This window comes from Ruegeria sp. YKSD179 (assembly GCF_059612885.1).
The window spans coordinates 1-52711 of the sequence record NZ_JBXWRL010000036.1 but is presented as its reverse complement, the minus strand read 5'-3'; the positions used below and the strand labels follow the sequence as shown (position 1 = coordinate 52711).

At 53.3% G+C, this 52711-nt stretch carries 53 protein-coding genes and 1 pseudogene; 28 read left to right on the top strand and 26 right to left on the bottom strand.

The window, feature by feature from the left end; translation table 11 throughout:
- The 3 genes and pseudogenes from AC2FNE_RS16525 to mdh all read right to left on the bottom strand — a co-directional run.
- Positions 1-535 (bottom strand): annotated as a pseudogene (locus AC2FNE_RS16525) (succinate--CoA ligase subunit alpha); the annotation flags it as partial.
- 79 nt (positions 536-614) lie between these two features.
- Positions 615-1808, bottom strand: a complete 1194-nt coding sequence (gene sucC / locus AC2FNE_RS16520; protein ID WP_170474954.1) for an ADP-forming succinate--CoA ligase subunit beta — start codon at positions 1806-1808, stop codon at positions 615-617.
- A gap of 314 nt (positions 1809-2122) precedes the next feature.
- Entirely contained in the window at positions 2123-3085 is a 963-nt protein-coding gene (mdh, locus tag AC2FNE_RS16515) for a malate dehydrogenase (RefSeq protein WP_170474957.1), read from the bottom strand.
- 160 nt (positions 3086-3245) lie between these two features.
- On the opposite strand from mdh, the gene AC2FNE_RS16510 reads away from it, so the two are divergent.
- The 11 genes from AC2FNE_RS16510 (at position 3246) to AC2FNE_RS16460 (ending at position 12545) form a co-directional block, all read left to right on the top strand.
- Positions 3246-4001, top strand: coding sequence for a sulfite exporter TauE/SafE family protein (locus AC2FNE_RS16510; RefSeq protein WP_496805818.1), 756 nt, complete (start codon positions 3246-3248; stop codon positions 3999-4001).
- Positions 4002-4254: 253 nt separating this feature from the next.
- Positions 4255-5112 (top strand): HpcH/HpaI aldolase/citrate lyase family protein, encoded by an 858-nt coding sequence (locus AC2FNE_RS16505; protein ID WP_170606004.1) that lies wholly within the window; start codon positions 4255-4257, stop codon positions 5110-5112.
- Positions 5113-5118: 6 nt separating this feature from the next.
- Positions 5119-5673: an NnrU family protein gene (locus AC2FNE_RS16500; RefSeq protein WP_170606006.1), complete on the top strand. Its 555-nt coding sequence runs from the start codon at positions 5119-5121 to the stop codon at positions 5671-5673.
- A 12-nt stretch (positions 5674-5685) separates the two neighbouring features.
- A complete protein-coding gene (locus AC2FNE_RS16495; RefSeq protein WP_170606009.1) occupies positions 5686-5892 on the top strand; it encodes a DUF1737 domain-containing protein in 207 nt (68 codons plus the stop codon).
- Positions 5892-6920: a MaoC family dehydratase gene (locus tag AC2FNE_RS16490; RefSeq protein WP_496805817.1), complete on the top strand. Its 1029-nt coding sequence runs from the start codon at positions 5892-5894 to the stop codon at positions 6918-6920. The genes AC2FNE_RS16495 and AC2FNE_RS16490 overlap by 1 nt, the downstream gene beginning before the upstream one ends.
- 156 nt (positions 6921-7076) lie before the next feature.
- Entirely contained in the window at positions 7077-7739 is a 663-nt protein-coding gene (locus tag AC2FNE_RS16485; protein WP_170474974.1) for a DUF1194 domain-containing protein, read from the top strand.
- A gap of 214 nt (positions 7740-7953) precedes the next feature.
- Positions 7954-8337 carry a succinate dehydrogenase, cytochrome b556 subunit gene (gene sdhC / locus AC2FNE_RS16480; RefSeq protein WP_496805816.1) on the top strand — a complete coding sequence of 128 codons (384 nt, stop codon included), beginning with the start codon at positions 7954-7956 and terminating at the stop codon, positions 8335-8337.
- A gap of 11 nt (positions 8338-8348) precedes the next feature.
- The gene (gene sdhD / locus AC2FNE_RS16475) at positions 8349-8723 is read left to right on the top strand and encodes a succinate dehydrogenase, hydrophobic membrane anchor protein (RefSeq protein ID WP_170474979.1); all 375 of its coding nucleotides are present in this window, start codon (positions 8349-8351) and stop codon (positions 8721-8723) included.
- 24 nt (positions 8724-8747) lie between these two features.
- Positions 8748-10553, top strand: a complete 1806-nt coding sequence (gene sdhA, locus AC2FNE_RS16470; RefSeq protein WP_496805815.1) for a succinate dehydrogenase flavoprotein subunit — start codon at positions 8748-8750, stop codon at positions 10551-10553.
- A gap of 12 nt (positions 10554-10565) precedes the next feature.
- The gene (locus AC2FNE_RS16465) at positions 10566-11345 is read left to right on the top strand and encodes a succinate dehydrogenase iron-sulfur subunit (protein WP_170474984.1); all 780 of its coding nucleotides are present in this window, start codon (positions 10566-10568) and stop codon (positions 11343-11345) included.
- Between the two features lie 336 nt (positions 11346-11681).
- A complete protein-coding gene (locus tag AC2FNE_RS16460; RefSeq protein ID WP_496805814.1) occupies positions 11682-12545 on the top strand; it encodes an urea carboxylase-associated family protein in 864 nt (287 codons plus the stop codon).
- 50 nt (positions 12546-12595) lie between these two features.
- On the opposite strand, the gene deoD is transcribed toward AC2FNE_RS16460, so the two are convergent.
- From deoD to AC2FNE_RS16445, 3 genes are all read right to left on the bottom strand, one after another.
- Entirely contained in the window at positions 12596-13303 is a 708-nt protein-coding gene (deoD, locus tag AC2FNE_RS16455; protein ID WP_496805813.1) for a purine-nucleoside phosphorylase, read from the bottom strand.
- A 16-nt stretch (positions 13304-13319) separates the two neighbouring features.
- Positions 13320-13637 (bottom strand): H-NS histone family protein, encoded by a 318-nt coding sequence (locus AC2FNE_RS16450; protein WP_170606022.1) that lies wholly within the window; start codon positions 13635-13637, stop codon positions 13320-13322.
- Between the two features lie 121 nt (positions 13638-13758).
- Positions 13759-15726 carry a protein meaA gene (locus AC2FNE_RS16445; RefSeq protein ID WP_496805812.1) on the bottom strand — a complete coding sequence of 656 codons (1968 nt, stop codon included), beginning with the start codon at positions 15724-15726 and terminating at the stop codon, positions 13759-13761.
- A 146-nt stretch (positions 15727-15872) separates the two neighbouring features.
- Between AC2FNE_RS16445 and AC2FNE_RS16440 the strand changes: the two genes are divergently transcribed.
- The 7 genes from AC2FNE_RS16440 to AC2FNE_RS16410 all read left to right on the top strand — a co-directional run bounded on the left by AC2FNE_RS16440 (position 15873) and on the right by AC2FNE_RS16410 (position 22754).
- Complete coding sequence (locus tag AC2FNE_RS16440) at positions 15873-17255, top strand: 1-acyl-sn-glycerol-3-phosphate acyltransferase (RefSeq protein WP_170606027.1); 1383 nt, start codon at positions 15873-15875, stop codon at positions 17253-17255.
- 114 nt (positions 17256-17369) lie between these two features.
- Positions 17370-18656, top strand: a complete 1287-nt coding sequence (gene ccrA, locus AC2FNE_RS16435) for a crotonyl-CoA carboxylase/reductase (RefSeq protein ID WP_170606029.1) — start codon at positions 17370-17372, stop codon at positions 18654-18656.
- A gap of 181 nt (positions 18657-18837) precedes the next feature.
- Positions 18838-19056 (top strand): hypothetical protein, encoded by a 219-nt coding sequence (locus AC2FNE_RS16430; protein ID WP_170605771.1) that lies wholly within the window; start codon positions 18838-18840, stop codon positions 19054-19056.
- A complete protein-coding gene (locus AC2FNE_RS16425) occupies positions 18995-19714 on the top strand; it encodes a helix-turn-helix transcriptional regulator (protein ID WP_170606031.1) in 720 nt (239 codons plus the stop codon). The genes AC2FNE_RS16430 and AC2FNE_RS16425 overlap by 62 nt, the downstream gene beginning before the upstream one ends.
- A gap of 83 nt (positions 19715-19797) precedes the next feature.
- Positions 19798-20436 (top strand): acyl-homoserine-lactone synthase, encoded by a 639-nt coding sequence (locus AC2FNE_RS16420; RefSeq protein WP_496805811.1) that lies wholly within the window; start codon positions 19798-19800, stop codon positions 20434-20436.
- A gap of 60 nt (positions 20437-20496) precedes the next feature.
- Positions 20497-22029, top strand: coding sequence for an ATP-dependent DNA helicase (locus AC2FNE_RS16415; RefSeq protein WP_496805810.1), 1533 nt, complete (start codon positions 20497-20499; stop codon positions 22027-22029).
- Positions 22026-22754 carry an SDR family oxidoreductase gene (locus AC2FNE_RS16410; protein WP_496805809.1) on the top strand — a complete coding sequence of 243 codons (729 nt, stop codon included), beginning with the start codon at positions 22026-22028 and terminating at the stop codon, positions 22752-22754. Before AC2FNE_RS16415 ends, AC2FNE_RS16410 begins: the two co-directional genes overlap by 4 nt.
- Positions 22755-22757: 3 nt before the next feature.
- On the opposite strand, the gene AC2FNE_RS16405 is transcribed toward AC2FNE_RS16410, so the two are convergent.
- The 13 genes from AC2FNE_RS16405 to trpS all read right to left on the bottom strand — a co-directional run bounded on the left by AC2FNE_RS16405 (position 22758) and on the right by trpS (position 34303).
- Positions 22758-23522: a TIGR02186 family protein gene (locus AC2FNE_RS16405; protein ID WP_170606039.1), complete on the bottom strand. Its 765-nt coding sequence runs from the start codon at positions 23520-23522 to the stop codon at positions 22758-22760.
- A 2-nt stretch (positions 23523-23524) separates the two neighbouring features.
- Positions 23525-24442, bottom strand: coding sequence for a sulfite exporter TauE/SafE family protein (locus AC2FNE_RS16400; RefSeq protein ID WP_170606041.1), 918 nt, complete (start codon positions 24440-24442; stop codon positions 23525-23527).
- A 262-nt stretch (positions 24443-24704) separates the two neighbouring features.
- On the bottom strand, positions 24705-25715 hold the full coding sequence (locus tag AC2FNE_RS16395) for an ABC transporter permease (protein WP_170606043.1): 1011 nt from the start codon (positions 25713-25715) through the stop codon (positions 24705-24707).
- A complete protein-coding gene (locus AC2FNE_RS16390) occupies positions 25715-26809 on the bottom strand; it encodes an ABC transporter permease (protein ID WP_170606045.1) in 1095 nt (364 codons plus the stop codon). Before AC2FNE_RS16390 ends, AC2FNE_RS16395 begins: the two co-directional genes overlap by 1 nt.
- Positions 26810-26812: 3 nt before the next feature.
- Positions 26813-28342 (bottom strand): ABC transporter ATP-binding protein, encoded by a 1530-nt coding sequence (locus AC2FNE_RS16385; RefSeq protein ID WP_170606046.1) that lies wholly within the window; start codon positions 28340-28342, stop codon positions 26813-26815.
- Positions 28343-28432: 90 nt separating this feature from the next.
- Entirely contained in the window at positions 28433-29431 is a 999-nt protein-coding gene (locus AC2FNE_RS16380) for a BMP family lipoprotein (protein WP_170606048.1), read from the bottom strand.
- A gap of 156 nt (positions 29432-29587) precedes the next feature.
- Positions 29588-30001: a GNAT family N-acetyltransferase gene (locus tag AC2FNE_RS16375; protein ID WP_170606051.1), complete on the bottom strand. Its 414-nt coding sequence runs from the start codon at positions 29999-30001 to the stop codon at positions 29588-29590.
- Positions 29998-30588 (bottom strand): tRNA (adenosine(37)-N6)-threonylcarbamoyltransferase complex dimerization subunit type 1 TsaB, encoded by a 591-nt coding sequence (tsaB, locus tag AC2FNE_RS16370; RefSeq protein ID WP_496805808.1) that lies wholly within the window; start codon positions 30586-30588, stop codon positions 29998-30000. Before tsaB ends, AC2FNE_RS16375 begins: the two co-directional genes overlap by 4 nt.
- Positions 30578-31141: a NifU family protein gene (locus tag AC2FNE_RS16365; protein WP_170475038.1), complete on the bottom strand. Its 564-nt coding sequence runs from the start codon at positions 31139-31141 to the stop codon at positions 30578-30580. Before AC2FNE_RS16365 ends, tsaB begins: the two co-directional genes overlap by 11 nt.
- 69 nt (positions 31142-31210) lie before the next feature.
- Complete coding sequence (locus AC2FNE_RS16360; RefSeq protein ID WP_170606056.1) at positions 31211-31804, bottom strand: 2-hydroxychromene-2-carboxylate isomerase; 594 nt, start codon at positions 31802-31804, stop codon at positions 31211-31213.
- Between the two features lie 10 nt (positions 31805-31814).
- On the bottom strand, positions 31815-32270 hold the full coding sequence (locus AC2FNE_RS16355; RefSeq protein ID WP_170475042.1) for a universal stress protein: 456 nt from the start codon (positions 32268-32270) through the stop codon (positions 31815-31817).
- A 72-nt stretch (positions 32271-32342) separates the two neighbouring features.
- Positions 32343-33206 carry a branched-chain amino acid aminotransferase gene (locus AC2FNE_RS16350; protein WP_170606058.1) on the bottom strand — a complete coding sequence of 288 codons (864 nt, stop codon included), beginning with the start codon at positions 33204-33206 and terminating at the stop codon, positions 32343-32345.
- A gap of 68 nt (positions 33207-33274) precedes the next feature.
- A complete protein-coding gene (gene trpS, locus AC2FNE_RS16345) occupies positions 33275-34303 on the bottom strand; it encodes a tryptophan--tRNA ligase (protein WP_170606061.1) in 1029 nt (342 codons plus the stop codon).
- A gap of 85 nt (positions 34304-34388) precedes the next feature.
- Here trpS and AC2FNE_RS16340 point away from each other — a divergent pair, with 85 nt between their 5' ends.
- Entirely contained in the window at positions 34389-35075 is a 687-nt protein-coding gene (locus tag AC2FNE_RS16340) for a rhomboid family intramembrane serine protease (protein ID WP_170606063.1), read from the top strand.
- 7 nt (positions 35076-35082) lie between these two features.
- Here the strand turns inward: AC2FNE_RS16340 and murJ are convergent, their stop codons facing one another.
- Genes murJ through AC2FNE_RS16325 form a run of 3 tightly spaced genes read right to left on the bottom strand, consistent with a single transcriptional unit; the run spans position 35083 to position 40572 of the window.
- Positions 35083-36624 (bottom strand): murein biosynthesis integral membrane protein MurJ, encoded by a 1542-nt coding sequence (gene murJ / locus AC2FNE_RS16335; RefSeq protein ID WP_496805807.1) that lies wholly within the window; start codon positions 36622-36624, stop codon positions 35083-35085.
- Complete coding sequence (locus tag AC2FNE_RS16330; RefSeq protein WP_496805806.1) at positions 36621-39440, bottom strand: [protein-PII] uridylyltransferase; 2820 nt, start codon at positions 39438-39440, stop codon at positions 36621-36623. Before AC2FNE_RS16330 ends, murJ begins: the two co-directional genes overlap by 4 nt.
- Positions 39400-40572, bottom strand: coding sequence for a penicillin-binding protein activator (locus AC2FNE_RS16325; RefSeq protein ID WP_170475061.1), 1173 nt, complete (start codon positions 40570-40572; stop codon positions 39400-39402). Before AC2FNE_RS16325 ends, AC2FNE_RS16330 begins: the two co-directional genes overlap by 41 nt.
- 88 nt (positions 40573-40660) lie before the next feature.
- On the opposite strand from AC2FNE_RS16325, the gene rsmI reads away from it, so the two are divergent.
- The 3 genes from rsmI to gshB all read left to right on the top strand — a co-directional run bounded on the left by rsmI (position 40661) and on the right by gshB (position 42885).
- Positions 40661-41527 carry a 16S rRNA (cytidine(1402)-2'-O)-methyltransferase gene (rsmI, locus tag AC2FNE_RS16320; RefSeq protein WP_496805805.1) on the top strand — a complete coding sequence of 289 codons (867 nt, stop codon included), beginning with the start codon at positions 40661-40663 and terminating at the stop codon, positions 41525-41527.
- Positions 41520-41891 carry a YraN family protein gene (locus AC2FNE_RS16315; protein ID WP_170606068.1) on the top strand — a complete coding sequence of 124 codons (372 nt, stop codon included), beginning with the start codon at positions 41520-41522 and terminating at the stop codon, positions 41889-41891. The genes rsmI and AC2FNE_RS16315 overlap by 8 nt, the downstream gene beginning before the upstream one ends.
- A 61-nt stretch (positions 41892-41952) precedes the next feature.
- Positions 41953-42885 (top strand): glutathione synthase, encoded by a 933-nt coding sequence (gene gshB, locus AC2FNE_RS16310; RefSeq protein ID WP_170475069.1) that lies wholly within the window; start codon positions 41953-41955, stop codon positions 42883-42885.
- On the opposite strand, the gene AC2FNE_RS16305 is transcribed toward gshB, so the two are convergent.
- From AC2FNE_RS16305 to cobU, 4 genes are read right to left on the bottom strand one after another with little or no spacing between them, the layout of a single operon-like run.
- Positions 42882-44396 (bottom strand): YifB family Mg chelatase-like AAA ATPase, encoded by a 1515-nt coding sequence (locus AC2FNE_RS16305; RefSeq protein WP_496805804.1) that lies wholly within the window; start codon positions 44394-44396, stop codon positions 42882-42884. The genes gshB and AC2FNE_RS16305 overlap by 4 nt on opposite strands.
- Positions 44397-44454: 58 nt before the next feature.
- Complete coding sequence (locus AC2FNE_RS16300; protein ID WP_496805803.1) at positions 44455-45339, bottom strand: glutathione S-transferase N-terminal domain-containing protein; 885 nt, start codon at positions 45337-45339, stop codon at positions 44455-44457.
- A 58-nt stretch (positions 45340-45397) separates the two neighbouring features.
- Positions 45398-45976 carry a histidine phosphatase family protein gene (locus tag AC2FNE_RS16295; RefSeq protein WP_170606072.1) on the bottom strand — a complete coding sequence of 193 codons (579 nt, stop codon included), beginning with the start codon at positions 45974-45976 and terminating at the stop codon, positions 45398-45400.
- Positions 45973-46494 carry a bifunctional adenosylcobinamide kinase/adenosylcobinamide-phosphate guanylyltransferase gene (gene cobU / locus AC2FNE_RS16290; RefSeq protein ID WP_170606074.1) on the bottom strand — a complete coding sequence of 174 codons (522 nt, stop codon included), beginning with the start codon at positions 46492-46494 and terminating at the stop codon, positions 45973-45975. Before cobU ends, AC2FNE_RS16295 begins: the two co-directional genes overlap by 4 nt.
- A 100-nt stretch (positions 46495-46594) precedes the next feature.
- Here cobU and AC2FNE_RS16285 point away from each other — a divergent pair, with 100 nt between their 5' ends.
- From AC2FNE_RS16285 to AC2FNE_RS16260, 6 genes are all read left to right on the top strand, one after another.
- A complete protein-coding gene (locus tag AC2FNE_RS16285; protein ID WP_170475084.1) occupies positions 46595-47473 on the top strand; it encodes an RNA polymerase factor sigma-32 in 879 nt (292 codons plus the stop codon).
- Positions 47474-47517: 44 nt separating this feature from the next.
- A complete protein-coding gene (locus AC2FNE_RS16280; protein WP_437436822.1) occupies positions 47518-48294 on the top strand; it encodes a ChaN family lipoprotein in 777 nt (258 codons plus the stop codon).
- A gap of 63 nt (positions 48295-48357) precedes the next feature.
- Positions 48358-49554, top strand: coding sequence for a bifunctional phosphopantothenoylcysteine decarboxylase/phosphopantothenate--cysteine ligase CoaBC (coaBC, locus tag AC2FNE_RS16275; RefSeq protein WP_496805802.1), 1197 nt, complete (start codon positions 48358-48360; stop codon positions 49552-49554).
- 36 nt (positions 49555-49590) lie between these two features.
- A complete protein-coding gene (gene dut, locus AC2FNE_RS16270) occupies positions 49591-50046 on the top strand; it encodes a dUTP diphosphatase (RefSeq protein ID WP_170475090.1) in 456 nt (151 codons plus the stop codon).
- Positions 50046-51089, top strand: a complete 1044-nt coding sequence (locus tag AC2FNE_RS16265) for a HesA/MoeB/ThiF family protein (protein ID WP_496805801.1) — start codon at positions 50046-50048, stop codon at positions 51087-51089. The genes dut and AC2FNE_RS16265 overlap by 1 nt, the downstream gene beginning before the upstream one ends.
- Before the next feature lie 75 nt (positions 51090-51164).
- On the top strand, positions 51165-52711 hold a 1547-nt coding region (locus AC2FNE_RS16260), incomplete at its 3' end, for a M3 family metallopeptidase (protein ID WP_496805800.1).

The window sequence follows — 52711 nt, the reverse complement described above, 5'->3', positions numbered from 1 at the left end:
CGATACCGACACAAGTGGACTGACCCAAACCGACATCAGTGGTTTGCTTGACTGCCTCATAAGTCAACGTGCCCGAACGCGAGACAACGCCAACCGAGCCGCGTTTGTGGATGTGACCGGGCATAATGCCGATCTTGCATGCGTCGGGTGTGATGACACCAGGACAGTTCGGGCCAACAAGTCGCGATTTCGAACCCTCAAGCGCCCGCTTCACCGTCATCATGTCCAGAACCGGGATACCTTCGGTGATGCAGACGATGACTTCCATCTCGGCGTCGATCGCCTCAAGGATCGAATCCGCGGCAAACGGCGGCGGAACATAGATCACGCTGGCGTTTGCTTGGGTCACGGCTTTGGCTTCGTGGACCGAGTTGAAGACAGGCAGATCAAGATGGGTCATTCCACCCTTACCGGGGGTCACGCCGCCGACCATCTTGGTGCCATAAGCGATGGCCTGTTCGCTGTGGAATGTGCCCTGCGAGCCGGTAAAGCCCTGACAGATCACTTTGGTATTTTCGTCGATGAGGACTGCCATTTGGCGTTCTCCTGTTTTAGGCTGGCATTGGCCAGCCAGAATTCTTCGAAAAAGGTGGGCCGAGGCCTACCTCATGGAATTAGCCTTTGACCGCCTTAACTATCTTCTCGGCGCCGTCTTTCAGGTTGTCCGCTGCGATCACGTCCAGGCCAGAGGTGTTGATGATCTCTTTGCCTTTCTCGACATTCGTGCCTTCCAGACGCACGACCAGCGGAACCTTCAGGCCGACTTCCTTCACCGCAGCCACTACGCCCTCGGCGATGACGTCACAGCGCATGATGCCGCCAAATATGTTGACCAGAATTCCTTTGACGTTCGGGTCCGAGGTAATGATTTTGAATGCCTCAGTCACTTTCTCCTTCGTGGCGCCACCGCCCACATCGAGGAAATTCGCAGGTTCGGCACCATAGAGTTTGATGATGTCCATCGTTGCCATGGCCAAGCCCGCGCCGTTCACCATGCACCCAATTTCACCATCCAGCGCGATGTAGTTCAGGTCGTACTTGGAGGCTTCCAATTCTTTTGGGTCTTCTTCGGTTGTGTCGCGCAGCTCAGCAATGTCAGGGTGACGGTAAACTGCGTTACCATCAAATCCGACCTTGGCGTCAAGAACCTTTAGATCACCTTTGTCCGAGATGATTAGTGGGTTGATCTCCAACATCTCCATGTCTTTTTCGACGAAGGCGGAGTAGAGCTGACTCATCAGTTTGACGCACTGTTTGACTTGCGCGCCCTCCAGTCCCAGCGAGAATGCGATGCGGCGACCATGATAAGGCTGGTAGCCGGTGGCGGGATCAACCGAGAAAGACAATATTTTTTCTGGCGTTGCAGCAGCCACTTCTTCAATGTCCATGCCGCCTTCGGTCGAACAGACAAACGAGATGCGACTGGTCTGACGATCCACCAACAAGGCGAGATAAAGCTCGCGTTCGATACCCGAACCAGCTTCGATATAAATGCGATTGACTTGCTTTCCCGCGGGACCTGTCTGATGCGTGACCAACGTGCGACCCAGCATCTTTTTGGCTTCTTCTGCGGCTTCTTCGACTGATTTGGTCAGACGGACACCACCTTTTTCGCCTGCGTCGGTCTCCTTGAAAGAGCCTTTACCGCGGCCACCTGCGTGGATTTGTGCTTTAACAACCCAAAGTGGGCCATCCAGTTCTCCGGCTGCGGTTTTGGCTTCCTCGGCGCGCAAAACAGCGCGACCATCGGACACCGGAGCGCCATAGCTGCGTAAGAGAGCTTTGGCCTGATATTCGTGAATGTTCATCGAAACTGTCCCGTCTGACTACGATTAAACCGTTATAGGCGTGTCTAGTGGCCAAGTTTAAAGAGTTTTTTTATTTGTCACGGGAATTTGCTGAAGATTTTTCATATTTGTGATCACAGTATTTTAGGGTGTGATCACAAAGATCTTTCGACCATGGCATGATTCGATATCTTCACCGTGGAAAGGTGGTTTCATATCCAAATCTCAGCGTTTCCGCGACCCTTTCCCAAATGTGATGGGTGTCAAAATTCAGCAGAAGCCAAAAAGAAAACCGGCCCAATAAGGCCGGTTTGGTAAATGCCATGGAAGCCGGATCAGGCCAAAGAGCTGTCGATGCCCTTGCAAGCCTCGATCAGGCCCTTCACCGCGTTTACAGAATTATTGAAACCAGCCTGTTCGTCGTCGTTCAGCTTGATGTCCACGATTCGCTCGATACCTCCGGCGCCGATTACTGTCGGGACGCCGACGTACAGACCTTTGACGCCAAGTTCGCCATTGCAATAAGCCGCACAGGGCAATACGCGTTTCTGGTCTTTAAGATAGGCTTCGGCCATTTCAATTGCGGATGTGGCCGGCGCATAATAGGCAGAGCCGGTTTTAAGAAGACCGACGATCTCAGCTCCACCGTCGCGGGTACGCTGGACAATTGCATCAAGTTTTTCTTGAGTAGTCCATCCCATTTCCACCAAGTCGGGCAGAGGAATTCCGGCAACTGTCGTATAACGAACTGACGGTACCATTGTGTCACCGTGTCCGCCCAGAACAAATGCAGTCACATCACGCATGGACACATTAAATTCTTCCGCGAGGAAATGAGCGAAACGAGCAGAGTCCAAGACACCAGCCATGCCGCATACTTTATTGTGTGGAAGGCCCGAAAACTCGCGCAAAGCCCACACCATCGCGTCCAACGGGTTGGTGATGCAGATCACGAACGCGTCGGGTGCATGCGCAGCAATGCCTTCACCGACCGACTTCATGACTTTCAGGTTGATGCCCAGCAAGTCATCGCGGCTCATCCCTGGTTTGCGGGCAACGCCTGCAGTCACGATGCATACATCTGCGCCAGCGATATCGGCATAGTCACTGGTGCCTGACAATGCTGCGTCAAATCCTTCTGATGGGCCGGATTCGGCTATGTCGAGCGCTTTGCCCTGCGGCAACCCCTCTGCGATGTCAAACAGGACAACATCACCCAGCTCTTTGACAGCAGCAAGATGCGCAAGCGTGCCGCCGATGTTCCCCGCGCCGATCAGCGCAATCTTGGGTCTGGCCATTTGGAATATCTCCGGTCGGTTTTAAAATCGAGATTTTGCTAGTCGGTTAAGCCGCCGTGCGCAAGGGTCGAGCAGCGCGGCATGCGACCGCATACTGTTTGCAACGATCAAGCTTGATGCGCTAAATGGCCAATGACACAGGCCGATTCCGGGGCGTTGCATGTTCGAAATGAACCTGATGTTTTTCGCTGTGGCTATTCCGGCCGTGATCTTTGCAGGTATTTCAAAGGGCGGATTCGGCTCGGGCGTTGCGTTTGCATCGGCGTCGATTCTAGCTTTGATTTTGACGCCGGGACAGGCGCTGGCCCTGATGTTGCCACTATTAATGGTAATTGATGTCGCCACGCTTGGACCCTTTTGGAACCGTTGGAGTTGGCCAGAAGCGCGCCTGTTGATGCTGGGCGCGGTCCCGGGAGTCGCCCTGGGAGCGATTTTTTTCGGGGTGACAGATGATGATTTCCTGCGTCTTTTGATAGGCGGAATTTCGGTTGGTTTCGTTGCCTGGCATGTTTCTCAATCCAATGGCTGGATCAACGGTTTCAGGCAAAAATTGCCACCTTCGGTTGGAATATTCGCTGGGCTTGTCGCTGGTTTCACCAGCTTTGTTAGCCACGCTGGCGGCCCACCAGCCGCTGTTTATCTTCTGTCCCAGCGCCTGACCAAGACAGAGTTTCAGGCCTGCACGGTTTTGGTTTTCTGGGTTATCAATATCGCAAAATTTGTTCCCTATGCCTATTTGGGGATGTTCACTTGGCATACCGCGTGGGCTGATTTGTTGCTTGCGCCATTTGCGATTTTAGGTGCTTGGCTGGGCGTTCGGGCGCATTGGATGATCTCTGAACGACTTTTCTTTATGATCGCTTACGTATTGTTGACGATCACGGGCACGAAATTGATATGGGATGCATTAACCTGAAGGTGCGGATTGACGCATAAATGGTGCGCTGACTGGGTCAAAAGAACGAAGTTTCCGCCATAACCGAAATCGCTTTTCGAAATTCCAATGTTGTAAGAGTATTAGGACGGGAGCGCATGTGTGAGAAATCCTTAACATGCATCGCGTGTTGCCCCGCAGAAAGCTTGGATGCTGCGACGCGGCAATTTTGCGCTTGAACTTTCCGTCAAAAAATGCCCCATTTCGCGCAACTTTATTACCAAGGGAGAAGCCGGTGGATCCCCGTCAACGTCCGTACCGTTCCGTTCTATACATTCCAGGCTCGAAAGAGCGGGCCTTGGAAAAAGCGCGCTCACTGTCAGTGGACGCAATTATTTTCGACCTTGAGGACGCAGTCGCGGCAGATGAAAAAGAAAATGCTCGTGAAACTTTAAAAGCCGCACTGATTGCAGGAGGGTACGGTTCACGTGTCAAAATCGTACGGATCAACGGTTTGGATACCGAATGGGGGCGTGCGGATGCTTTAGCCGTTCGCGAAATGGATGCTGACGTAGTTCTGTTGCCGAAAGTGAACTCAGCGTCGGATGTACAGGCGTTGTCGACAATCACAGGTGATCTGCCGATCTGGGCAATGATGGAAACGCCACGAGGGATGCTGAACGCGGCGGAAATTGCGGCCCATCCACTCGTGGCAGGGTTCGTCATGGGCACCAACGATCTGGCAAAAGAGTTGCAAACCCGCTTTCAACCCGACCGCTTGCCGCTGATGACCTCGCTGGGATTGTGTCTGCTGGCTGCAAAGGCTGAGAGCCTGATTATTGTCGATGGCGTTTATAACGCCTTCAAGGATGACGACGGCTTGGCGGCAGAGTGTGATCAAGGTCGCGCTATGGGTTTCGATGGCAAGACACTTATTCATCCTGCGCAGGTTGAAATTGCGAATTCAGCTTTCGCGCCTTCGGATGCAGAGGTCGACTTGGCCCGACGTCAGATTGCCGCCTTTGAAGAGGTCGAGGCACAGGGATTGGGCGTTGCCGTCGTTGATGGGAAGATCGTAGAAAACCTGCACATTGTAACTGCACGTGAAATTCTGGCAAAAGCAGAGGCGATTTCAGAATTGCAAGCGGGGTAGGCCAGCATGGGCTTTTTTCTTCTGATCCTTGGTGTGGCCCTATGGTGGGCTGCGCATCTGTTCAAACGTATTATGCCAGAAAAGCGCGCAGCTCTTGGTGATGCAGGCAAGGGCGTAGTCGCCTTGGCGTTGGTCGTTTCGATCCTTCTGATGATCTTCGGCTACCGCATGACTGATTACATTCATGTCTGGGCGCCGCCGTCCTTTATGGTTCACATCAACAACCTTCTTGTTCTAATCGCTTTCTATCTTATGAGTCCGGCAGGCCAAAAAGGGCGTTTGCTGAGCAACGTTCGTCACCCAATGTTGGCTGGCTTCAAACTGTGGGCATTCGCTCATCTGTTAGTCAACGGCGACCTAGCCTCGATCGTGCTGTTCGGAGGGCTGTTAGCTTGGGCTGTAGTCGAGGTGATTGTCATCAATCGTGCCGAACCCGAGTGGACGCCCGGCGAGCCTGGCACCTACGGCAAAGACGCGATGTTCTTTGTCGGTTCCATCGTGCTTTTGGGTGTCGTGGGATACATTCACGGGCTGGTCGGTCCTTCCCCGTTTGCATCATAGAAGGTTGAGGCCATGGCCAAGCTTTATCGTTTATTGACAGAAGAGGACACCTCGGCGTTCTGCCACAAGGTATCCGAAGCGTTGGCCAAAGGTTGGGAATTGTATGGGGATCCCACCTATGCCTATGACGCAACCAGCAAGGTGATGCGTTGCGGGCAGGCCGTGACCAAAGAGATTGCGGCTGATTATTCCCCTGAAATGAAATTGGGACAACAATAATGGCAAAAACCAACCCCGGTCGGTTCTTTGAGGACTACGCCGTGGGGCAGGTCCTGCACCACCCTGTGCCGCGAACTGTCACCAATGGTGAACGCGCCCTGTACCATGCGCTCTATCCGTCGCGTCATGCTCTCTATTCTTCAGACGAATTTGCGCGGTCATGTGGCTTGCCACAAAGCCCTGTTGATGATCTGGCGGCATTTCACGTGGTTTTTGGCAAGACAGTACCCGACGTTTCGTTGAACGCTGTGGCCAATTTGGGTTATGCCGAAGGACGCTGGCTGGGTCCTGTCCACCCCGGCGACACACTGCGGTCAGAGTCCGAGGTGATCGGACTAAAGCAAAATTCGAACGGCAAAACGGGTGTCGTTTGGGTGCGTACCAAAGGCTTAAACCAACGAGAAGAAGTAGTCATTGAATACGTCCGCTGGGTCATGGTGAGGAAATCGAATCTGGATGCCCCTGCGCCTGAAACGGTCATACCCGAACTTAACAAGGCGCTTTCAGCTCAGGACCTTGTTGTACCAAAGGGATTGGATTTTTCGAACTACAATTTCTTGCAAGCAGGCGAAACACATCGCTGGGGCGACTATGCGATTGGTGAAACTATAGATCATGTTGACGGTGTGACTGTTGAAGAGGCCGAGCACATGTTGGCAACTCGCCTTTGGCAGAACACGGCCAAAGTCCACTTTGATCTGACTTTCCGACCAGAGGGGAGGTTGATTTATGGTGGCCATGTGATTTCGATGGCGCGGGCCTTGTCATATAACGGCTTGGCCAATGCGCAAATGATCGTGGGTCTCAACGGTGGCGCGCATGCAAACCCGTGTTTCGCGGGTCAGACCATCAAGGCTTGGTCTGAGGTGTTGGACAAGGCAGATACAGACGTTCCTGGCGTGGGTGCAATACGACTTCGTCTTGTAGCAAACAACGGCGGCGCTCCGTTCGAATTAAAGAGCGAAGACGGGCGTTACCTGCCACAAGTCTTGCTCGATTTGGATGTCTGGGCGCTAATGCCAAAATAGTTTTCCTTGCAGAGACTGAACGTTTCAACGGATGACTAAGCATCCCTCGATCAGTCTTGAGGCCACCGCGTATCGAGCGGTTTTTGACTTACAGTTTAAATGTCTGCCTGACAGGAAATTGAATTGCCGAACCTTCAACTGTGTTAGGGTTGCAAAATGCAAATATTGCGCGCGGCTACTTTGGCAATCTTGAGTGCGACTCCGGCCCTCGCATGCGATCTGGCATTGGCCCTGGCTGTTGATGTATCTGGCTCGGTCGATTCCACTGAATACAGGATTCAGATGGATGGGTTGGCGGCGGGGCTGCGCGACCCGGTGGTGTCTGAAGCTTTAGTCAGGGGTAAGTCGCAATTGATGTTGATTCAGTGGACAGGTAGTTCTCGCCAAAGAATTACGATACCTTGGACGAAGATTGACAGTTTTGCATCACTAGATGCTTTTGCCAGCGAGGTCGCCTCAGATCCACGCGTTTGGCGAAACTTTTCGACGGCTATTGGCGAGGCATTGTCGGTTACTGTGGCGCGGTTTGACGAGGTGTCCGAATGTTCACGCCATTTGATTGATCTGTCAGGTGATGGTGTATCCAACGAAGGTATCGAACCATCCGAATTGCGCGACTTGCTGCGTGACCGTGGAATAACTGTGAATGCAATTGCAATCGAAGAAAGTGAGCCGGACCTGACGGCATATTTCTTTGAGAACGTTATCGCTGGAGAAGGGGCATTTGTAGTTTCTGCTGCGGGATTTGCTGATTACCCAGAACGCATTAGAAAAAAGTTGCTGCGCGAAGTGACGCAGCAAACAGCGGATTTGGATTGAAAGTCCAAAGATTCGTGATCACATTTCCACACTTCGGAAATCGCTAACATTGATTTAAGTGAATTTGTTATGTGATCACGAGAATATTTTGTGTGATCACATAAGCATTTTATCTGTATTTTTCGGTTTAAATTGACGGTTTTTGCATTCGCAGCACGTGACAGTCTAGCAAAAAACAGTAAAACCATCGGTAGCCAAATGAAAAGGAGCCGACATGGCCGATTTAAATCGGGGCGAGCGCCCTCTTTCACCACATCTTTCGATATACCGCCCACAGATGACGTCTGTGTCATCCATCATGGTTCGGATCACTGGCATCGCCGCGCTGGCTGTTTCCTTTTTTGTCGTTTGGTGGTTGCTGGCCGCCGCCACCAGTGAAAGTGCATTTAACTTTATTGACGGTTTAATGCGAAGCTGGCTTGGCGATCTGGTGATGTTCCTGGCTGCTTGGGCGATATACTATCACATGCTGGGTCGGCTGCGGCATGTAATCTGGGACCTGGGATATTGCGTCGATGTTGAAGTCTCGGAAAAGCTGGGGATCGGGATGTTCATCTTGGCGACCATTCTGACTTTCGTCACAGTACTTGCGGTTTAAGGAGTTTGGCCATGCAAAGTTACCTCACAGACCGCAAACGGGCGCTGGGAACTGGGGCCGGCAGACACGGCACCCATCATCATTGGCAGATGATGGCAAGCTCGACTGCTCTTGTCTTTTTGGTTCCACTGTTTGTTTTTACTTTCGCCAATGGGCTCGGCGGCACTTATGAAGAAGTGGTCGCATATTACAGCCGCCCGTTTCCTGCAATTATCACAGGGCTGACTCTGGTGGTTGTCATACTTCACCTTGTACGAGAAGCGCAGGTTGCAATTGAAGATTATGTGCATGGCGTCGCGGAAAAGCTGAGCCTTATGGCAGTGGCAGCATTTGGTTACACCCTGATGGCGGCGGGGCTGTTCGCCCTTGTCAAGCTTGCCTTGTGAATTACGCGGTAAGGATCAAAAAAGATGACTGCATATGAATATGAAACCCACGAATATGATGTCGTGGTTGTTGGGGCAGGCGGAGCAGGTCTTCGTGCGACTCTAGGTATGGCCGAACAAGGATTGCGAACAGCCTGCGTGACCAAGGTATTTCCGACCCGTTCCCACACGGTCGCTGCGCAAGGCGGTATTGCGGCATCGCTCGCCAACATGGGCCCAGATAACTGGCAGTGGCACATGTACGATACCGTCAAAGGTTCGGATTGGTTGGGTGATACGGATGCCATGGAATATCTGGCTCGTGAGGCGCCCAAGGCTGTCTACGAACTCGAACACTATGGAGTGCCCTTCAGCCGTACCGAAGAAGGCAAGATTTATCAGCGCCCATTTGGTGGCCACACGACCGAGTTTGGCGAAGGTCCCGCCGTACAGCGGACATGTGCCGCGGCTGACCGGACTGGTCATGCGATTCTGCATACATTGTACGGTCAAAGCCTGAAAAATAACGCTGAGTTCTACATTGAGTATTTCGCCATCGATCTGATCATGTCTGAAGACGGTCAGTGTCAGGGGGTTGTCTGCTGGAAGCTCGACGATGGCACGATGCATGTGTTCAACGCCAAGATGGTTGTGCTGGCGACAGGCGGCTATGGCCGAGCCTATTTCAGCGCCACATCGGCGCATACCTGTACCGGTGACGGCGGCGGAATGGTTGCCCGAGCTGGTCTGGCGCTGCAGGATATGGAATTTGTTCAATTCCATCCAACCGGCATTTACGGTTCGGGCTGCTTGATCACAGAGGGAGCACGCGGCGAGGGCGGGTACCTAACCAACTCGGAAGGTGAGCGTTTCATGGAACGTTACGCGCCTCACTACAAAGACTTGGCTGCCCGCGACTACGTTTCACGCTCAATGACCATGGAAATCCGTGAAGGTCGAGGGCACGGAGAAAACGGTGATCATATCCACCTGAACTTAAGCCACCTGCCCCCGGAAACGTTGGCGCAGCGGCTTCCGGGGATATCAGAATCCGCTCGTGTTTTTGCAGGCGTTGATTTGACCAAAGAACCTATCCCAGTTCTTCCCACCGTTCACTACAACATGGGCGGCATCCCGACGAACTATTGGGGCGAGGTTCTGAACCCGGTAGCCGATGACCCGACAGCTGTCGTACCGGGTTTAATGGCAGTGGGTGAAGCCGGTTGTGCATCGGTCCACGGCGCGAACCGTCTGGGTTCAAACTCACTGATTGACTTGGTTGTCTTCGGCCGTGCAGCGGCGATCCGTGCGGGAAAGGTTGTGGATGCCGACGCTCCGAACCCAGTTCTGAACCAGGCGTCTGTAGACAAGGCATTTGATCGTTTTGACGCTATTCGAAACGCCAGCGGTGCGGTTCTGACCGCAGAGCTCAGGTTGGAGATGCAACGAACAATGCAAGATGACGCGGCCGTATTCCGGACTTCCAAGACATTGGCCGAAGGCGTCGAAAAGATGAACGCAATTGCGGCCAAAATGGATGACATCAAGGTTTCGGATCGCAGCCTTGTTTGGAACAGCGACCTTATGGAAACGCTGGAACTGACCAATCTGATGCCAAGCGCGCTGGCCACTATCGTAAGCGCAGAGGCGCGTAAGGAGTCCCGCGGCGCCCATTTCCACGAGGACTTTACCGAACGTGATGATGAGAATTGGCGCGTCCATACCGTCAGCCACATTGACGGCAACAAAGTTGAGCTTAGCTATCGTCCTGTCATTGTCGATCCGTTGACGACCGAGGACGAAGGCGGCATTAGCTTGGCAAAAATCGCGCCCAAAGCGCGGACGTTCTAAGGAGAGGAACTAATGGTACAACTAACCCTCCCCAAGAATTCCCGGATCACCACCGGCAAGACCTGGCCCAAGCCGGAAGGCGCGACCAATGTCCGCAAATTCCAGATTTACCGATGGAACCCTGACGACGGTCAGAACCCGCGTGTCGACACCTATTTTGTTGACATGGACACCTGTGGTCCGATGGTTTTGGACGCGCTGATCAAGATCAAGAACGAGATTGATCCGACACTGACTTTCCGCCGCTCCTGCCGTGAGGGGATTTGCGGTTCCTGCGCCATGAATATTGATGGAATCAATACTCTGGCCTGTATCTACGGAATGGATGAAATCAAAGGCGACGTTAAAATCTATCCACTGCCACATATGCCGGTGATCAAGGACTTGATCCCGGATCTGACGCATTTTTATGCACAGCATGCTTCGATCATGCCTTGGCTGGAAACCAAAACCAATCGCCCTGCAAAAGAATGGAAGCAGTCAATTGAAGACCGCGAGAAACTAGACGGCCTTTACGAATGCGTTATGTGCGCAAGCTGTTCGACCTCTTGCCCCAGCTATTGGTGGAACGGCGACCGATACCTCGGGCCGGCTGCATTGTTGCACGCTTATCGTTGGATCATCGACAGTCGGGACGAAGCCACAGGTGAGCGCTTGGATGAGCTGGAAGATCCATTCAAACTGTATCGGTGCCACACCATTATGAACTGCGCAAAGACTTGTCCAAAGGGACTAAATCCCGCCAAGGCAATCGCAGAAATCAAAAAAATGATGGTCGATCGGGCGGTCTGAACTTAGGCATAATTCGGGTATTTGCCGAAACCTGGCAAGAAGGATCGGTGCAAAACTTGAATATCCTGTTCCTGGCGGAAAGGCAGAAAGATGCCTGTTCTAGTACTTGTATTGGCTGGTGGTGTGTTTGCCTATTTCATCTGGCGTGCGCGAACATCTTCGCTGTCGCGCGATTGCAGATGGCGACTGCACAAAACGCAAGGCGTTTGGCGCTGCAGCTTTTGCGGGGCTGTATCCCCAACCGATGCCCAGCCCAAACTGTGCCTGAAACCTGAACGGGATTGACAATACAATGCGGGGTTTTCCGCGATCAGATTTTGCGCCACTCTTAGTGTTATGTCAGACTTTGAACACTCCACCCGCCCCCCTGTTGATGCCGATGCTCGTCGCGCGATAGCGCCAGTAATCTGCTACCCGAACGAAGGATTGCCAAAACCCGATCTTGACCTTCTGCGAACAGCGCGGAAAAGCGCGTCAAAGACTGGCGAGGTTTTAGTTCCCGCGCGGGACGCGCGATGTTTCGAAGTTCCGGCGGGACATTTCTTTCGTATCACATCAGCTGAAGGACCGCAGGTGGGCGATTTAAACCTGTGGAATCTGAATGATCTGTCCGAGCGCTTTTATTCGGGTAAAACCCGCGCATTGCATGGCACTCACATAACGATTGGAGAGCGGATGTGGTCCAGCTTTCCGCATATGCGTCCGATGGCGACAATCGTTGAAGATACCCTTGGCTGGTATGGCATAGATGCCTACGGTGGTTCGGTTCATGATGTAATTGGCACAAGGTGCGATCCTTATACCGGAAACCTGCTGTCTGGAAGCCAGTACCATCACTGTTGCCATTCTAATCTGACCAGAGCACTGGCCGATCATCTGGAAATCCCGTTGGCGGAAGCAGAACCAGCGGTTCACGATGTTCTGAATGTATTTATGTGCACTGGATTCACGCGGGATACCGGGCAATATTTCATGAAGGCTTCCCCGGTTCGGCCCGGCGATTACCTTGAGTTCTTTGCCGAGATTGACTTGTTAGGTGATCTGAGCGCTTGTCCAGGTGGAGATTGTTCGTCTGAACATTCGTCCGACACCGCACCATGTTTCCCATTGCTGGTAGAGGTTTTTGCGCCTGAAGCTGCAGCCTTGTCTGAGTGGAGAAGCCCGGCGCCCAACGGGTATGACCGCACACACGGGCGATGAAGTTCGGCTGAGGGCCCGGAGCGTCTTTGTACGTCGAGCCGATCCAATTATCAGTCAGGGAATGCAGCTTTTAGGGCGATCTCCACCATATCGCCAAAACTTCGTTCGCGGTCGGAGGAGGGCATTGCCTCGCCCGTAAGTAAATGGTCGGATACAGTCAAAACCGCAAGTGCGCGGCAATTATGGCGCGCCGCAAGGATGTATAGTTCGGCCGCTTCCATTTCGACGCCCAGAATGCCGTGTCGCACCATTTGCTCGTTCAGGTCGGGTCGTTCATCATAGAAGACATCTGAAGAATAAATCCCACCTACGTGTGTGGGAGTACCCTTGGCCTTGGCCGCGGCAACGGCGGCACTCAACAGACTCCAATCCGCACACGGAGCAAAGTTAAGTTCTTTCATTATTCCACGGGAAGGGGTGCTAAGGGTTGTCGACGTCATTGCGATAATGACATCGCGCAAATTTAGGTTATCTTGCATGGCGCCGCATGAACCAATACGGATCAAAGTCTTTGCGCCAAAATCGCGGATTAATTCATTAGCATAAATGGAAAGCGAAGGCATTCCCATTCCACTGCCCTGAATTGTGACCGGATTTCCTTTCCAATTCCCAGTGAAACCCAGCATTCCGCGTACGTCGTTTATTTGCCGGTAATCATCAAGAAACGTTTCTGCTGCCCATTTCGCGCGATAAGGATCACCGGGTAACAATACTGTTTCTGCAATCTCGCCCTTTTCGGCGCCAATGTGAATTGTCATTAGCGAAATGCTCCCGCTAGATTTCCAAATCGGAAATATCTGCACCCGCCTTCAGGGCATCATGAATCCATTGTGGTTTCCGGCCACGCCCTGTCCAAGTTTGCGATGGATCGGCTGGATTGCGGTATTTCGCCTTGGCCTTTTTTCCTTTGGTCGAGCGGGACTGCTCGGATGATAAATCAGCTAACGAGAATCCGTATTCTGCCGCAGCTTTTTCTGCCGCCCTCAAAGCTTCTTTTCGCTCACGAGTTTCCGCGTCCTTTAAGGCTTTTTCGACCTGAATCATTAATTCCAGCAGTTCTTTTCGTGACTTTTTTTCGAGATTGATAGCCATTATTATCCCCATAATGTTACCGACGCTTAAGACGTATTTTCCAAGCTAGTTTTATTTTCTGGATTTATCTATCTATTTCGTGGGGAAAAAGAATCAATTACGATCACTAAATGGGGTTATCTTATTCCGCTGCCAGAGTCTGAGGGTCAACCAAATACACGATATCGCCCATTATTGAGTTTAATTCGAAATTCTTAGGCGTATAAATTTTTGCAACACCCATCGATTTCAATTGCTCGGCGTCTTCGTCGGGAATGATGCCACCAACAACAACTGGAATGTGGTCCAAACCTGAATTGGCCAGCCGGGTCATAACTTCTTGAACAAGCGGAAGGTGGCTGCCAGACAATATAGACAATCCAATGATATGAGCGTCGTCTCGAACTGCTGCTTCTACGATTTCTTCCGGTGTCAGCCGAATGCCTTCATAGCTGATGTCCATGCCACAGTCCCGGGCGCGGAATGCGATTTGTTCCGCCCCATTAGAATGGCCGTCCAACCCGGGCTTGCCTACCAAAAACTTCAGGCGGCGCCCCAGTTTGTCGCTTACGGCATCCACTGCCGCGCGCAAATCTTCCAATCCTTCGGTTTTGTTAGACACTGAACCGGAAACGCCAGTTGGACCACGATAGGTCCCATAAGCCTTGCGCATTTCTTCGGCCCACTCACCTGTCGTGACACCGGCTTTTCCCGCGGCAATAGACGGTTCCATTATATTTGTTCCTGTTTGTGCAGCAGTGCGGAGGCCCTCCAATGCCTTGGTGACGGCGAGATCGTCACGATCCGCTCGCCATGATTTTAGACGCTCAACCTGTTCCTGCTCGACAGCGGGGTCGACGACCATTATGCCGCCATCTTCGGTCTGCAAGGGCGAAGGTTCGCCTTGGGTCCATTTGTTCACGCCAACTACGACGGTTTCGTTTCGTTCAATCCGGTTCAGGCGTTCTGCGTTGGAATCAACCAACCGAGATTTCATATACTCTATCGACGCCACAGCGCCGCCCATTGACTCGAGGTTAGCAAGTTCAGCCCGAGCACCCGATTTGAGTTCTTCCACCTTGGCGTCGACGGCCGGGTTGCCGTCAAACAAATCGCCATATTCTAGCAGATCGGTTTCATAAGCCAGGATCTGCTGCATTCGCATTGACCATTGCTGATCCCAAGGTCGCGGCAAACCAAGCGCCTCGTTCCAGGCAGGAAGCTGAACAGCGCGAGCGCGGGCTTTTTTGGACAAGGTCACCGCCAACATTTCGATCAAGATGCGATAGACGTTATTTTCGGGCTGCTGCTCGGTAAGACCTAAAGAGTTGACTTGAACGCCATACCGAAACCTTCGGAACTTGGGGTTTTCGACACCATACCGATTTTGCAAGATTTCATCCCACAGATCGACAAAGGCCCGCATTTTACACATTTCGGTGACAAATCGGATACCCGCGTTCACAAAGAATGAGATGCGACCACAAAGCGCCGGAAAATCCGCATCCGGTACGCGGGGGCGAAGCTCATCCAGTACGGCAATGGCCGTTGCCAGGGCATAAGCAAGCTCTTGTTCCGGCGTCGCGCCGGCTTCTTGAAGGTGGTAGGAACATACATTCATCGGGTTCCACTTGGGCACGTTGGAATAGCAATACTCCGCAACGTCCGCGATCATCTTCAGCGATGGTTTCGGGGGGCAGACATATGTGCCGCGACTTAGGTATTCCTTTATCAGGTCGTTTTGCACCGTGCCCTGCAGCTCCGAGACCTTCGCTCCCTGTTCCTCTGCAACCGCTATGTAAAGGGCCAACAACCATGGAGCCGTAGCATTGATGGTCATCGAGGTGTTCATCTGTTCCAATGGTATCTGATCAAACAGAACCCGCATGTCGCCCAAGTGACAGACTGGAACACCTACCTTACCAACTTCGCCTCGCGCCAAAGTATGATCGCTGTCATACCCGGTCTGGGTTGGTAAATCGAAAGCCACGGAAAGGCCGGTTTGCCCTTTGGCCAAATTATTGCGGTACAAAGCATTTGACGCCTGAGCAGTTGAATGACCGGCGTAGGTTCGGATGAGCCAAGGGCGATCTTTCTGCGTTTGCGTCATGAAGCAATCCTCGCAAGTTCAAGGGTAACAAAATTTCGTACAATGGCTCTAAAGCGCAATTTTTGAGACATGTCAATTCGCTGCGTTGCGGCATGTCCTGGTTTCTGCAGATTGTGAGTGAACGCGATTGATGGCACTGTGCACCCATGACGCGAACTGTAGAGCTTCCACTGTGGCTTTTTGTACTGATTCTGGTTTTTGCCGCGATCACGTTTGCTTCGCATTTTTTGTTCCCTTCAGTGCGGTGGTTCTTTCGCCGTCGCCTTGAACGGGCAGTTGCACGTTTGAACGAACGGCTGCAAAGGCCCATTCAGCCTTTCAAACTAGCCGGGCGTCACGACATGATTCAGCGGCTAATCTACGATCCGCGGGTCAGCAAGGCGGTACAAAAGCATGCGATCGATACGGGTGTGCCAGAAGCCGTCGCATCTGAACAGGCACAGCGTTATGCACGCGAAATCGTGCCGTCTTTTTCTGCATTTGCCTATTTCAGCTTCGCTATTCGACTGGCCCGGTTGCTGAGTAACGCATTTTACAATGTTCGGCTAACCTATCAGGACGAGGCGGCGATCAATAGTATAGACCCTGATGCGACGGTTGTCTTTGTGATGAACCACCGCAGCAACATGGATTATGTTCTGGTGACCTACTTGGCTGCCAGTCGGTCCGCCTTGTCTTATGCTGTCGGCGAATGGGCGCGAGTTTGGCCGCTTAGCCGATTGATACGCGCGATGGGGGCTTATTTTATTCGGCGCAAGTCTGGAAGTGATCTGTATCGCCAGGTTTTAGCCAGTTACGTAAGCCATGCGACGCAAGCCGGTGTGACGCAAGCGATGTTTCCAGAAGGAGGATTGAGTCTGACTGGCAAGCTTGGCCGTCCGAAGCTGGGTCTATTAAAGTACATCATTGACGGAACTGGTCCTGAGGGTCGCGATGTGGTGTTTGTTCCTGTTGCCTTAAACTATGACCGGGTTTTAGAGGACACAATCCTGACAGCCGCAGCGAAGGATAGCGATCGACGATTCCGTGCGCGGATTGGCGTGGTTACCCGATGGTCGGTTAAGCAGCTTTGGCGCCGTCTGATTGGGCGATATAAACGTTTTGGACTGGCCTCAGTTAGATATGGCATGCCAATTTCCCTGAATTCCTTTCGAAAAGAGCACGAGCGGGATTTAACAACTGATCTGGCCCGAGAATTGATGCAACGTATCGCAAGTGCTTTGCCCTTTGTTCCGCTGCCTGCGGCTTGCCGAGTTTTGGAGCAACACGGCGCTATTTCAGAAGATGATCTCAAGACCCAGCTTCTAATCATGGCGGGTGATGAGCTTATGGAGGGCGCAGAGGTTGCCGTTCAGGATGGAATCGACCAGCTTGTTGACCGACGTCTTGTTGTCCGTGAACGAGGAATGTTGCGTCCGTCCGGGCAAAGATCGGACCTTTTAGCATATTACGCTGCTTCGACGTCTACTCTCTTGCAACCCATTGATGCTGCAGATGCAAAAGATAATTCTGCGATTGCTGGGTCATAAAATTACAAAATCGATACCAAAAACGGTTGCAATATTTCTCTATCGTCAATATTCCATCACTTGAAGCTTGCGATTCTGCGTCGCGGCAAACAGCGAATTCAAGAGGAGGCCAGCATGGCTTTGGACACCGAAAGCGGTATCGCGTCGTACGAGGCTCCGGAAAAGGATCTCTATGAAATGGGGGAAATCCCCCCGATGGGATATGTCCCGAAACAGATGTACGCATGGGCTATCCGGAAAGAGCGTCACGGTGAACCGGACACAGCTATGCAGTTAGAGGTTGTCGACGTTCCGAAACTGGATAGCCACGAAGTGCTGGTTCTCGTGATGGCCGCGGGTGTAAATTACAATGGCGTATGGGCCTCGTTGGGTAAGCCAATCAGCCCTTTCGATGGCCACGGCCAACCCTTCCACATTGCTGGTTCAGACGCGTCTGGAATAGTTTGGGCCGTTGGAGACAAGGTTAAACGCTGGAAAGTTGGCGATGAGGTCGTGATCCATTGTAATCAGGATGACGGCGATGACGAACACTGTAACGGTGGCGATCCGATGTATTCGCCAAGCCAACGGATTTGGGGTTACGAGACCCCTGACGGTTCTTTTGCGCAGTTCACCAACGTTCAAGCGCAGCAATTGATGCCGCGCCCCAAGCATCTGACTTGGGAAGAAAGCGCCTGCTACACGTTGACGTTGGCAACCGCCTACCGAATGCTATTCGGGCACGAGCCGCATGACCTAAAGCCCGGCCAGAACGTGTTGGTTTGGGGCGCGTCGGGTGGCTTGGGTTCCTATGCTATCCAGCTAATCAATACCGCAGGGGCAAATGCGATTGGTGTGATCTCAGACGAAAGCAAGCGTGATTTTGTCATGGATCTGGGTGCCAAAGGCGTGATTAACCGCAAAGACTTCAATTGCTGGGGCCAGTTGCCCACGGTGAATACTCCGGAGTACGCGGAATGGTTTAAAGAAGCGCGAAAGTTCGGTAAGGCGATCTGGGACATCACCGGAAAGGGTGTAAATGTCGACATGGTGTTCGAGCACCCAGGTGAGAGCACATTTCCGGTTTCGACCTTCGTCGTGAAAAAAGGTGGAATGGTTGTGATTTGTGCCGGGACAACTGGTTACAACTTGACCTTCGATGTTCGCTACATGTGGATGCATCAAAAGCGTTTGCAAGGCTCCCATTTCGCACATTTGAAACAGGCATCTGCGGCAAACCAACTAATGGTAGAGCGTCGATTGGATCCCTGCATGTCCGAGGTGTTCATGTGGAATGATCTACCCGAGGCTCATATGAAAATGATGCGTAACGAACATAAACCTGGGAATATGTCCGTGCTTGTTCAGGCACCCCGGACAGGAATGCGCACGCTTGAAGAGGTTCTGGCTGCGCGCGGCTGAAATCATACGAGTAAATGAAAGGCGCCCGCAACTTGGATTGCGGGCGTTTGTTTGTTTATCAGGTGCTTACACCAAACGATCCCACTATTTCTGGGGAGTAGAAAGCGGTGAGTAGGCCGAATTATTATGTACATGCTATGGTTGTATTAACCCTTTGTTAACTATTTCAGGGACACCCTCAATGGCGAAAAATGAGTGGATACTGGACGTTCTGTCGGACCTCAACGCCTTTGCTGTGGCGAATGGGATGAACGCGCTTGCCGAACAGCTGGCTGACACCAGCCTGATCGCTGCGGCCGAGATAGCGTCCATACAGGATGAGGCGCGGGCGTCCCCGGATGGCAAAAAAATTCAATTTGAGCCAAATCCTGGAGGATTTGGAAAACACCGGCACGCTTGAAGAATTGACTAATGTTACTGTTGGGGTGCGTTCCGGGCTGGAACTTGATCACATAATTTATCATTGGGTTGACAGTGCTGGTGACCAATATGGGTTCGCCACTTACTCCGATGCTTGGGTCAAAAGATACCAGGAACGGAATTATCACCGGATCGATCCGGTCATTCTGGGTTGCTTCCAACGTTTCCACCCGGTGGATTGGAAACAACTGAATTGGGCGAGTAAGTCCGCGCGCGACTTTTTGAAGGACGCGCATGCACATGGCGTGGGAAATCAAGGCTATTCGATACCTCTGCGCGGTCCTCACGGCCAATTTGCCTTGTTCACAATCAACCATTCCTGCGCGGATGAAGAATGGCAGGGCTTCATCCAGACCTATGGGCGTGATTTGATCTTGATTGCCCACTTCCTCAATAGAATGGCATTGGAATTCAGACACGCCCGGCAGCCGGAAGATCGAGGGGCCCTTTCGCCGCGAGAGATTGACGCTATGACATTATTGGCGCTGGGAAACAGCAGAGCTCAAGTCGCACACTCTCTTGCAATTTCGGAACATACCCTGCGTGCTTATATCGAAAGCGCCCGGTCTAAATTGGGTGCACATAACACAACGCATGCTATAGCAACCGCACTTAGCAGAGGCTTAATAGTCGTTTAACTACCAAGAGATCATCTCACTGAAAGTTAACTACGTGTCCGTACCCCTTTGTCCTTCAAGCATGAACGACAAGGGGATAAGTCATGTTGCGCTATTTATACGCGGACGAGCTACATAAGCATCCGGCCCTGGCCGATGGAATGTTTAAAGATCGCGCTGACCAGTTCAAAACCCGATTGGGTTGGGATGTAACGGTCAATGAAAAAGGTGAAGAGCGCGACCAATATGATGTTTTAAATCCACTTTATGTTATCTGGGAGGAGCCGGACGGAAACCATGGAGGATCCCTTCGGATGCTTCCTACCACTGGTCCAGTCATGGTCAATGACGTTTTCGGCCATTTAACAGGCGGCCAACCGGTCCGAAGCCCGCTTATCTGGGAAGCGACGCGCTTTTGTTTGTCCCGAACGGCCAGCCCACACACAGCAGGAATAATCATGTTGAGCTGCTTCGGAATTCTGGAAGGATTTAGCCTTTCAAATATCGTAGGTGCGTTTGATGCGCGAATGATCCGAATCTATCGATTGATCGGTTGGTCGCCGGTAATAGTGGGGTCTCAGGGGCAAGGGCGTGAAAAGATATCGGTTGGTTTGTGGTCCTATTCAGCCGACGACCACAATCGCGTTGCCGAGCGGGTCGGCGTTACACGTGAGTTGTCCCGCTTGTGGTTCAAAACGTCATTTGGCAGTACAGCGCAACATCGGTTTTCATTGACGGCGTAAAATCTGGAAAATCAAAATCCGAGTCTGGCCGATGTGGTTCCGTCGCTGTAGGGTCGCGCCATGTCCTTACCTCCAGTCACCTTTTCGGAAGATCAGGCAGTTGCCTACGACAGCATTGCCGAGTTGCTGCGGTCCGCTGGCGTGGACCTCAATGACGATGCGCTACTAAAACTGCCGGGCAACGGCAAGTCCGGCGTTATAGCAGTCATCGGAAAGGCGGGTTCCGGAAAAACACTATTGCTGGCAGAGCTTTACAAGGCACTGGCAGACGCCGGAGTGAATCTGATTTCGGGTGATTTCGAAAGCCGGAAATCCAGAGATAAGCGTAGCCTGGCGATACTGGCCCCCACGAACAAGGCGGCGAGTGTCCTGCGACTGAGAGGCGTTCCAGCAACGACCATTCACCGAATTCTTTACACACCGGTTTACGACCCCGATTACGAACGTATCGCCGAATGGTTGGCTGGCAACGACGAACGCCCAGAGATTGAGGGATTGACTGCAGAAGCCTTGGATCGCGCGGCAGCGTTTTATTCCAACAACAAATCAATCCCAGGAGCGCTGGCTGCGGCGGGGTTGCGGGGGTCTGATTTTATCATTGGGTGGAAAAGGCGGGATGAGCCGCTAGATATCGGTTTTGTGGACGAAGCTTCAATGTTGGATGACCGACAGTTCCAAGACCTTCAAGAGATATTCCCAACGTTGTTGTTGTTCGGTGATCCCGCTCAGTTGGCTCCGGTCAATCAATCAGGATCAATGGTATTTGAAGGACTGCCGGAACAACGCAAATTGACGCTTCATCGCGTACACAGGCAAACTGCTGACAACCCGATTCTGGATCTCGCCCATGCGTTGTCGGATCCAGAAATGGGTTTCGAAAATTTCGAACGTCTGGTCGAGGAAACGGCCGCAAGGGATGACAGGGTGATTTGGGGCCAGCGGGTCGAAGTCGATTTGATGGCTCGAAGCCCTGTGCTGGTTTGGCGAAATGCTACGCGTATTCGTTTGATTCAAGCGTTTCGCAGTGTTCACGGTGCCCCGGAAACTGAGCTGCTGGAGGGTGAGCCCCTAATCTGTGACGGCATTGAATTACCGTTGAAACACCGCAAAAAACGACTGGATCTAGAAGCGCGCGGTCTGATCAAGGGTGCCCAGGTCATCTATCTCGGACCAGGGCGCAAGCCCGGTTTTTCTCGCCTGCATGTGATGGGCGCCGAGGATCCGCAGGTCAGCGCCGCATCGATTGTTCAGATCGAAAAGCCAGACGAAGAAGAACCTTTCATACCATACGCAGCCCGTATGGGGGCAACATTTTTGCATGGCGCCGCTGTGACCATTCACAAAGCTCAGGGGTCACAATGGGATACTGTTCAGGTGTTCGCCCCTGATGTATTCGCTGCTGCTCGCATGGGGCGAACCGAAGCCGGGCAACCTCTTTGGAAACGGTTGGCATACGTGGCCATTACTAGAGCGCAGGAACGTCTTATTTGGGTTGTGCGGAACCGACTTTCCAAGCCTACGCATCCTTTGCGTGTTGATGATTTACGCGCAGTTCCGGCTGTTTCGCTAACGTTGGAGACTGAAAGTACATGAAAACCATTATCATAACCGGGGCAAGTTCAGGCATTGGCCGCACGACCGCAGAGCTGTTTCTTGCTGAAGGATGGACAGTAGGGATTCTGGCGAGAACCAAAGAAACACTCAATGAAATTGCTGCAATCCATAGCAACGCAATCCCCTTAGTCGCTGACGTTACAGATGCTACGGCCGTCGCAACTGCGTTTAACGGGTTTATCGATCAGGCTGACCGACTGGATGTTTTGTTCAACAATGCGGGTGTGTTCAAACCGGGCGGGACCATTGACGAAATCGAACTCGACGCTTGGTACCAGACCGTAGATGTCAATCTGAATGGTATGTTTCTATGTGCCCGCGAAGCGTTCCGAATTATGCGAAATCAATCGCCGCAAGGCGGTAGAATAATCAACAACGGTTCTATCGCGGCTTATGTTCCACGGCTAAACTCGGTTCATTATTCCACCACAAAGCATGCAATCACTGGACTGACCCGCAGTCTCTCATTGGACGGCCGGACGTTTGGAATCGCGTGTGGTCAGATAGATATAGGCAACGCCAGAACGCCAATGGTGCAGGGATTAGTGGACGCAGCTGTTGCAGAGGACCGAACACCCGATCCCACTATGGCGGTCGAAGACGCCGCCCGGTCGGTGCTTCATATGGCAAGCCTGCCGCCTGAAGCCAATGTTCAGTTCATGACGGTGATGGCGACAACCATGCCCTACATCGGCAGGGGCTGACGATTACTTTTCGCGCAACAAGCGGAAAGCCGTAGACGCACCCCAACCCGCTGAGATGGCAATGACCAAAGACATTAATCCATACCAAACTGGTTGTTGACGAGACATGTTGTAGAGAAAACGCTCAAGGCCAACTTTTCGGACATCAATAGTGGTTTCGAATTGTGATACCACTTGGCCGGCTCGGGTCAGAAATATCCGCGCGAGGTAATCACCTTCCGTCAAGTCGGCAGGCATATCAATCGAAGTTCGGAATAATGTCTGTTCGTCTACGGCGACCGTGTTTTCTCGGATGGAATACAACCCCTCATTCTCGCGGATGCGTATGACTGCCTCGGCAAAATTTTGTGCACCTTCGACGTTCATGTCTGCACCAACGGATCGGATAGCCCGTCCGATTGATACGCGATGACGCAGGTCTTCTGTGTTGGTCAGAACCTGACTAAATGGTGCAGAGGTAGCAACGGCATAAAAGCTGGGTGCGAGATCAACTAAGATACTGTCGGTATTCACCCATATGCCAAACCTTCGTTCTTTGCGCCTGACCGTAACCGGCTCCGACGGCCCGACGACCGATACAATAACTTCCAGCGGGGGGCCATCAGGGATCGGCGCTTCGCGCTTTACGGCGCCAAAGATCAGTATCTCAGAGCCGTCGAAATCAGCGGTGATTGACACGCGGTCCTGACTTAGCCCCAGAACAACTTGTTCCTGCGCCGCATGAACGGGTTTACAGAGCAAAAAAAGGGCGATTATCAAGCGGATCATGCTCAATGCCCTCCTGCTTCGCCAATCGAATACAGCTCTGCAGGTTGCAGTAATAGGTCCAAAGCCAGTTTGCCGCATACCAACAAAACCAGTGCCGCCAGAAGAACGCGCAGCTGTTCCGCAGGCATTCTGGCTCCAATGACAGTCCCGACTTGAGCGCCAATCACCCCACCAACCAACAACAAAACGGCCAGAACAACGTCCACCGTATAGTTCGTGGTCGCGTGTAACATTGTCGTAAACGCAGTCACAAAAATGATCTGAAACAGCGACGTACCCACAACTACCTTGGTTGGCATGCCGAGCAGATAGATCATGGCAGGAACCATAATAAAGCCGCCGCCGACGCCCATAATAGCAGACAGCACCCCGACGATGACACCGACAATTATTGGGGGAATGACCGATATATAAAGGCCAGACGTGCGAAAACGCATCTTGAAGGGCATTGCGTGTACCCAGCCGCGCTGTCGCCGTTTGACCGGAGTTGTACCCTTCTTGGTTTTGCGTAACGCGTTGATGCTTTCGATAAACATCAAACTTCCGATGATACCTAGAAAAACTACGTAGCAGAGCGTTACGAGAAGATCGACCTGACCAAGGCTTTTCAGGTAGTTAAAGATCACCACGCCGAGCGCTGCACCTGTCAGACCGCCCAGTAAAAGAACCGTTCCCATTTTAAAGTCGACCGTTCGTCGCCTGAAATGGGCCAGCACGCCAGAGAAAGAAGACGCCACGATCTGGTTGGCTTCTGTTGCAACTGCAACGGCGGGTGGGATGCCGATGAAAAACAATAGCGGGGTCATCAGAAATCCACCACCAACACCGAACATGCCGGAAAGAACACCTACCATCCCACCAAGGCCAAGCAGCAGAAAGGCATTCACTGAGACTTCGGCGATCGGTAAGTAAATCTGCATGGTTTCTTCTGTACGGCGACTGCCGCGCCTGTCGGTGCGACAAAGCCTCTGAGGACTGGATACTTAATCAACGAAATCCCGGGGCTAAATCAACAAAGATCCACGGACCCCAATCCCGAGCCAGGCACACCGCGTGACTCCGCAATGCCAAAGCTTGAGGAAATGATTCCATACCCCTTTAGAACGGTTGCGACATGCAAAATCAACTCCGTATGCTGCTTTGCAGCAGACAGGACCGAAAAGAGTTCACAAACTGGACCTATCAACGCTCCTTCACATAGGGCTCACCGCCCGCCCGAGGGGGAATTGCCTTACCAACAAACCCGGCCAGAATGACCACCGTGAGAATGTAGGGCAGAGCGTCCATTGCCTGAACCGGGATTACAACTCCGCCCAGATCAATATTCTGGAACCTCAGGGCGATCGCCTGCAAAAGCCCGAACAACAAACAAGCCCACATTGCGTGCCAAGGTCGCCATTTCGCAAAAATGAGCGCAGCCAATGCGATGAACCCGCGGCCTGCGGTCATGTCCTTAACGAAACCGGCTTGCAAGGCGGTTGCAAGATAGGCTCCGGCGATGCCGCACAACACTCCGCATATGGCAACAGCGGCGTACCTAAGCCCAACAACAGAGACACCGGCTGTATCTACTGCGGCTGGGTTTTCACCAACCGCCCGCAGGCGCAACCCGAACCGGGTCCGGAACAAAATCCACCAGGTTGCCGGGACCATAAGAAAAGCAATGTATACGAGGATAGAATGCCCCGAGATCAACTCGGAATATACCAGATGCAAGACATTTGCATCTGACATCAGATCAGAAACGGACCGTCCTGTGAGCTCGGCATCCATAGGACCAATAGCCATTGGGAACTCTACCGATTCAAACCGTCCTCCACCCACAAGTGAGGGTGTTCTGCCGCCTTGTTGAAACCAGTCCTGCGCTACCAATACCGTCATTCCCGCTGCAAGAAAGTTTATTGCGACGCCTGAAATCAGTTGGTTGCCACGGAACGTAATCGAAGCCAGCCCATGCAGGCCTGACAATGCCAGTGAAGAAGCAATCCCGGCCAATAATCCAAGCCAGACAGATCCAGTCAAAGCGGCAACGGCGGCTGAGAAAAAGGCCGACATTAGCATTTTTCCCTCTAAGCCTATGTCGAATATTCCCGCCCGTTCGGAGTAAAGTCCGGCAAGACATGCCAGAAGCAAAGGCGTTGCAAGGCGGATAGTGGAGTCCAGGATCTGGATTATCGTGACAAACACATCCATTACTGCGCCCCTCTCCGCATGCTAAGGAAGAGTTTTTCAAGCGGCATGCGTACCATGTTGTCGAGCGCGCCGGTGAATAGGATAACCAGCGCTTGAATAACAACGATCAACTCGCGTGGGATAGAAGTCCAAAGCGCAAGCTCGGCGCCCCCTTGGTAAAGAAAGCCAAACAAAATGGCCGCCAGGAACACACCAAACGGGTGAGATCGACCCATAAGGGCAACAGCAATTCCGATGAACCCAGCGCCTTCGGTTGAATTGAGAACCAATCGCTCGGCCTCGCCCATTACGTTGTTTATCGCCATCAAGCCGGCCAGAGCCCCTGAAATCAACATGGCGACGATCGTGATGCGTACGGGTGAGATACCGGCATAGACCGCGCCAGTCTCTGAATGACCGTAAGCCCGAATTTCATACCCTAGTCTTGTACGCCAGATCAGCGCCCAAATCACAAAACAAGCCGCTATTGCGACGAGTAAAGAGACATTGGCTGGAGCGGCCTTGGAAAAGTTTATACCGATTGGTGCCAGTAATTCGTGCAACGTCGGAAGGTGTACCGCTTCCGAAAAGCGCGCAGTCGCTGGGTCCATCGACCCTTCGGGACGCATTACGTTGACCAGCATATAGTTCAGGAACGCTGCTGCGATGAAGTTGAACATGATTGTCGTAATAACAATATGGCTGCCGCGTTTGGCCTGCAGATAAGCTGGTATTGCGGCCCAAGCTGCGCCAAACAGCATCGATGCAGCACATGCAGCCAACAGAGCAATGGTCCAGTGCGGCCAATCTACGTAAAGGCAGACTATGGCAACGCCCAGACCACCCAGCATCGCTTGGCCTTCACCGCCGATATTGAACATGCGCGCGTGAAACGCGACGGCGACCGCCAGTCCGGTGAACATAAAGTTAGTTGCGTAATACAGCGTGTAGCCCCAACCATAAGTGGACCCCAGCGCTCCGGTCACCATGAGTTTGACCGCTTCTACCGGATTTTCGCCAATAGCTAAGATGACCAACGCTGAAAGGACTGCCGCCAATATCAGGCTGATTACCGGAATCAGCACTACATCGGCCCATTTGGGCATTTTATCCATAGTTCACGCGGCCTTTTCCGCTACTCCGGCCATTAATAGGCCCAGTTCTTTTTCGTCGGTTTCATGAGGTAGGCGTTCGCCCATGAGATGTCCGTCAAACATCACTGCGATTCGATCAGAAAGCGAGAATATTTCTTCCAGCTCGACCGATACCAACAGAATTGCTTTACCCTGATCGCGAAGCGCCACGATTTGTTTATGGATGAATTCAATCGCGCCAATATCAACACCTCGCGTCGGCTGACCGACAAGAAGCAGATCCGGGTTTCGTTCAATTTCGCGCGCCACAACAATCTTTTGCTGGTTCCCGCCCGAGAAATTCTTAGCCGCGAGCCACCCATTGGGTGGACGTACATCGAATTTTTCTATCTTTCGTTCCGTGTCAGCACGCAGGGCTGCATTGTCCATAAAGATGCCACGCTGATAAGCCGGGTCACGGTGATAACCGAAAGCTACATTCTCCCACGCGTGGAAATCCATAATCAGGCCTTCGCGCTGACGGTCCTCTGGCACATGGGCAATGTGCTGCGCGCGTCGCGCCTGCCCGTCCGAACCTGTACCGCTTAAGGCCAAAGGCGCACCATTAAGTTTTATTGAACCTTGCCCGGGGCGCATTCCGCCCAGCACCTCAAGCAGTTCGGATTGACCGTTTCCTGCGACGCCTGCAATTCCTACGATCTCTCCGGCGCGAACCGTCAGATCAATACCTTTGACCCGCTCAACACCGGCTTCGTCTATCACACGCAGGTTTTCAATCTCGAGAATGGGTTTACCGGGTTTTGCGGGCGCTTTGTCCACCTGAAGCAGCACCTTGCGACCAACCATCAATTCGGCGAGCTCTTGTGGGTTGGTCTCGGCAGTCTTGACGGTTGCCGTCATTTGTCCTCGCCGCATTACGGATACAGTGTCTGTGGCTTCCATTATTTCGCGCAGCTTATGCGTGATTAAAATAATCGTTTTCCCCTCTTCCCGCAGACGATGAAGGATGCGGAACAATTGGTCGGCTTCAGCTGGCGTTAGAACTCCGGTTGGTTCATCTAAAATAAGAATTTCGGCCTTGCGATACAGCGCTTTAAGAATTTCGACGCGCTGCTGCATGCCAACACCGATTTCGTCGATGCGTTTGTCTGGGTCGACAAACAACTCATATTCTTCTTCCAGGTCCTTCAGCTCTTTTCTGGCTTTAGCGAGAGAGGGGGCTAACAGACCGCCGTCCTCAGCGCCCAAGATAATGTTTTCCAGAACGGTGAAATTCTCGACCAGCTTGAAATGTTGAAAAACCATTCCAATGCCGGCGGCAATGGCGGCTTGACTGTCGGGGATCTCGGTCTTTTGGCCATTGATCCAAATCTCGCCCTTATCGGCTTTGTAAAATCCGTAAAGAATACTCATCAGCGTGGATTTACCCGCACCGTTTTCACCAATGATCCCATGGATCGTTCCCGGGGCGACGCTGATGGAGATGTCTTTATTAGCCTGAACCGGCCCAAAGGCTTTGGAAATCCCTTTGAGCTCAATGGCGGGGACTGTCATATCTTGTCCTCAATTGCCGAAGGGGACGCGTTAGCATATCGCGGCTGATTAGGTTTGGGGCGGAGGGAATCTCCACCGCCCCAAGTGATATCAGAACTGCAGCGCTGGGCAGCTGTCGCTCTCGTAATAGCTGACAACGTTTATGTTACCGTCGATGATGTCTTGACGCGCTTTGTCAACCGCTTTGCTCATATCTTCAGAAACCAGCGCAGCGTTATTGTCGTCTATTGCGACACCAACACCGTCTTGCGCCAGGCCCATAGTAAAGACGCCGGTTTCGACTTCATCCCCGGCCTTCATCGCATCATAAACCGCAACGTCCACACGTTTCAGCATTGAGGTCAGAACTTTGCCCGGGTGCAGGTGATTTTGGTTGCTGTCCACGCCGATCGACAAGATCCCTTCGTCGGCCGCGGTCTGAAGTACGCCTACTCCTGTGCCGCCTGCGGCCGCATAGATCACGTCAGCGCCTTGGCTGATCTGAGCCTTGGTCAGCTCCGAACCTTTCACCGGGTCGTTCCACGCTGCAGGCGTGGTACCTGTCATATTGGCCACGATATTGATGTTTGGATTAACGGCCTTGGCACCTTGGGCATATCCGCAGCCAAAGTGACGGATTAGCGGAATATCCATACCGCCGATAAAGCCGACAGTACCCGACTGCGAAGCCATCGCCGCCATCATGCCAACAAGATACGAACCTTCATGTTCGGCAAAGCCGATCTGGCGCACATTAGGGGCATCCAGCCATGTCACGTCAACAGCAACGAATTTGGTGTCAGGATAATCTCCGGCAACAGCCGCCAGCGGATCGGCCATGGCAAAACCCATGGTTATGATGGGGTTTGCGCCTGCCTCAGCAAAGCGACGCAGTGCTTGTTCGCGTTGCGCTTCGGATTGAAGCTCAATCTCGCGATAAGATTTGCCGGTTTGATTTGCCCAACGCTGCGCGCCATTATGCGCGGCTTCGTTGAACGACTTGTCGAATTTGCCACCCAGGTCAAAAATCAGTGCCGGTTCGGCCAGAGCGGCGCCAGCTGTCATTGCAACCGCAGCGGCTGCGCTCATCAAGGATTTCATCAGCGTCATTTGTTACTCCCGTTGGTTTTGTCGGTCTGGGACCAAGATAGCCCCGTTTACCCACTCAGAGCGAGCATAACCGTTGTGATGGAGGGAATTAAGAGCGTTTGCAACACTGAGGGTCAATACATTTTTGACCATATGGTCCAAAAACGAGGCGTGGTCTCAAGGCAAACTGCGCCGCATAACGACGGCGTCCATGTTTGGTGCGTTTTCGCGTAAATAATATGCTTGGCGTGTTCCGCATCTAATGTAACCGCAACGTTCGTACAATGAAATGGCAGGTTTATTATCTGCAGCAACATCCAGAACCGCATTTGTGGCGCCTAATTTATGCGCCTGTGCGTGCCATTTCGCCATAATTGATTGGGCTAAACCTTGCCTCTGATGACTTGGGTGTGTGGCGATGGTTAGCAACTCTGCCGAGTCGGCAACCACCTGAAATACGGCAAAAGACTCCGCAACACCAACCGTGTGGGTGAACTTATTTGTTAAAAGATCGGTGAACTCAGCGGCGGTCCAAGCACGAGACTGCGTGAAAGCTGCAGCATGGGTTTCTGCCATATCACGCGGAGTCATTCGTCCAAAAGCACCGGAGGAATGTGGCTTGACGGCGCTGCGTCAGCTGGTCGGATGTAAAACGGAGCGGGAGGAGCTGTCACATCGGACCAACGATTCGCCGCGATTCGAGCAATTGCCTGAACGTGTAACTCTGGGTCAGAGCAAAAGAAGAGCGAGCCAAAAGCATTGGCCTCGTCACGATTTGCCAGGCACGGCTCGGTATTTTCGGGATGCACATAAACATGATCCCTAGGTCCATTAATTGCTGGTAAACACGCAGGCGGTGCCAAATCTGCAAGGGCTTCAAATCCCGTTACGCCAACAGCAGGGACATTTAGGCCCAAGGCCAACCCGCGGGCCGCTGAAACTGAGATTCTGATACCCGTAAAGTTGCCCGGCCCTGTTCCAACTCCGACGGCGTCCAAGTCATTCCAAGCGAGTGCCGCATCTGACAGAATTTCCTGAAGCAGTGGCATAAGGCGTTCGGCTTGTCCGCGCTGCATTGCCTCCGCCCGGGACGCTAGAATTTCGGTGCCACGTAGCAAAGCGGCCGCGCAATGCGCGGCCGAAGTATCAAACGCCAAAATTGTTGTCTTAGACGGCAACCGGGCGTACCTCGGTCACTTCGGGAATGTAATGCCGCAACAAGTTTTCGATCCCCATTTTTAGTGTCAGGGTCGAGGAAGGGCAGCCTGCGCAAGCCCCCTGCATGTGCAAATAAACAACGCCTCGGTCAAAGCCATGAAAGGTTATGTCGCCACCGTCCTGCGCGACCGCAGGGCGGACACGGCTGTCCAACAGGTCTTTGATTTGATTCACAACTTCGGCATCTTCGCCCGAATGTTCGGCATGACCGGATTCGGTTTGTGCGTCGGCACCCATCACAGGTTGGCCCGATTGATAATGCTCCATCACTGCGCCAAGAATTGCGGGTTTTATGTGATCCCATTGCACGTCTTCTGCTTTGGTCACGGTCACAAAATCGTTCCCGAAAAACACGCCGGTCACACCATTCACTGAAAATATGCGCGCCGCCAAAGGAGATTTTTCCGCAGCCTCTGCTGATGGAAAGTCAGCTGTACCTGCGTCCAGAACCGTCTGGCCGGGCAAGAACTTTAGCGTGGCCGGGTTCGGGGTAGATTCGGTCTGGATAAACATGGAACAGCTCCGTTTTGGTTGCCACAGATATGCGCTCGGGACCGGAGGAAGTCAAGAATTGGAACGGTTCTAAATTGAAGCCGCATAGGAAATCGCGGCATCCAAGCGGTCGTCACCCCAGAATAGCTCCTCCCCGACCACAAAACTGGGTGCGCCAAAGATGCCCAGTGACTTGGCCCGCGCCACCTGCTCAAACAGAGCGGCCTTTACGTCCTCGTCCCGGGTGCGTCCCATATGCTCCGCAGAGGCTCCAGCGGCAATCAGGCAGTCCGTCAATACAGCATTATCCGAGATGTCGAGCCCAGATCCGAACTCTGCCTCGAAAACCGTCCGGACAAAGTTAGCGCGCTCGACATGTGAGGGCATTGCAAGGCAGAGCCGAGCAGCTTTCAAACTGTTTGCCGGGAAGGTTCCCGGACGTTGCAGGGGCAAATCGCGTTCGTCGCACAAACGTTCGATGTCCCGCCACATATAACGCCCTTTGGCGGGATACAGATTGAACGGTGAGTTGTTCCAACCTTGTTCCGCAAAAATAGGTCCTAGCAGGAAGGGCTGCCACGCAACTTTGACCTTCTTGGACGAAGCTGCCTGTTCGATCCGCATGGTGCTGAGGTAAGAATAGGTGGATGCAAAATCGAACCAAAACTGAAGCTGCGCGCCCATCCAAACCTCTTTAGGTGATCTCTTCCAGTTTTTCTTTGCTAAGATCGCCCGGAACAATTGTGATGGGAATAGGCAGGCTTCCTGAATTTTTGGTCAGCTGTGTGATCAGCGGTCCCGGGCCTTTCTTTTCCGTTCCTGCCCCAAGAACCAGCACGCCAATTTCGGGGTCCGAATTAACATGTTCAATAATCTGAGCAACCGGGTCACCTTCGCGGATGGCAAGTTCAGGTTCAACGTGCTGTTTGTCGCGCATCCATTTCGCAAAAACTTCGTAGTGTGCATGGATTCGTTCACGCGCTTCTTCACGCATTACTTCGGCAACGCCAATCCAATGATTGAATTCGTCTGGCGGGATTACAGAAAGGACCGTGACTCCGCCGCCAGTATGCGCGGCGCGCATGGCCGCAAAACGCATTGCATTCAGGCATTCGCGGCTGTCATCCAAAACCACTAAGAACTTACGCATTGTTGTCCTCGTTATTTCAGGGGATCATGCCCGACTGATTGTTGGGTGGCAACCGAAACGGGTGTGGTCGGTTCATCTGTCGCTTGCGGCCCAGTCCCAGTACAGCGACCGAGCGCGGCGGGCAACGGGGCCAACCTGATATTGAGTGTCATCCAACGCAGTTACTGGTGTTACTTTGTTCATATTCCCTGACATAAAGATTTCGTCTGCAGCGTGGAAATCTTCAAATCTCAGTACTGACTCGTGCACAGTAACGCCGTCCGCTCGAAGATTTTCGATGTGGCGGGCTCGTGTTATGCCAGCGAGAAAAGTGCCATTTGGTGTAGGGGTGAATACTTCGCCATCGCGGACCATAAAGATGTTCGCGGTCGCAGTTTCTGCCACGTTGCCCATTGCGTCTGCCACCAACGCGTTGGCAAATCCCTTTGATCTGGCTTCTTGCAGCATCCTTGCATTGTTGGGGTAAAGACATCCGGCTTTGGCATTCACAACTGCCGACTCCAGGACCGGACGGCGAAACCGCGTCGTTGTAAGCGTGGTTGTTGCGGTTTCCGACGCCATCGGAATCTCTTCCAGACAAACTGCAAACCCAGTGCTGTTTTCCCGCGGGACGATCGCAGTTGGGTCGCCATCGATACCCCAGTACATCGGGCGGATATAGACGGCGGTATCCGAGGAGTAAGACTGCAACCCTTCGCGCACAATCTCCAACATCTGTTCAGTTGTCACAGTTGGGGTCAGCATCAGAGCTTCTGCCGAACGGTTCACACGTGCACAATGTGCCTCCAGATCCGGGGCCATCCCCTCAAAATATCGGGCACCGTCGAAAACAGAAGACCCAAGCCAAGCACCGTGGTCAGCCGCCCGCATGATCGGGGCATCTCCGTTATGCCATTGGCCCTGAAAATAGGTCCTGATATTCTTGCCGACTGCCATGATGACCTCCCACTTATGGCTGAACCCTATGGGGGCCAGCCAGCTTGGTCCAGCAGATTGTCGCTAGGTCAGTTTTGACCAGCGCCCACCATGCCAACGATTTCGTAAGTCTGGCGCAGGATAGGTACCGTGATCTGACGCGCGCGCTCGGCCCCGCGGGCCAGAATGCGGTCAATTTCAGCCTGATCGTTCATCAATCGTGCCATTTCCGAGGAAATCGGCGAAAGCTTTGCTACGGCCAGATCGGCAAGCATCGGTTTGAACTCACCAAACTGTTTGCCGCCGACTTCTGCTAGAACCTGTTCGGGCGTCTGATCGCTTAGCGCTGAGTATATGTTCACCAAATTGCGTGCTTCGGGACGTTCCTCCAGCCCTTCAACCTCAGAAGGCAGGGCATCAGGGTCCGTTTTTGCCTTGCGGATTTTCTTGGCGATCGTTTCCGCATCGTCGGTCATGTTGATCCGGCTCATGTCCGAGGCGTCGGATTTGGACATTTTCTTGGAGCCGTCCCGCAGACTCATAACCCGCGTAGCCGCACCTTCGATCACGGGTTCCGTAATCGGGAAAAAATCGACGCCAAAGTCATTGTTGAACTTGATTGCAATGTCGCGTGTCAGTTCCAAATGTTGTTTCTGATCCTCGCCCACAGGCACATGAGTGGCATGATATACCAGTATATCAGCCGCCATCAGCGATGGATAAGCAAACAGTCCCAACGAAGCGTTCTGCTGGTTTTTACCGGCCTTGTCCTTCCACTGCGTCATGCGTTGCATCCAACCCATCCGGGCGACACAATTGAAAATCCAGGCCAATTGTGCGTGTTCCGGAACCTGACTTTGGTTGAACAGAATTGATTGTTCAGGGTTGATTCCGGCCGCGATAAAGCCTGCACACAATTCTCGGGTGGAATGCATCAATTCCTTAGGGTCCTGCCAGACAGTGATCGCGTGAAGATCTACCATGCAGTAGACCGTTTCCATGTCGGGCCCTTGCATGTCCACAAACCGCTTCAGCGCACCAAGGTAATTACCAAGATGCAGGTTCCCCGAAGGCTGAATGCCGGAAAACACGCGCGGCGTGAATTTGGATTCGGTCATCGATGGAAACTCCCGTCTGGAAAAATTGGCCTCCGTCGCTTACCCATGAGGCAAAGGGACGTCAACAGCCGCGAAAGGCCGCCCAATGAGCAGCGAGCATTACACACCCCCTGTGAATCCCCTGCCGCCCGTCGTGATAGCTCTGGTTCTTTTCATCCTTGGGATCGAACTGGCATTCACCCTTGGTTCGCGTGGTATTGTCGGAGGGCCGTCCGCTGTGGGATGGCGTTTGGAGGCGATACAGCTTTATTCCTTTTCACCAGATATTTTTAACTGGATGATCGAAAATGGCCGCTGGCCTGTGGAACATGTGATCCGCTTTATAACATATCCGTTTGTATCGGGCAGTTTCACCCAGGCTATTTTCGTCTGCGTTTTTGTTTTGGCTATGGGCAAAATGGTTGGCGAAGTTTTTGGCGGGTTTCCGATGCTGATCATTTTTGTTTTGTCGGGGGTTGGAGGTGCGCTCGCCTATGCTTTATTGCTTGACCCGCGACACCCGCTGATCGGCGGGTTCCCCCCTGTCTATGGGCTGATCGGTGCGTTCACTTGGCTGTTGTGGCGCAAACTATCATTGGTTGGTGAAAATCAGGCCCGCGCGTTTCAGCTTATTGCAGTATTAATGGCTATCCAGTTGCTGTTTGGGCTTATTTTCGGCGGTACTTCCGATTGGGTGGCTGATTTGGGCGGTTTTGCCACAGGATTTGCCTTGTCTTTCTTTTTGGCACCAGGGGCGTGGGAGCGAATTGTCGAGCGCATACGCAGGGACTAACTAGCGTTCAACTGCGGCGCAGAGCCCTTCGGAACTCGGATATTTTAAACGCGCCAAGCAAGTGTCCGAGAAAGAAATAGGCGGCTGCAGCGACTGTAATCAACAGAAGCAGCGCCAAATAGCGCCACCCCGGTACAGAAAATGCCCAGCCGAACCCCTGAACTGCTGTGAAAAGAACGGCACCCATCCCCAAAGACGCGGCCACGATCCGCCAGGCACGGTCTTTGAAACGCTGGTCAAAACGGGCTTCATCCCCCATGTGACGCGCACCAAAAGCAAGCAGCGCGACCATCGCCCATCCTGCGACTGAGGCCGCGATGGCCGGCGCAATCCATCCAACAATAGGATAAAGACCAAATGCCAGCGACGCGTTTATAATCATGGCTCCGACAGCGTAGTGAAATGGCGCTCGGGTATTTTCACGCGCAAAAAACAGCGGTTGCACCAGTTTTTGAAGCATGAAAGCAGGCAACCCTAAACCGTATATCGTCACAGCCAGAGCCGTTGCGGTTGTGTCTTCAGGACTAAAGGCTCCCCGCTCAAAAAGGACCGAGACCAGAGGGTAGGGGATGACGACAAATGCGACGGTCGAAGGAATAGTCAAAAGAAGCGTGAACTCTCCTGCTCGTGATAGGGCGTTGCGCGCGCCGTCTTTGTCGTCAGCACGCAGGCGCCGGGAAAGGTCAGGCAGCAGAACGATACCGACGGCAATTCCAACCACTCCCAAAGGTAGCTGATACATCCTGTCGGCGGCAAACAACCAACTGACGGCTTTTTCGGTTTTCGAGGCAACGAGTTGTCCAACCACAAGATTGACTTGTGTAACGCCCATAGCCAACGCTGCTGGTATCGCGATGCGCACCATGTTGCGCATCTCGGGGCTGAGATGCGGTCGCCCCGGGCGAATTCGAATTCCTGCACGCTCAGTCGCCACCCAAACCAAAGTTAACTGAGCAACCCCAGCAAGCGGGATAACCGCGATCAGCCAGCGGATCACTTCGCCTCCGGACATTGCACCGAAAACAAGTGCAGCGCAGGCGAAAATGTTCAACAAAACTGGCGCGGCTGCGGCGGCGGCAAAGCGTCCAGTCGCATTTAAAACGCCCGAAAACAATGCTGCCAAAGACATGAAAAGGATATACGGAAAGACGATGTAACCGTAGTCGACGGCCATATCGAACCGTTCGTCGCCGTAAAAACCTTCGGCCGTTAGCCATACCAGTGCCGGCATGAACAACATGGCCAATCCGACTAACGCAAGCACCGCGACAGCCAACAAGTTGAAAGCATCCTGCGCAAATTCCCGTGCGTTTTCCTCCGCCTCCAATCTTTTAGAGAACATGGGAACAAAGGCTGCGTTAAACGCGCCCTCTGCAAAGAAGCGACGAAACATGTTGGGCAGACGAAAGGCGGCGACAAAGGCATCCATGACCGGCCCCGGTCCGATAAAAGCCGTTAACAGGATTTCTCGTAAAAACCCGAGTATTCGGCTGGCCAATGTCCAGAAGCCAACCGTGAACAACCCCGAGAAAAGGCGGATTTGTTTCATGAAGCCGCTCGCTCGGCGCCTTCGGCAATTGCCGTTCGAAGTTTGGCTTCGAGCCCTCGCTGCTTGCTTTCAGAGTGATATTTCAGCCCGAACATGTCTTTGACGTAGAAAGTGTCGACAACCTGTTCTCCATAGGTCGCAATAACCGCGTTGGCGATATAGACGTTTGCCGCTGCAAGCGTTCGGGTCAGATCATACAGCAGGCCGGGTCGGTCGCGGGTGTCGACCTCGATTATTGTGTAAATCTCGGACCCATCGTTGTCGAAAGTGATGTGGGTCGGAACATCGAAGGCGCGCTCGCGTTTTTTGATCTTATCTCGGGACTTAAGCGCATCGCTTGCGACAACCTCGCCTTTCAGCGTCTTGTGGATCATTTGCGTCAATCGAGGCAGCCGGCTGGCTTCATACGGGTGTCCGTCTGAATCTTGAACCCAGAATGCATCAGTTACGTATCCGTCTTTGGTTGTATAGCTGCGTGCATCCACAACATTGGCGCCGACCAAAGCAAGCGCACCGGCAATTCGAGCGAAAATGCCAGGGTGATCCGCCATGGCAAAGCATGCGCGTGTGGCGTCGCGGTCTTCGTCGGGATGCAGGCGAACTTCCATGTCACCTGGATCACCGCTGTGTTCCAACGCGCGTAGCATCTCGGCAAACTCAACATGCGTAGAGACGTTTAAGCCCTGCCAATAAGGTTCATAGTGGCGCCCGGTTTCCGTTTTTAAGTCAGCTTTGGACCAATCTACGAGTGCTGAGCGCAAAGCCTTTTTGGCACCGGCACCGCGGTTGGCGCGGTTGAGGTCTTCCATGCCGGTTTCCAAAGCGCGTTTGGTTTCTGCGTGCAGGGCCCTCAGCAAAGTAGCTTTCCAATTATTCCAAGTGTTGGGCCCAACGCCGCGAATGTCGCAAACCGTGAGTACGGTCAGCAGATCCAGTCTTTTCACGGTCTCGACCGCTTTGGCGAAATCTCGCACAGTCCGTGGGTCGGAAATATCGCGTTTTTGCGCCATGTCCGACATAAGCAGGTGATAGCGCACCAGCCATTCAACGGTTTCGGAGTCTGCCTTGCTCAGCCCCAACCGCGGGGCGACCTTGCGGGCGATTTGAGCGCCAAGAATAGAATGATCCTCGGGCCTACCCTTGCCGATGTCATGAAGCAAAAGTGCGACATAAAGCACTTTGCGGTTGACCCCCTCTTTCAGAATCGAGGATGCAAGCGGCAAGGACTCGATCAGTTCACCTCGTTCAATTTGGGCCAGATTTACGATGCACTGGATGATGTGTTCGTCCACGGTGTAACTGTGGTACATATTGAACTGCATCATCGCCACGATCGGTTCAAACTCTGGCAAAAATGCCGAAAGAACACCCAGTTCATTCATACGGCGCAAGGCGCGCTCTGGGTTTCCGTGTTTCAGCATAAGGTCCAGGAAGATACGCTGCGCTTCTTTGTTTTTACGCATCTCGTCATCGATCAGATCCAGATTTGCTGTGACCAAACGCATCGCATCCGGGTGGATCAGCATACCTGTACGCAGGCCCTCTTCGAACAGACGCAGCATGTTTAATTGGTCTTCGAGGAATTCATCGGGGTCACTTACGGCCAAACGGCCATGCACCATTTTGTAACCGGGTTTCACGCGGGGACGCCTGCGAAAAATACGCTCAAGCAATGGCGCGCTTTTGATGTGAGTGGCTTCAAGCTTGGTTAGAAAAATGCGGGTCAACTCGCCCACTCGGGTGGCCTCGCGGAAGTAGCGTTGCATAAAGACTTCGACTGCACGCCTGCCAGCACGGTCCTCATAACCCATGCGCTCGGCGACTTCGACCTGAAGATCGAAAGTCAGTTGTTCGGTAGCCCGCCCAGTGACCAGATGCATGTGCGCGCGAACGGCCCAAAGAAAATCTTCGGCTGCAACAAAGCCATTGAACTCTTCGGGTGTGAACAAACCCAACGGCACCAGTTCAGCCACATCGTGGACGCCATAGATGTATTTTGCGATCCAATAGAGGGACTGAAGATCACGAAGGCCACCTTTGCCTTCCTTGACATTGGGCTCGACCATGTAACGCTCACCCTGTTTGTGGTGGCGCGACTCGCGTTCTTGCAATTTTGCCTCGATGAATTCCCTCTCGCTACCTTTGAACAGTTCTTCCTTGAGGCGTTGCTCGAGTTCTTCTGCCAACGGCTTGTCGCCTGCCAAAAAGCGCTGCTCCAACATTGCGGTTCGGATCGTGAAGTCCTCGGCCCCCAGGCGCAGGCAATCCCGTGTCGTGCGTGAAGCGTGGCCAACCTTGAGCCGCAAATCCCAAAGGATATAGAGCATGGATTCAATCACGCTCTCGGCCCAAGCCGTGATTTTATATGGCGTTAGAAACAGCAGATCCACATCCGAGGAAGGGGCCATTTCTCCGCGCCCGTATCCGCCAACCGCCAGAACAGCGATCTTTTCGCCCCGCGTCGGGTTGGCCAACGGGTGTAGCCGTTCGCTTGCAACCTCGAGCGCGGTGCAAACCAATCTATCCATTAGAAAGGTATACGACCGCGTCAGTGGGCGCGCGTCAAAGGGACGGGCGGCAAATGCATCTGCGATGTTGCCGCGCCCTGTCTTTTGGGCGTCACGTAGAATGCGCACAGTTGCTGCACGCATTTCAGTGTTGTCTTTGCAATCTTCGAACGCGTTCGAAAGCTGGGCATTCACCCCGGCGCTGTCGAAAATCTCGTATTCCGGGCATATAAGCGCGCCTGTCGACGGCGGGGTTTGACCGGATTGATCAGAAGCCAGCGCCAGAGAAGCTTTGTGGGGCAGAGTCAATAACAACCACCTGTTTGTTCTGGATCGTGGCAACCGCCAGACCGCGTTCATTTGTCCCATTCGGGCGCAGACGGAAGATGCCACCGACGCCTTGGAACCCGGCGTTTTGCGTCAGAGCGGCACCTGTCAGCGCGTTCGATTTACCCTGACTAACCAACGCACCAATTGCGGCGATACCGTCATAAGCCAAGCCACTGATTGGATGCGGTGCCTCGCCGTAGGTGGCGTTGTAACGTTGGCGATAGGCCTGAGCCTTGGCTGGGTCAGGTAAGGCGAACCAACCACCCTGAACGCCCGGAAGCTCCAGCGTTTGGGAAGGTATGTCCCAACGCGTCAGACCAATATACTGCGTTGTTGCCGGGGACAGTCCGGATTCGGGCAGCAGTTGGCTGAAAAGCGGAAGGGCGCCAGCCGTGGTGGCCGTCAGGAATATCGAATCTGCCCCCGAGGAATCCATTGTGGATTTGATGGACGGGACCGCATTAATAACGCCCTGTTGCGACCGATCGAAGCCAATGGAGCCAGCATTGTTCACACGGCTGTTACTAAGTGCACCGGCGATTGCGGCTTGTCCCAATTGACCAGAGGCATCGTTGCTGTGAACGATAACCATACCACTCTTGCCTTGTTGGCCAGCAAAGCTGACGAGGCGATTGGCAGTATTTTCAAAGGTCGGTCCAAGAACGAAGACATTTCCGCCCGCAATAGTAGTGTTGTTGGAGAAGGACAGTACGTTCACACCGTTGTTCAATACAGCCAGCCCTGCTGCATTAGCAGCCTGAGCGTAAACTGGGCCCAGAATGATTTTTGCTCCGTCTGCAACAGCCTGCTGAGCTACGGCGGACGCTGTTGCAGCGCTGCCAGCGGTGTCGTACACCCTCAGGTCGATGTTGACATTTGGAAGGTCAGTCATTGCCAGGCGGGCGGCATTTTCAAGGCTTTGGGCTAAGGCGGCATCTCCGGATTGTCCTGAACCAAGCGGTACTAAAAGCGCAACAGGTACTGGTTCCGATGTGTCAATCGACGGACCGCCGGTGTTCACACCAGGCTCACATGCGGCTAGAAACACCGCTGCGGCTAGGGCCAAAACCGATTTGGTCAGTTTGCGGGCAGGCTTGCAAACAGTGAACATCTAAATGAAAACTCCTTGATCCGGCGGCCATGGATGCAGCCATTATATTGAGCCGCGATAATAAACGTCATGCTGTGAGGGTCCAGCTTTGAATTTTCAAAAGATCAGATTGGGCGCCGGCCTGTATTTTGTCGCTACTCCGATAGGGACTGCGCGGGATATCACACTCAGGGCGTTGGATGTGCTGGCTTCGGCAGACATGATAGCGGCTGAGGACACACGCAGCCTACGCAAGCTGATGGAGATCCACGGCGTCCCTTTGGCTGGTCGGCGCATTCAGGCTTACCATGATCACAGCGGTGTTGGCGCGCGAAACCGCATCATGGATGCGCTGGAACAGGGAATGTCTGTCGCTTATGCCTCAGAAGCCGGAATGCCATTAATCGCCGATCCCGGTTACGATCTTGGACGACTGGCGGCGGAAGAAGGTCATTTGGTCACTTGTGCCCCCGGACCGTCGGCCGCGATGATGGCCCTGACCCTGGCCGGGCTGCCAACGGACGCGTTCTTTTTTGCCGGCTTCCTGCCAAATTCCTCGGGTGCCAGAAAAACTAAAATTGAGGCATTGCGCGAAATACCGGGTACACTAATTTTTTATGAATCTCCCAAACGCCTGGCAGCCTGTCTTTCGGATCTTTCCCACGTTCTTGGAGAGAATCGTAAAGCCGCCATTTGTCGAGAATTGACTAAGAAATTTGAAGAAGTGAGGCGAGCCACCTTGGGCGACCTAACCGCAGAATACACGGGCAAATCTGTCAAAGGGGAAATTGTTCTGTTGGTGGATCGCGGCCATTCGCAATCTGTTAACGAATCGGAAGTAGATGAAGCTCTTGCAAAGGCCCTCGAAACCCACTCAGTCCGGGATGCAGCTGACCTTGTTTCCAAGATGTATGACGTACCGCGCCGCCCGATTTATCAGAAAGCCTTGAAATTGGGAAAGGAACGAAATGGTTAATAGGTCAGTTCGGGGCTCGGTTTCAAATCTTGTTGGACGCGCAGCTGAACAGGCCGTTGCAACTGACTATGAACGCCGAGGCTTTACCATTGCGCATCGCCGTTGGCGTGGCGCAGCGGGTGAAATCGACCTGATTGCGCGCGACACCGAAGGGCTGGTGTTCATCGAAGTCAAGAAAAGCAGTAGTTTCGAAGCCGCTGCCGCAAGAATAAACACGCGACAGATTCAGCGCATTGTTTCCGCAGCTGCGCAGTTTCTGGAGCATGAACCCGATGGGCAGCTTACGAATGTCAGGTTTGATGCAGCCCTAGTCGATGCGTCTGGTGCGGTTCAAATTATTGAAAACGCCTTCGGACACGGCTGATCGCCATTGAACCCCCGGCCACAGTGGGCCATGTATCTGGCGTTAAGACAGAGGACTCGCCATGAAAATCGCCTTTCAAATGGACCCGATTGGGGCCGTGGACATTGATGCAGACAGTTCATTCCGGCTGGCGGAGGAAGCACAGGCCCGCGGCCATGAATTGTTTTTCTACGGCCCGGATCAGCTGGCCTATCAGGAAGGGCGAGTTACGGCGCGTGCCCAAGAAATGACAATTCAGCGGGTTGCTGGCGACCCCGCAATATTGGGCCCTGAACACGAAGTCGATCTTGGCGAATTTGATGTGGTTTGGTTGCGTCAGGACCCTCCGTTCGACATGCACTACATAACCTCGACGCATTTACTGGACAGGCTTCGGGATAAGGTTTTGGTCGTTAACGACCCATTTTGGGTTAGAAACTACCCGGAAAAACTCTTGGTGCTGGATTTCCCCGAACTGACGCCGCCGACAACGATTGCGCGGGATCTGCGCACCATCAAAGCGTTTAAGGAAAAGCATGGCGATGTGATTCTGAAGCCTCTTTATGGGAATGGGGGTGCAGGGGTTTTCCGTTTGGATGCAAACGATCGAAACCTGACTTCGCTGCACGAACTTTTCACGGGCTTTTCGCGAGAACCTTTAATTGTTCAGAAATTCCTGCCTGATGTCAGTAACGGCGACAAGCGTGTCATTTTAGTCGACGGTGAACCTGTCGGTGCGATCAATCGTGTTCCGGCCGAAGGGGAAACCAGGTCCAACATGCATGTTGGAGGACGGCCTGAAAAGATTAGCCTTTCGGAAAGAGATTTGGAGATTTGCGCTGCAATTGGCCCTCTGTTGAAGGAAAAGGGACAGATTTTCGTCGGTATCGACGTGATCGGAGACTATCTGACCGAGATAAATGTGACGTCGCCAACTGGCATTCAGGAATTGGAGCGGTTCGATGGCGTAAATGTTGCGGGGAAGATCTGGGATGCAATCGAGGCTAAACTCTAAACTGCAATCTGGGCGCTGATGCGAAAGCTCAGCGCCTCGGCCACGTGGTGCCGCTGGATGTCGATGGTGCCCTCAAGATCTGCGATAGTGCGCGCGACCCGCATTATTCGGTGAAACGCTCGAGCGGAGAGGCCGAAACGGTTTGCTGCCTGTATCAGTAATTCTTTACCCTCGTTTTGTAATACCGCGACTTCTTCAAGTAATTTACCCTCGGCGTCCGCGTTTTGTCGCGCGGTAGGGATGTTCCTAAACCGATCAGCCTGAATAACGCGGGCTTTTTCAACGCGTTTAGCCACCACTGCAGAAGTATCGCCTGACGGTGGTAGATCCAGATCCGTGAAGCTAACAGGCGGAACCTCAATCCGCAGGTCGAATCGGTCCATCAGCGGACCAGATATTCGGGCAAGATAGTCTTCACCGCAGACTGGCGCCCGGGAACAAGCGCGGGACGGATCAGTCAAGTATCCGCATTTGCAGGGATTGGCAGCCGCGACCAGCATGAATCGGCATGGGTATTTCACATGAGCATTTGCCCGTGCGACCATGACTTCACCTGTTTCGATCGGCTGGCGCAGCGTTTCCAACACGGTGCGCGGAAACTCTGGAAATTCGTCCATGAACAGAACACCATTATGAGCCAGAGAAATCTCGCCGGGTTTGGCTCCCTTGCCGCCACCGACAATGGCCGCCATCGAGGCGGTATGATGAGGCTCCCGAAACGGTCGCGCGCGACTGATACCGCCTTCATCGAGCAGCCCGCACAACGAGTGTATCATCGAGGTTTCGAGGGCTTCGGCGGGCGAGAGTGGGGGTAAGATACCCGGAAGACGCGCGGCCAACATAGATTTTCCTGAACCCGGTGTTCCGGTCATGATCAAGTGGTGCCGCCCCGCCGCAGCAATTTCCAACGCTCGCTTGGCTCGCTCCTGTCCTCTCACGTCTCGCAGATCGCGCTCGCCCTGCGCTAACCTGACCTCTCCTGGTTGGGCGACCTCCAGAGGAGACTGCCCAGAGAAATGGCGCACAACATCACCAAGCGAACCTGCTCCAATCACTTGTGTGGCTTCGACCCAGGCCGCCTCGGCGCTCGAGGCGCGTGGACAGACCAGAATGCGATTTTCAGTGGCCGCAGTCATGGCGGCGGGTAGGGCGCCGACAACGGGTGCCAATGACCCATCCAAAGAAAGTTCACCAAGCGCAACGGCACTTTCTGCTGCGTCAGACGGGATGATTTCGAGGGCTGACAAAAATGCGACTGCGATCGGTAGATCGAAATGGCTGCCCTCTTTGGGGAGGTCGGCAGGAGAAAGGTTTATGGTGATCCGCTTGGAAGGAAGCGCAATGGCCATCGAACTAAGGGCACTGCGCACTCTTTCACGAGCCTCCGAGACGGCTTTGTCAGGCAGGCCGACAATCGAAAATGCAGGCAGGCCCGGCGAGACGGCGCATTGCACTTCAACTGGCCGGGCATCGACACCTTGGAACGCGACTGTATGGGCGCGAGCTACCATGTTTCCTCCGCTTCGAACCTGATTGTGGTTAACAGAGGGTTACTGGCATGGGTGCGGTTTAAGAATGGTTAACAGAACTCACCATCTTTTCAAATTTCGGCCATGCTTGAGGATCGGAGAGCGTCTTGTCCCTACAGAACGCATTGCAAAAGCCCCAGATTCGTCCGTTCAGCTTTAGAAAATGCGTGACGGGTTTTCCTGAATACGGGCAAGCGGAATTGATTGATGGCCCATCAGTTGCAGGCATGGCGCTCGAAGTTTCTCCAATCGGCCAAGGTACCGAAGGGAGGTTCTGATTATACGGAAAAGGATCGTACTTTACCGTCATTCCCATCGCGCGCCACTGTCGAACCGATATATCTGCCAGCAATTGCAGGCAATATTCACGATTTTGTTCAGAAACTGGCAGATCATACCCGATGATCCGTGCCGCCACAGGTGTGTAAAACACGTCAGCTAGAGAGTAGGTTTCAAACAGAGGTCCCTGCTTCGCCCCGGAGACCGACCGAGCATGCTGCCATAGCAACTCAATGCGCTTCAGGTCTGTCAGAGTTTCAGCCGTTGGCGCAAACCTTCTCCAACAATGTAACAATTGCATCGGACATTCAGAACGCAGCGCAGCGAAACCAGCTACCATTTCCGAACACAACCAGCGGGCTGTCGCGCGGGCCGTGGCGTTTTGCGGCCAAAGATTTGCTTCAGGGTGACGTTCAGCCAGCGTCTCTGCGATCGCAAGGCTTTCACCAACAACAATACCGTCTGGCAGACGTAGGGCCGGAACAAGGCGGGCCGGTGAAACTTGTGCCATGTCCTCAGCCATCGAGCCGGAATACAAGCCGACCATGTGGGTGCGATACGGCAAACCGAACTTTTTCAGCATCAGCCAACCACGCAAGGACCAACTGGAAAACAAGCGGTCACCGATAAAGAGTTCGTAAGTCATGTACTGACGATGGCGAACGTAGTGCCAGCAGTAAATCAGAGAATTGTGCGTTACTTGATCACGGACAGTGATTGATCCGACCAACGGTCCAACTATTGGTGGATCGTGTAATTTCGGTAACGGAAAGATTATCGATCCGATGCGAAAACGCTTCCTTAGCATTAACGTTTAGGGCGCGCTGGACCTGAGTCAGAATGACCCCAAAATGCGCAACTACAATCAAGTCACGACCCACGTGCTGGTCGATCAGGTTGTCAATTACAGCATCCACTCTGGTACAGACTTCGTTCCAGCTTTCGCCATGTGGGGGGCGGACATCACCTGGGGCGTCCCAATAGGCTAAGGCCAATTCTGGATCATCGGCCTCGATCTCGGCGAAAGAGCGCATTTCCCACGCCCCAAAATTTATTTCGCGCAGGTCACGGTTATGGGGCAAACGGAACCGTTGGCCTTGAATAGCAGAAGCAGTATCGGCGGCACGTGACAGGTCGGATGAGATGACCACCGCATCCGAGGGCAAGTGCGAGTGCAGCCTGTCAATGGCGACGAGATCGCTTAGGTCAGCGGGTATGTCCGACCAACCGACCATGGCTTTGGCGTGGGTCGGGCCATGGCGGACAAGGTGCAAACGTGTCATGGTAATTGACCTTTTAGTACAACCGGCAAGCCTGCGGTGACCTGCACCACTAGATCAGCTTGTGCCGCCAGTGCGATATTCAAACGTCCCTGCATTTCGCGAAACTGCCGGGCAAGCGTGTTTTCCGGAACGATGCCGTGCCCAACCTCATTGGACACTACTACAAGTTCTGCCGGGCAATTGCGTAAAGCATCCAAAAGCGCTGTTTGTTCCATTTCAAGATCGCTTCCAGCAAGCAGGTGGTTTGTCAGCCACATCGTCGCGCAATCGACTAGTCCAATCTGGTTACTGTCCATGTCGCGAATTTTTGAGATCAGGTCGAAGGGCACTTCAATCGTGGACCATCCTTCCCCGCGTTGCGCAATATGTTGCTTAATTTTTAGGCGCATCTCTTCATCAAACACTTGTGATGTCGCAAGGTAAACGCGTTTTTTTCCTGACATGACAACAAGTTGTTCGGCAAATGAGGATTTTCCCGATGCAGCGCCACCCAGGACAAAGGTTAAATCAGGACGCACTATAATTACCTTTCTGGTGATCCACCTAGTGCTGCCCTGCGTATCGACCACAGGTCGGCAAGGCAAGCCCGGCCAGCGCCGACAAAAATGGGAGAGTTGCATGGCACTGGACAACGCAAAAGATTTTTCGATGTCCCGACAGGCGATGAAGGCCGAGTTGCTGGACGCAGAGACGGAATTGAAGTTGGCTTACGCTTGGCGGGACAATCGGGACGAACAAGCCCTTCATCGATTGATCACTGCTTATATGCGATTGGCAATTTCAATGGCGGCAAAGTTCAAACGTTACGGCGCGCCCATGAACGACCTTATTCAAGAGGCTGGTTTGGGCCTGATGAAGGCCGCCGACAAGTTTGACCCTGATCGCGGAGTTCGATTTTCCACTTATGCAGTTTGGTGGATCAAGGCCAGCATTCAGGACTACGTTATGCGAAACTGGTCAATGGTGCGCACTGGGTCTACTTCAGCGCAAAAATCGCTGTTTTTCAATATGCGCCGGGTTCAGGCACGTTTGGAGCGCGAAGCCGCAACCGAGGGCCAGAAGTTGGATCGGCATCAGCTTCATCAATTGATAGCTGCCGAAATTGGAGTGCCCTTGCGGGACGTTGAAATGATGGAAGGGCGTCTTTCCGGATCGGATTTTTCCCTGAACGCTGTTCAGTCGGTGGATGACGAAGGGAGAGAATGGATTGATGCGCTGGAAGACGACAGCGAACAGGCGGCCGACACGGTCGAGCACAGTCACGACACCGAGCAATTGCGCACTTGGTTGGTTGCCGCGATGCAAGCTTTGAACGAACGGGAACGTTTCATCGTGCGTGAACGGAAACTGCGCGAACCAGCCCGCACCTTGGAAAGTCTTGGCCATGAACTGGGTCTTTCAAAAGAGCGCGTCCGCCAGCTTGAGGCGGCGGCATTTGTGAAAATGCGCAAGAACCTTGAAGCGCAATCACGTGAGGTGCAACACTTCTTCGCATGAGACTGATTGCGATTCTCGCGTGCATTTGCACGGTTACCAGTGTAATGGTTCGGCAAGGCCATGCGCAGGAACTTTTAACTGCTGAACTGATTGCGGAAATGCAATCTGCCGATGTTGTCATTCTTGGGGAAATTCACGACAACCCTCGGCACCATCTGGTGCAAACCGAGGCCATTAAGTCCCTGTCTCCGACTGCTGTTGTTTGGGAGATGGTAACAGAAGAGGGTGCTCAGCGGCTTGCTCAAAAGGCCGCAACCAATCCCGAGGAACTGTCTCGAATGCTGAGATGGGCCGAGTCAGGTTGGCCCCCGTTAAGCATGTATTATCCAATTTTTCAGGCATCTAATGCTCCGGTTTATGGTGCTATGGTGCCGCGCGCAGCAGCCAGAGCTGCGATGGAACGGGGCGCGGCCACGGCTTTGGGTGCAGACGCGGCGCGTTACGGGTTGACGGTGCCGTTAGCGCCGGAAGACCAAGCAGCCCGCGAGGCTGATCAATTGGCTGCACATTGCGACGCTATTCCCACTGAGGATTTACCCCAGATGGTTGCGATCCAACGTCTTCGTGATGCTGTTTTGACGCGATCGATCTTACGCGCCACAGAAGAAACCGGCGGTCCTGTTGCAGTTATTACGGGTAACGGCCACGCACGGAAGGACCGTGGAATTCCAACCTTTTTGTCCCGCATGCGCCCCGGCTTGAAAGTCTTCGTGTTGGGTCAGTCCGAGGATGGCGTTGTAGACGGAGAGTTCGACGCCGTAATTGACAGCCCGGCAGTCGATCGCGAGGACCCCTGCAAAGCTTTTGAAGCACAGAATTAACTGCTGGAACTCTGGTCGAGCGTTGCCTAATGTCAGGGCCGTCCGGTACGGGAAGGGCTGATCATGCTGGCATCCAAACGTATTCTGCTGATTATAGGCGGCGGAATCGCGGCTTATAAATCGCTGGATTTAATCCGTCGGTTGAAAGAACGCGGTGCAGGCGTGATACCGGTTCTGACCCACGCCGCAGAGGAATTTGTTACACCTTTGTCGGTTTCAGCTTTGTCCGGTGAAAAAACCTATCGCGACCTGTTCGACCTCACGGATGAGGCCGAGATGGGTCACATCCAGCTTTCAAGATCCGCAGATTTGATCGTAGTCGCGCCCACAACGGCCGACTTGATGGGAAAAATGGCATCCGGGCTGGCGAATGATCTGGCTTCGACTCTCTTGATGGCGACCGACACACGTGTTCTGTGCGCCCCAGCCATGAACGTACGAATGTGGAATCATCCGGCTACGCAACGCAATCTTAAACAGTTGCGGGAAGACGGGGTGCGATTCGTCGGGCCCAACGAAGGCGATATGGCTTGCGGGGAATTTGGGCCGGGGCGGATGTCGGAACCCTTGGAAATCGTTGCAGCGATCGAGGCGGAACTGACCGCAGGCCCTTTGAAAGGTAAGCGGATTCTAGTCACATCCGGTCCAACGCATGAGCCGATTGACCCGGTGCGCTATATCGCCAATCGATCTTCTGGGGCTCAGGGAACCGCGATTGCCCGCGCCCTATCTGCAATGGGGGCCGAAGTAATTTTTGTTACCGGTCCGGCAGATGTTCAACCTCCGGAGGGAGTTCAGGTTGTTCCCGTCGAGACTGCACAGCAGATGTCGGATGCCGTAGATAACGCTTTGCCGGTGGACGCAGGAGTTTTTACGGCGGCGGTTGCCGACTGGCGGGTCGCCGGAGTTTCAGACCGAAAGCTGAAGAAGAGTCGCGACGGCTTGCCGACATTGGAGTTTTCTGAGAACCCCGACATCCTGAAACGCGTATCTAATTTGGAGAAGAACCGCCCCTCTCTCGTTGTTGGGTTTGCCGCGGAAACAGATAACGTGGTTGAACATGCCTCAGCTAAACGTGAACGAAAGGGCTGTGACTGGATCGTTGCCAATGATGTCAGCCCAACGACCGGCATTATGGGCGGGTCCGAAAACGCGGTGACCCTGATTACGGGTCAAGGAACTGAGGAATGGCCGCGCATGAGTAAAGATTTGGTGGCAAATCGGTTGGCTCAAAAAATTGCCGATGCATTGTCGGAATGAATTGCGGAGCCAGATGTTGAAACGAAAGGTGCGCAGATGGTCGCAATTCATGTGATCCATGAGGATTGGGCTGATAGGTCCGTGGCCTTGCCCTGCTATGAATCTGCAGGCGCGGCTGGTGCGGATGTACGGGCCAATATACCTGATCGTGGCACTATCGTTTTGCAACCCGGAAATCGCGCATTGGTGCCAACAGGTCTAAGGATCGAGATACCAACGGGATTTGAGGTACAGGTTCGTCCACGATCAGGTCTCGCTCTTAAACATGGGATCACTTTGCCAAACACTCCGGGCACCATCGACAGTGATTATCGCGGACCGCTGGGTGTCATCGTTTTGAATGCAGGGCAGGAAAGGTTCGAAATAAATCACGGAGATCGCATTGCCCAACTCATAGTGGCGCCTGTAGTGCAGGCTGTTTTTGAGATCGCAGAGAACTTGGGCGAAACAGCGCGTGGGGCGGGCGGATTTGGCTCGACTGGGCGCGGCTGATGCTGCTTGTCCTGGCTTTGGCTGCGGGTTTGTGGGGCATTGGTCTCTTTGCCGGTGTGTCGCGGACGGCCCGATTTGTATCCGTTTCAGTACTGCTCTTGGGAGTGATCATTGCCCAACTGTCATTACCTGACCAGCACCCGCTGCGCGAGGCTACCGGTGGCTCTGCCGCGATGTGGTTCATTCTGGTCGGATTTGCAGTTCTGATCCTGATGTACGGAAAGGTATTGAAGGTGCTTCGAAACCGCGCCGTTCCAGTTTCTACGCAACAAATCACCGCGCCGTCGGACAAGTTCAGTGAAACTGAATTGGACCGCTATGCCCGCCACATCGTCCTGCGTGAATTGGGAGGCCCGGGTCAGAAACGCTTGAAACAGTCACGCGTTCTGGTGATCGGTGCCGGCGGACTGGGCGCACCCGCGTTGCAATACCTTGCCGCAGCAGGTGTTGGTACAATCGGCGTAATTGATGACGATGTTGTTGAGAACGCCAACCTTCAAAGACAGGTGATACATCGCGACGCCGATATTGGAATGCCTAAAGTATTTTCTGCACAACAAGCGATGCTAGCGCAAAATCCTAACGTCGATGTTCTGCCATATCATCGGCGGTTGACCGAAGAGATTGCTGAGGACCTGTTTTCGGATTTTGGCCTTGTCCTTGACGGCACCGATAATTTCGAAACGCGGTATTTGTCTAATCGAACTGCGGTCAGACTGGGCAAGCCCTTAATTTCGGGGGCATTGTCGCAGTGGGAAGGGCAACTGAGTGTATTTGACCCTGCTACGACCGGCCCCTGCTATCAATGTATATTCCCAGAAGCTCCGGCAGCAGGGCTAGCACCATCCTGCGCCGAGGCTGGTGTCATTGGCCCCTTGCCGGGTGTAGTAGGGTCCATGATGGCGGTGGAAGCGATTAAGGTGGTCACGGGTGCCGGGCAAGCACTACGCGGTGAGATGCTAATCTATGACGCGCTTTATGGTGAAAGCCGAAAGATCGCATTGACGCGAAGAGCAGATTGCCCGATTTGCGGCGACAAATAACCAATAATCTATTTCCGGGCCGGCTCTGGATCATTATTCCGGGCGCTCCTAGGTATACGGTCAAAGGAGACTTGCATGACCAACCCAATTCTTTCTGAGTGGAACACTCCGTTCAAGATCGCGCCATTTGCTGAAATCTCTGACGAAGATTTTGCGCCTGCGCTTGAGCAAGCCATGGGGGTTCACAACGCCCAAATTGATGCAATTGCTTCGGCGACGGAAACTCCGAATTTTGTAAACACGATTGAAGCGTTGGAAGCGGCAGGCGAACAGATGGATAAGGTCCTGTCGGTTTTCTACTCGGTCGCGGGAGCGGATAGCAATCCAAGGCGCGAAGAATTGCAACGCGAGTTCTCTCCTAAACTTTCCGAGCATTATTCGGGTATTTCGTCGAACAAAACGTTGTTTCGGCGGGTAGCAGACTTATGGAACCGTCGTGAACACCTGGATCTGACCGACGAACAGAAACGCATTCTTTTTCTGACCTACCGTGGTTTCGTGCGCGCAGGGGCAGCACTGCAAGGAGAGCAAGACACCCGGATGCAAGAAATAAAGGCCCGACTGGCCTTGTTGGGCACATCCTTTACGCAAAATCTTCTGGCGGATGAGCGGGATTGGTACATGGAGTTGAATGAGGACGATTTATTGGGCTTACCAGACTTCGTCGTAAGTTCCGCACGTTCGGCAGGGCAAGAAAAGGGTTCTGACGGTCCTGTTGTGACACTTTCGCGTTCTTTGATCGTGCCATTTCTGCAGTTTTCGCCACGGCGTGACCTCCGTGAAAAAGCCTATCGCGCATGGGTTTCCCGCGGTGCAAATGGCGGTGAAACCGACAACCGAGAGATAGCGGCCGAGATACTGGGCTTGCGGCAGGAAAGGGCAAAGCTATTGGGTTACGACAGCTTTGCCGAATATAAGCTGGAAACCGAGATGGCACGGACGCCGGATCGTGTGCGTGATCTTTTGATGCAAGTCTGGGAACCAGCCAAAATGCGGGCGGATGCAGATGCTGAAACCCTGACCGCGATGATGCGGGACGATGGCGTTAATGGCCCGCTGGAAGCTTGGGATTGGCGCTACTACGCTGAAAAGCGGCGCAAGGCTGAACATGACTTGGATGAAGCTTCGCTCAAGCCGTATTTGCAGTTGAACCGAATGATCGAGGCTGCGTTTGACTGTGCCAACCGCCTGTTCGGTTTGGCATTTAAACCATTGGATGTGCCGCTTTACCACCCCGACTGCCGCGCTTGGGAGGTGACAAGGGAAGGTCGTCATATTGCGGTGTTTATAGGCGATTACTTCGCGCGCGGCTCAAAACGATCTGGTGCGTGGTGCAGCGCGATGCGTAGTCAGGCGAAATTTCCGGTGGAACAGGCGCCAATCGTTATCAATGTTTGCAACTTTGCCAAAGGTGATCCGGCGTTGCTGTCTTATGACGACGCGCGGACATTGTTTCACGAATTTGGTCATGCGCTGCACCAAATGTTGTCGAACGTGACCTACGAAAGCATCTCGGGCACCAGTGTGGCGCGTGATTTCGTGGAACTGCCCAGCCAGCTTTACGAACATTGGCTGGATGTCCCCGAGGTATTGGCGGAATTTGCGACGCATGCTGATACGGG

What these genes read in the sequence shown, in the direction of transcription:
- AC2FNE_RS16295 (WP_170606072.1), bottom strand. Translation starts at nt 45,976, where the DNA reads ATGACACGTTTGCACCTTGTCCGCCATGGCCCGACCCACGCCAAAGCC.
- AC2FNE_RS16485 (WP_170474974.1), top strand. Translation starts at nt 7,077, where the DNA reads ATGCAAATATTGCGCGCGGCTACTTTGGCAATCTTGAGTGCGACTCCG.
- mdh (WP_170474957.1), bottom strand. Translation starts at nt 3,085, where the DNA reads ATGGCCAGACCCAAGATTGCGCTGATCGGCGCGGGGAACATCGGCGGC.
- AC2FNE_RS16415 (WP_496805810.1), top strand. Translation starts at nt 20,497, where the DNA reads ATGTCCTTACCTCCAGTCACCTTTTCGGAAGATCAGGCAGTTGCCTAC.
- sdhC (WP_496805816.1), top strand. Translation starts at nt 7,954, where the DNA reads ATGGCCGATTTAAATCGGGGCGAGCGCCCTCTTTCACCACATCTTTCG.
- AC2FNE_RS16390 (WP_170606045.1), bottom strand. Translation starts at nt 26,809, where the DNA reads ATGGATAAAATGCCCAAATGGGCCGATGTAGTGCTGATTCCGGTAATC.
- ccrA (WP_170606029.1), top strand. Translation starts at nt 17,370, where the DNA reads ATGGCTTTGGACACCGAAAGCGGTATCGCGTCGTACGAGGCTCCGGAA.
- AC2FNE_RS16410 (WP_496805809.1), top strand. Translation starts at nt 22,026, where the DNA reads ATGAAAACCATTATCATAACCGGGGCAAGTTCAGGCATTGGCCGCACG.
- AC2FNE_RS16440 (WP_170606027.1), top strand. Translation starts at nt 15,873, where the DNA reads ATGACGCGAACTGTAGAGCTTCCACTGTGGCTTTTTGTACTGATTCTG.
- AC2FNE_RS16465 (WP_170474984.1), top strand. Translation starts at nt 10,566, where the DNA reads ATGGTACAACTAACCCTCCCCAAGAATTCCCGGATCACCACCGGCAAG.
- AC2FNE_RS16425 (WP_170606031.1), top strand. Translation starts at nt 18,995, where the DNA reads ATGGCAAAAAAATTCAATTTGAGCCAAATCCTGGAGGATTTGGAAAAC.
- AC2FNE_RS16365 (WP_170475038.1), bottom strand. Translation starts at nt 31,141, where the DNA reads ATGTTTATCCAGACCGAATCTACCCCGAACCCGGCCACGCTAAAGTTC.
- AC2FNE_RS16315 (WP_170606068.1), top strand. Translation starts at nt 41,520, where the DNA reads ATGGTTAATAGGTCAGTTCGGGGCTCGGTTTCAAATCTTGTTGGACGC.
- AC2FNE_RS16450 (WP_170606022.1), bottom strand. Translation starts at nt 13,637, where the DNA reads ATGGCTATCAATCTCGAAAAAAAGTCACGAAAAGAACTGCTGGAATTA.
- AC2FNE_RS16265 (WP_496805801.1), top strand. Translation starts at nt 50,046, where the DNA reads ATGCTGCTTGTCCTGGCTTTGGCTGCGGGTTTGTGGGGCATTGGTCTC.
- AC2FNE_RS16405 (WP_170606039.1), bottom strand. Translation starts at nt 23,522, where the DNA reads ATGATCCGCTTGATAATCGCCCTTTTTTTGCTCTGTAAACCCGTTCAT.
- AC2FNE_RS16280 (WP_437436822.1), top strand. Translation starts at nt 47,518, where the DNA reads ATGGTTCGGCAAGGCCATGCGCAGGAACTTTTAACTGCTGAACTGATT.
- AC2FNE_RS16350 (WP_170606058.1), bottom strand. Translation starts at nt 33,206, where the DNA reads ATGGCAGTCGGCAAGAATATCAGGACCTATTTTCAGGGCCAATGGCAT.
- trpS (WP_170606061.1), bottom strand. Translation starts at nt 34,303, where the DNA reads ATGACCGAATCCAAATTCACGCCGCGCGTGTTTTCCGGCATTCAGCCT.
- deoD (WP_496805813.1), bottom strand. Translation starts at nt 13,303, where the DNA reads ATGACAATTCACATTGGCGCCGAAAAGGGCGAGATTGCAGAAACAGTA.
- AC2FNE_RS16380 (WP_170606048.1), bottom strand. Translation starts at nt 29,431, where the DNA reads ATGACGCTGATGAAATCCTTGATGAGCGCAGCCGCTGCGGTTGCAATG.
- AC2FNE_RS16430 (WP_170605771.1), top strand. Translation starts at nt 18,838, where the DNA reads ATGGCGAAAAATGAGTGGATACTGGACGTTCTGTCGGACCTCAACGCC.
- AC2FNE_RS16360 (WP_170606056.1), bottom strand. Translation starts at nt 31,804, where the DNA reads ATGGGCGCGCAGCTTCAGTTTTGGTTCGATTTTGCATCCACCTATTCT.
- AC2FNE_RS16385 (WP_170606046.1), bottom strand. Translation starts at nt 28,342, where the DNA reads ATGACAGTCCCCGCCATTGAGCTCAAAGGGATTTCCAAAGCCTTTGGG.
- AC2FNE_RS16325 (WP_170475061.1), bottom strand. Translation starts at nt 40,572, where the DNA reads ATGTTCACTGTTTGCAAGCCTGCCCGCAAACTGACCAAATCGGTTTTG.
- sdhA (WP_496805815.1), top strand. Translation starts at nt 8,748, where the DNA reads ATGACTGCATATGAATATGAAACCCACGAATATGATGTCGTGGTTGTT.
- AC2FNE_RS16510 (WP_496805818.1), top strand. Translation starts at nt 3,246, where the DNA reads ATGTTCGAAATGAACCTGATGTTTTTCGCTGTGGCTATTCCGGCCGTG.
- AC2FNE_RS16495 (WP_170606009.1), top strand. Translation starts at nt 5,686, where the DNA reads ATGGCCAAGCTTTATCGTTTATTGACAGAAGAGGACACCTCGGCGTTC.
- AC2FNE_RS16400 (WP_170606041.1), bottom strand. Translation starts at nt 24,442, where the DNA reads ATGCAGATTTACTTACCGATCGCCGAAGTCTCAGTGAATGCCTTTCTG.
- AC2FNE_RS16490 (WP_496805817.1), top strand. Translation starts at nt 5,892, where the DNA reads ATGGCAAAAACCAACCCCGGTCGGTTCTTTGAGGACTACGCCGTGGGG.
- sucC (WP_170474954.1), bottom strand. Translation starts at nt 1,808, where the DNA reads ATGAACATTCACGAATATCAGGCCAAAGCTCTCTTACGCAGCTATGGC.
- AC2FNE_RS16445 (WP_496805812.1), bottom strand. Translation starts at nt 15,726, where the DNA reads ATGACGCAAACGCAGAAAGATCGCCCTTGGCTCATCCGAACCTACGCC.
- AC2FNE_RS16395 (WP_170606043.1), bottom strand. Translation starts at nt 25,715, where the DNA reads ATGGATGTGTTTGTCACGATAATCCAGATCCTGGACTCCACTATCCGC.
- coaBC (WP_496805802.1), top strand. Translation starts at nt 48,358, where the DNA reads ATGCTGGCATCCAAACGTATTCTGCTGATTATAGGCGGCGGAATCGCG.
- AC2FNE_RS16355 (WP_170475042.1), bottom strand. Translation starts at nt 32,270, where the DNA reads ATGCGTAAGTTCTTAGTGGTTTTGGATGACAGCCGCGAATGCCTGAAT.
- AC2FNE_RS16300 (WP_496805803.1), bottom strand. Translation starts at nt 45,339, where the DNA reads ATGACTTACGAACTCTTTATCGGTGACCGCTTGTTTTCCAGTTGGTCC.
- AC2FNE_RS16285 (WP_170475084.1), top strand. Translation starts at nt 46,595, where the DNA reads ATGGCACTGGACAACGCAAAAGATTTTTCGATGTCCCGACAGGCGATG.
- AC2FNE_RS16420 (WP_496805811.1), top strand. Translation starts at nt 19,798, where the DNA reads ATGTTGCGCTATTTATACGCGGACGAGCTACATAAGCATCCGGCCCTG.
- sdhD (WP_170474979.1), top strand. Translation starts at nt 8,349, where the DNA reads ATGCAAAGTTACCTCACAGACCGCAAACGGGCGCTGGGAACTGGGGCC.
- dut (WP_170475090.1), top strand. Translation starts at nt 49,591, where the DNA reads ATGGTCGCAATTCATGTGATCCATGAGGATTGGGCTGATAGGTCCGTG.
- AC2FNE_RS16305 (WP_496805804.1), bottom strand. Translation starts at nt 44,396, where the DNA reads ATGGTAGCTCGCGCCCATACAGTCGCGTTCCAAGGTGTCGATGCCCGG.
- AC2FNE_RS16340 (WP_170606063.1), top strand. Translation starts at nt 34,389, where the DNA reads ATGAGCAGCGAGCATTACACACCCCCTGTGAATCCCCTGCCGCCCGTC.
- AC2FNE_RS16460 (WP_496805814.1), top strand. Translation starts at nt 11,682, where the DNA reads ATGTCAGACTTTGAACACTCCACCCGCCCCCCTGTTGATGCCGATGCT.
- gshB (WP_170475069.1), top strand. Translation starts at nt 41,953, where the DNA reads ATGAAAATCGCCTTTCAAATGGACCCGATTGGGGCCGTGGACATTGAT.
- murJ (WP_496805807.1), bottom strand. Translation starts at nt 36,624, where the DNA reads ATGAAACAAATCCGCCTTTTCTCGGGGTTGTTCACGGTTGGCTTCTGG.
- AC2FNE_RS16375 (WP_170606051.1), bottom strand. Translation starts at nt 30,001, where the DNA reads ATGACTCCGCGTGATATGGCAGAAACCCATGCTGCAGCTTTCACGCAG.
- AC2FNE_RS16500 (WP_170606006.1), top strand. Translation starts at nt 5,119, where the DNA reads ATGGGCTTTTTTCTTCTGATCCTTGGTGTGGCCCTATGGTGGGCTGCG.